The 45063-nt window shown below is 30.8% G+C and carries 35 protein-coding genes and 3 tRNA genes; 20 read left to right on the top strand and 18 right to left on the bottom strand.

The window, feature by feature from the left end; genetic code table 11:
- The first annotated feature begins 151 nt into the window (after positions 1-151).
- Positions 152-2818 carry a hypothetical protein gene (locus tag RH98_RS04515; protein ID WP_010250983.1) on the top strand — a complete coding sequence of 889 codons (2667 nt, stop codon included), beginning with the start codon at positions 152-154 and terminating at the stop codon, positions 2816-2818.
- A gap of 76 nt (positions 2819-2894) precedes the next feature.
- On the opposite strand, the gene RH98_RS04510 is transcribed toward RH98_RS04515, so the two are convergent.
- Both RH98_RS04510 and RH98_RS04505 read right to left on the bottom strand, forming a co-directional pair.
- Positions 2895-4091, bottom strand: coding sequence for a GlmU family protein (locus tag RH98_RS04510; protein ID WP_010250981.1), 1197 nt, complete (start codon positions 4089-4091; stop codon positions 2895-2897).
- Between the two features lie 256 nt (positions 4092-4347).
- Positions 4348-4599: a type B 50S ribosomal protein L31 gene (locus RH98_RS04505; RefSeq protein ID WP_010250979.1), complete on the bottom strand. Its 252-nt coding sequence runs from the start codon at positions 4597-4599 to the stop codon at positions 4348-4350.
- 349 nt (positions 4600-4948) lie between these two features.
- Here RH98_RS04505 and RH98_RS04500 point away from each other — a divergent pair, with 349 nt between their 5' ends.
- The 9 genes from RH98_RS04500 to RH98_RS04460 all read left to right on the top strand — a co-directional run bounded on the left by RH98_RS04500 (position 4949) and on the right by RH98_RS04460 (position 16217).
- The gene (locus RH98_RS04500; RefSeq protein ID WP_010250977.1) at positions 4949-6235 is read left to right on the top strand and encodes a S28 family serine protease; all 1287 of its coding nucleotides are present in this window, start codon (positions 4949-4951) and stop codon (positions 6233-6235) included.
- 1025 nt (positions 6236-7260) lie between these two features.
- Positions 7261-7818, top strand: coding sequence for a DUF4199 domain-containing protein (locus RH98_RS04495; RefSeq protein WP_010250975.1), 558 nt, complete (start codon positions 7261-7263; stop codon positions 7816-7818).
- A 65-nt stretch (positions 7819-7883) separates the two neighbouring features.
- Positions 7884-8840: a glycosyltransferase family 2 protein gene (locus RH98_RS04490; protein WP_010250973.1), complete on the top strand. Its 957-nt coding sequence runs from the start codon at positions 7884-7886 to the stop codon at positions 8838-8840.
- Between the two features lie 20 nt (positions 8841-8860).
- Positions 8861-10588 carry a phospho-sugar mutase gene (locus RH98_RS04485; protein WP_010250971.1) on the top strand — a complete coding sequence of 576 codons (1728 nt, stop codon included), beginning with the start codon at positions 8861-8863 and terminating at the stop codon, positions 10586-10588.
- A gap of 57 nt (positions 10589-10645) precedes the next feature.
- Entirely contained in the window at positions 10646-12475 is a 1830-nt protein-coding gene (locus RH98_RS04480; protein ID WP_010250969.1) for an ABC transporter ATP-binding protein, read from the top strand.
- Entirely contained in the window at positions 12475-13176 is a 702-nt protein-coding gene (locus RH98_RS04475; RefSeq protein WP_010250967.1) for a DUF2971 domain-containing protein, read from the top strand. The genes RH98_RS04480 and RH98_RS04475 overlap by 1 nt, the downstream gene beginning before the upstream one ends.
- 9 nt (positions 13177-13185) lie before the next feature.
- A complete protein-coding gene (gene pncB / locus RH98_RS04470; RefSeq protein ID WP_010250966.1) occupies positions 13186-14382 on the top strand; it encodes a nicotinate phosphoribosyltransferase in 1197 nt (398 codons plus the stop codon).
- 91 nt (positions 14383-14473) lie between these two features.
- Positions 14474-14893 (top strand): nucleoside-diphosphate kinase, encoded by a 420-nt coding sequence (locus tag RH98_RS04465; RefSeq protein ID WP_010250964.1) that lies wholly within the window; start codon positions 14474-14476, stop codon positions 14891-14893.
- A 175-nt stretch (positions 14894-15068) separates the two neighbouring features.
- On the top strand, positions 15069-16217 hold the full coding sequence (locus RH98_RS04460) for a calcium:cation antiporter (RefSeq protein ID WP_010250962.1): 1149 nt from the start codon (positions 15069-15071) through the stop codon (positions 16215-16217).
- 93 nt (positions 16218-16310) lie between these two features.
- Here RH98_RS04460 and glsA read toward each other — a convergent pair whose 3' ends face one another.
- From glsA to RH98_RS04445, 3 genes are read right to left on the bottom strand one after another with little or no spacing between them, the layout of a single operon-like run.
- A complete protein-coding gene (gene glsA / locus RH98_RS04455; RefSeq protein ID WP_010250960.1) occupies positions 16311-17339 on the bottom strand; it encodes a glutaminase A in 1029 nt (342 codons plus the stop codon).
- A gap of 14 nt (positions 17340-17353) precedes the next feature.
- A complete protein-coding gene (locus RH98_RS04450) occupies positions 17354-18382 on the bottom strand; it encodes an AMP-binding protein (RefSeq protein ID WP_010250958.1) in 1029 nt (342 codons plus the stop codon).
- Position 18383: 1 nt separating this feature from the next.
- On the bottom strand, positions 18384-19301 hold the full coding sequence (locus RH98_RS04445) for a CPBP family intramembrane glutamic endopeptidase (protein ID WP_010250956.1): 918 nt from the start codon (positions 19299-19301) through the stop codon (positions 18384-18386).
- A gap of 42 nt (positions 19302-19343) precedes the next feature.
- Between RH98_RS04445 and arsC the strand changes: the two genes are divergently transcribed.
- A complete protein-coding gene (gene arsC, locus RH98_RS04440; protein ID WP_026038740.1) occupies positions 19344-19685 on the top strand; it encodes an arsenate reductase (glutaredoxin) in 342 nt (113 codons plus the stop codon).
- Positions 19686-19772: 87 nt separating this feature from the next.
- The gene (locus tag RH98_RS04435) at positions 19773-22256 is read left to right on the top strand and encodes a TonB-dependent receptor (RefSeq protein ID WP_010250951.1); all 2484 of its coding nucleotides are present in this window, start codon (positions 19773-19775) and stop codon (positions 22254-22256) included.
- Positions 22257-23219: 963 nt separating this feature from the next.
- On the opposite strand, the gene RH98_RS15865 is transcribed toward RH98_RS04435, so the two are convergent.
- The gene (locus RH98_RS15865) at positions 23220-23396 is read right to left on the bottom strand and encodes a hypothetical protein (RefSeq protein ID WP_010250949.1); all 177 of its coding nucleotides are present in this window, start codon (positions 23394-23396) and stop codon (positions 23220-23222) included.
- Between the two features lie 146 nt (positions 23397-23542).
- Here RH98_RS15865 and fumC point away from each other — a divergent pair, with 146 nt between their 5' ends.
- Positions 23543-24943, top strand: a complete 1401-nt coding sequence (gene fumC, locus RH98_RS04430; protein WP_010250948.1) for a class II fumarate hydratase — start codon at positions 23543-23545, stop codon at positions 24941-24943.
- Between the two features lie 87 nt (positions 24944-25030).
- Here the strand turns inward: fumC and trpB are convergent, their stop codons facing one another.
- From trpB to RH98_RS04395, 7 genes are all read right to left on the bottom strand, one after another.
- Positions 25031-26212 carry a tryptophan synthase subunit beta gene (gene trpB, locus RH98_RS04425; protein WP_010250946.1) on the bottom strand — a complete coding sequence of 394 codons (1182 nt, stop codon included), beginning with the start codon at positions 26210-26212 and terminating at the stop codon, positions 25031-25033.
- Between the two features lie 321 nt (positions 26213-26533).
- Complete coding sequence (locus RH98_RS04420) at positions 26534-27169, bottom strand: hypothetical protein (protein WP_010250945.1); 636 nt, start codon at positions 27167-27169, stop codon at positions 26534-26536.
- Between the two features lie 298 nt (positions 27170-27467).
- Positions 27468-29327 (bottom strand): ABC-F family ATP-binding cassette domain-containing protein, encoded by a 1860-nt coding sequence (locus RH98_RS04415; protein ID WP_010250942.1) that lies wholly within the window; start codon positions 29325-29327, stop codon positions 27468-27470.
- 78 nt (positions 29328-29405) lie between these two features.
- Positions 29406-30524, bottom strand: coding sequence for a metallophosphoesterase (locus RH98_RS04410; protein WP_010250941.1), 1119 nt, complete (start codon positions 30522-30524; stop codon positions 29406-29408).
- Between the two features lie 2 nt (positions 30525-30526).
- Complete coding sequence (locus RH98_RS04405; protein ID WP_010250939.1) at positions 30527-33493, bottom strand: sensor histidine kinase; 2967 nt, start codon at positions 33491-33493, stop codon at positions 30527-30529.
- Complete coding sequence (locus RH98_RS04400) at positions 33490-34215, bottom strand: LytR/AlgR family response regulator transcription factor (protein ID WP_010250937.1); 726 nt, start codon at positions 34213-34215, stop codon at positions 33490-33492. Before RH98_RS04400 ends, RH98_RS04405 begins: the two co-directional genes overlap by 4 nt.
- Before the next feature lie 83 nt (positions 34216-34298).
- Complete coding sequence (locus RH98_RS04395; protein WP_010250935.1) at positions 34299-35900, bottom strand: ABC transporter substrate-binding protein; 1602 nt, start codon at positions 35898-35900, stop codon at positions 34299-34301.
- A gap of 87 nt (positions 35901-35987) precedes the next feature.
- Between RH98_RS04395 and mtaB the strand changes: the two genes are divergently transcribed.
- Positions 35988-37304 (top strand): tRNA (N(6)-L-threonylcarbamoyladenosine(37)-C(2))-methylthiotransferase MtaB, encoded by a 1317-nt coding sequence (gene mtaB, locus RH98_RS04390; RefSeq protein ID WP_010250933.1) that lies wholly within the window; start codon positions 35988-35990, stop codon positions 37302-37304.
- Between the two features lie 107 nt (positions 37305-37411).
- Here mtaB and RH98_RS04385 read toward each other — a convergent pair whose 3' ends face one another.
- On the bottom strand, positions 37412-37693 hold the full coding sequence (locus tag RH98_RS04385) for a GNAT family N-acetyltransferase (RefSeq protein WP_010250931.1): 282 nt from the start codon (positions 37691-37693) through the stop codon (positions 37412-37414).
- 202 nt (positions 37694-37895) lie between these two features.
- Between RH98_RS04385 and RH98_RS04380 the strand changes: the two genes are divergently transcribed.
- The 3 genes from RH98_RS04380 to RH98_RS04370 all read left to right on the top strand — a co-directional run bounded on the left by RH98_RS04380 (position 37896) and on the right by RH98_RS04370 (position 39764).
- Positions 37896-38570 carry an alpha/beta hydrolase family protein gene (locus tag RH98_RS04380; RefSeq protein WP_026038738.1) on the top strand — a complete coding sequence of 225 codons (675 nt, stop codon included), beginning with the start codon at positions 37896-37898 and terminating at the stop codon, positions 38568-38570.
- On the top strand, positions 38554-39456 hold the full coding sequence (locus RH98_RS04375; RefSeq protein ID WP_010250927.1) for a lytic transglycosylase domain-containing protein: 903 nt from the start codon (positions 38554-38556) through the stop codon (positions 39454-39456). The genes RH98_RS04380 and RH98_RS04375 overlap by 17 nt, the downstream gene beginning before the upstream one ends.
- Positions 39457-39560: 104 nt before the next feature.
- The gene (locus RH98_RS04370) at positions 39561-39764 is read left to right on the top strand and encodes a hypothetical protein (protein WP_010250924.1); all 204 of its coding nucleotides are present in this window, start codon (positions 39561-39563) and stop codon (positions 39762-39764) included.
- A gap of 1 nt (position 39765) precedes the next feature.
- Here RH98_RS04370 and RH98_RS04365 read toward each other — a convergent pair whose 3' ends face one another.
- From RH98_RS04365 to RH98_RS04350, 4 genes are all read right to left on the bottom strand, one after another.
- The gene (locus tag RH98_RS04365) at positions 39766-40560 is read right to left on the bottom strand and encodes an alpha/beta fold hydrolase (protein ID WP_010250921.1); all 795 of its coding nucleotides are present in this window, start codon (positions 40558-40560) and stop codon (positions 39766-39768) included.
- Positions 40561-40734: 174 nt separating this feature from the next.
- On the bottom strand, positions 40735-42084 hold the full coding sequence (locus tag RH98_RS04360; RefSeq protein WP_010250919.1) for a DEAD/DEAH box helicase: 1350 nt from the start codon (positions 42082-42084) through the stop codon (positions 40735-40737).
- Between the two features lie 264 nt (positions 42085-42348).
- Positions 42349-43110: a C40 family peptidase gene (locus RH98_RS04355; protein WP_010250917.1), complete on the bottom strand. Its 762-nt coding sequence runs from the start codon at positions 43108-43110 to the stop codon at positions 42349-42351.
- Positions 43111-43199: 89 nt separating this feature from the next.
- Positions 43200-44378, bottom strand: coding sequence for an acetyl-CoA C-acyltransferase (locus RH98_RS04350; RefSeq protein WP_010250915.1), 1179 nt, complete (start codon positions 44376-44378; stop codon positions 43200-43202).
- 266 nt (positions 44379-44644) lie between these two features.
- Between RH98_RS04350 and RH98_RS04345 the strand changes: the two genes are divergently transcribed.
- The 3 genes from RH98_RS04345 to RH98_RS04335 all read left to right on the top strand — a co-directional run bounded on the left by RH98_RS04345 (position 44645) and on the right by RH98_RS04335 (position 44908).
- Positions 44645-44728: transfer RNA gene (locus tag RH98_RS04345), tRNA-Ser, on the top strand.
- An 8-nt stretch (positions 44729-44736) separates the two neighbouring features.
- Positions 44737-44811, top strand: a tRNA-Pro gene (locus RH98_RS04340).
- Positions 44812-44834: 23 nt separating this feature from the next.
- Positions 44835-44908, top strand: a tRNA-Arg gene (locus tag RH98_RS04335).
- The last annotated feature ends 155 nt before the right edge of the window (positions 44909-45063 follow it).

Below are 45063 nucleotides of genomic sequence, written 5' to 3'. Positions count from 1 at the left end.
ATTTCTACCGTTATAAAATTATAAATTTTTCTTTTTTTCTATAAAAAATCCCCAATTATAGCTAGATAAAATGCAGTTAAACAAAGATTGTTTTAAAAGATAGTTTCCTATTTTTACCAAGACAAAAACAAATAGAAAACCCAATTACAATATGATAAAAAAATTCATTCCCCTAGCCTTTCTTTTTACAATTTCAATGTCAGCACAAGTTGTAAAAGATACTATCTATTCTGATACTTATAATTATATTACTAATAAAGAAAATGCCACTTATTTTTCGTTAACAACTAACAAAAACGATGATATTAAAAATATTGAAACTTATAAATTAAGTAACAACCTATTAATATCAAAAGGAAAAGCAAAAACACAATATAGTAAAATATCATATTACGGAGATGTAAATTACTACACTGAAGATGGTAAATTACAATCTACATTTACTTACGATGAGAGTGGAAACCTAGTCAGTGCTAACTCTACCGATATATTTACTGGCGATACCTACTATGGCAAATTTAGCGAAAGTGAAAGCATGTTATATGACGGGAAAGTTATGCAACAATTAGATGGAATTGTTTATTTCGCTCAAGCAGTAGAGGGAGATTTTAAACAATTTGATTTTATCAACCCAAAAAATGACAAAAACAAAATTTCTTATTCATTTAATGATAATGGTGAGTATGAAAGTATGCAATACTACGATGAAAAAGGGAATTTAAAACACTCTCTTTATTTTCAGGATCAAGTTCCTTATAACGGAACTAGCGTAGAAATAACACCTAGTGAATTTATAATTTCTTCAATTAATACATATAAAGAAGGAGAAGTTACTCAAAAGGAATTATTCTATACTAATGGTAAGCTAAAATCAAAAATGGTTACTAAAGATGATAGTGTAGAAGAAACCACTTATGATAAAAATGGTAAGATAATAGGACACTATAGTAGTGTTTTAGTAGATGGGTATCAAGATCAATATACTGGTACGGTATTTTATTTTAATTATGCTGATCCTACAGATGAAATACAAACTACATATAAATATGATAAAGGTAATTTACTTGAGACAACTACCTTTTACTCACATCCAAAACCAAATGTAAAAAAGTCTGTTACCAAATATGATAGTACTACAAACTATATTACTGAAGTAGAGTATTATGATATAAATGGTAAAGTGAAAAGCGTACTTACTTATCAAGATTATATGCCTTTCAATGGTACTTCTTATGAAGACGATAGCATAACAAACTATAAAGATGGTGAAATCATATCTCAACAGGCTTTCTATTCAAATTCTGATAAAATATTTGAAAAGAGAGAAAATGATGTAAGTATTTATTATGACAAATCGGGAAAAGAAATTGGTCGTGCTTATTATGAAAGAGATCCTTATGAAAATTTATCTGTAAAAAAAGGAACTGTCTTTACTATGTATGATGGAAAGATTAGCAGTGCAGAAAAATATGAAAAAGGACAAATCGTATACAGAGCAGAATATAACACATCAAGTAAATCATTACAGTTAAAATCGGAAACTTTTTATACTAACAACATTGTCAATAAAGTTGTAAACTATTATAACAATGGAAAGATTCAAGAAGTACAAATTCACGCACCTAATTATTATGGTTCTGAAGTAACATCTGCTACCTATTATGATAAGAAAGGAAAAGAATTAGGCAAGTTTGATTTTGAAGAAAAGAATGGAACTAAAATCGAATTTTATAATGACAATCAAGTAAAGTCAATAGAAAAATTCATCAATGGAAAAGCCATCACTGCTAAAAAATATCTTCCAAAAGATAGTGCAAACATCTATGACAATACCTCTTGGAGTACAAATGATGAGTATGAAACTGCTTTATGGAATACAAGCAGCGAATATTATTTATTTTATGAAATAGACTTTAACAAATCTGGAAAATTCTTTAATAGTAATGGTGAAGTTATTTCTACTGTTACTTACAAGGATGGAGCACCTTATAATGGTATAGTTCATGAAAGTGATGGTTATCAAATTACAGAAACACCTTTTAAAAATGGATTAAGAGAGGGGATTGAAAATCAATATTCAATTTACAATACTGACAATCCATATAAAAAAGTTTATTACTCTGCAGGTGAAAAAACAAAAGAAGAAAATTTTACTGATACTATTATGATCAGTTCTGAAGAATTTCAAAATGAACTAAGAAATGGTTTTAGTATTAAATATGATGATGAAGGAAATGAAATATCTAGAATAGAATATAAAAATGATTATCCATATGAAGGTGCAGAATTATCTGATGGATATGAGTATAAGACACAAACGATTTATCAACAAGGAGATAAAATAAAAACTACTTATTTCAATGTTTATAATGATACAACCCTAGCAGAAGAAATAAAAATTAGCGATAATCATTTTCAAAGAACTATTAACAATGAAGATGCAAATTCTACTATTAAGTTCGAATTAGTTGATGGTATTCTTGATGGAAAATATCAATACATAGAAAATGATAAAGTTAAATACAATGCTACTTTTAGTGATGGAAAATTAAAGGAAGGAACAATTGTAATTAATGATTTAAATTTAGTAGAAGATTATTATGGTTATTCATATGATACTTATGAAAATCACACAATAATTACCTACAAAAAAAATGTAGTAAAACTAAGTATTGTTGACAATAAGACTGGTAAAGAACTTTACCAAGCTGAAACTAAGATAAAAAAAGGAAATAATGATCTAGATCCTATATTATCGAAAGTAATATCAATAAAGAATTTATACCCAAGTAATAACTTTTTCAGCTCTTATTATTAAGAATATAGATAGCTATAAAAAGCGAGAGGCTGTCCATAAATGGACAGCCTCTTATTCTTTTTATATATTAGTTCTTTTACAAATCACTTTTTAGATGAAATTCAAAACGATCTAATTCACTATCGTCAGCGATATAACGTATGATTTTAATATCCTCATCAGTCAAAACTACATGTCGACGATCCATAACGACTTTCAATGTACTAATAGCCTTATCGACATCATAGAAATCAGAAACTTCAATACCTCCCCAAGTAAAGTTTGGTATAACTGTACTAGGAAAACCTCCTCCAAAAATACTACATGAAATACCTACAACAGTACCAGTATTAAACATGGTATTAATACCAGATTTACTATAGTCTCCCATCATTAACCCACAGAACTGAAGTCCCGTTTTTTCATATTTCATTTTTTCAAAGTTCCATACTTTTACAGGAGCATAATTATTCTTTAAATTAGAATTGTTAGTATCAGCACCTAAATTACACCACTCTCCTAAGACTGAATTTCCTAAAAAACCATCATGCCCTTTATTACTATAACCAAATATAACCGAATTACTAACTTCTCCACCTACTCTACTATGTGGGCCTACAGTAGTAGCACCATATATTTTAGCTCCCATTTTTACCTGAGACCCTTCACATAAGGCAAATGGTCCTCGTATAATAGCCCCTTCCATAATCTCAGTATCCTTTCCAATATAAATTGGTCCAGTTGAAGCATTTAATGTCACGAAATTCAAAACAGCTCCTTCTTCAATAAATACATTTTCTGGTGCTAGGACATTCACTGTAGCTGGAATAGACTCAGAAATACGATCTTCTGTAATCAAATCAAAATCAGCTCTTAATGCAGCGTCATTCTTTGCAAAGATATCCCATTTGTGCTCTATCTTAAGTAACTCCTTTTTATACTCTATTAAATCATAAGTATCTAGATTAACCTCATCTTGACTATCTTGAGTATAAAATGCTATAATATCTTCCTTATATAATATTCCTTGGAGAGGTTGTAAGTCTTGTATCATTTCTACAAGTTCTTGTGTAGGCAAGTAAGCAGCATTAATCATTACATTATTTTCTAATTCTACCATTGGGTATTTATAAGATAAATATTCTTCAGTAATAGTTGTAGTCGTTGACCCTAAAAACTTTTCCCATTTTTCTCTAATTGTCAAAATTCCGACTCTAATATCAGCCACTGGGCGTGTATAAGTAAATGGTAATAAATTTCCTCTTACTTCTCCGTCAAATAAAATATAATTCATGATAAGCATTTCTTTATTTAAAGTTTAAAGTTACAAAGAATAGCTTAAAAAATATAGCCAAGAGGCACTATTTATTTAACCTTCAATTAAGAATCAATATTTTAAAAACTCCTTATTTTCCTCAGGATATGCTTTTGATTTAGAAATAAACATAAATCTTATAAATAAAATTTAATAGTACTATGCTACCTGGATGATTACCATAAAAAAACCCTCACTAAAAAGTAAGGGTTTATTATTGTAGTAAATTCTAAAATTATTTTTTGAATTTAGCATATTTGTTTTTGAATTTATCAATACGTCCTGCAGTATCGATAAGTTTAGATTTACCTGTGTAGAATGGGTGAGATGTACGAGAGATCTCCATTTTGAACACTGGGTATTCCACTCCATCAACTTCGATAGTTTCTTTTGTATCTACTGTTGATTTTGTAATGAATACGTCTTCGTTAGACATATCTTTAAATGCTACTAATCTGTAATTTTCTGGGTGAATACCTTTTTTCATGATAAACCTGTTTTAAATTTTGAGCTACCTTTCACTTTGCGGCTTTCTATTTCTCAAGAAAGATATAAATGTCGGATAACTTTTTTATTGTTAAATTATTTTTTATTCAGATTGCAAATTTACAACTAATATTGAATTTTCAAATAAGTATTTCAATTTTATTTTTATGCTATACTTCAATCTGTTCTCTTATCGAATATTCCAATAAAGCATTATTACTTAGCTACCATTTTAGCACTATCTAAATCTAAGTATATCAACAAATTCGCAATTTAACACTTTTATATTTTTGATTTTCGCCAACAACTTTATCTTTGATAACTTAAAACCAACTTTATATCAAAAAACTATGTTTAAAAAACTAACTACAATTGTATTTTTATTAATTACAATACTAACCTTAGCTCATCCAGATAAAAAAGCTGTTGAACAAGCATTATACAATTTAAAAAACGTCACTTTTCACCAACTTGATTCAAAAGATGATTCTTATCTAGTATATGAATTAAAAATAAAACAACCTATTGACCATAACGATGAATCAAAAGGATTCTTTTATCAAAAAGTACATTTCTATCACAGAGGTTTTGAACAGCCAACAATAATGGAGACTAATGGTTATGATTTATATGTAAGAGCAAGTGAAATGGTCGATTATCTTCAAAGTAACTATTTGAATATTGAACACAGATATTTTGGTGAATCTATTCCAGAAGGCAAACCTTGGCAATACTTAACGATGGAACAAGTTACCGGCGATTTACATGAAATCAATCAATTATTTAAGGAATTATATAAAGGAAAATGGATCAGTACAGGTATTAGTAAAGGAGGGCAAACTACTATCTATTACCGCTACTTCTATCCCAATGATGTAGATGTCTCAATCCCTTATGTAGCACCCTTTAATCAATCGCTAGAAGAACCAAGAATCTACAGCTTTTTAAATCAAGTGGGTGATAAAAGTTGTCGTGATAAAATTCAAAAAATACAAATTCAATTATTTGAAAATAAAGAAGCAATCCTAGAAAAACTTAATTGGTACGCGAAAGGAGCCAATCTTACCTTTGACTACATAGGATCATTAGAAAAAGCGTTTGAATATGCAGTACTAGAATATAGTTTTGCTTTTTGGCAATCAGGACATTCTTGTGAACTTATTCCTGCTACTGATAATATAGATGAATTAACAGAATATTTTTTAAGTATAAGTAATATTGATTTCTTCAGTGACAGAGATATAAATAAATATGCTTCTCATTATTATCAAGCAGGTACACAATTAGGGTATTACGGTTATGATATTACTCCATTTAAAAAATATGTTAGCTTTACTTCAAACCCTTTAGCTACTTTCATGCCTGAAGGTACATCATATAGTAGTTTTGATGACAAATTAATCAAGAAAGTAAAAACTTGGTTAGATGAAAAAGCAAACAATATACTTTATGTTTATGGAGAAACAGATACATGGAGTGCATCAATGGTCATCCCTACCAAAAAAGTAAATTCTAAATCTTACGTCCTTCCTAAAAAAAATCATGGACAAGCAAGAGTAAAAAATATGTCACCTAATATGCAGAAAGACTTTTTTGATACTTTAGAAAAAATGTCAAATCTAAAACCTGTCAAATAATTCTATATCCATAAAAAAGACACTTTTCTGATAAATAAGGAAAGTGTCTTTTTTTATGGATTATACTTAACTATTTAAATCTGCTGTATCAGCGTCATCATTAATACAATAATCTTTATAGAGAGATCTCTGGATTCGTTAATTGATTAGGTATGTATTCACTATAGATTTCTATACCCAATATATCCTTTATATATCAATAGGCTATGAGTTTTTCAGCAAACACTTTAACTATCTAACTAAAATAAAAACTACCTCACTTTTTTTTAATTCAAAAAAAACATATCTAACTATATTACAACACATTACCTTAAAAACAATCATTTTAAGGTAAAATCGTAATGCTTGCTAAAGCCACTATTCATAAGCATTAGAGCGAAATCCTTCAACACTTCTTCAACACTTCCCCATGATTGCTCCATATAGAGGGCTATTTGTTGAAGGAATCTTGAAGAACTGTTGACGCGTTGTTGAAAAAATCATATCCTCTATAGTAATAAAGGCATATAAGAAATCTCTTATTCCAAGAATTTTTTTAAGTACTTCTATTCAAAAAACACCTTTTAAAAATAAAATGATTGTTATGAATTGGATAAGCGATAATAAGATGAAGTAACCTTGACTTTTTAGATTTTTTAAATTTCTAGACCCCCTCTTTATTTTACAAGAGTTAAGACGACTTCACTCCTAACTATCTTACATTCTTTCACTAAACATGCAAACAAACTACTGTTTAAAAAAACAAGAATTCATCACCTATTTAAATCTGATTATTAAATCATTTTTTTTTAGACTTTGCTATAAAAATAGGCTTCAGTATTTTTTCAAAACCTTATTCTAAAAGACCTTTAAAACAATTAATCACAAATAAGAATATTTACCAGAATAATAAATTGAAAAAATAAATAATCTTTTTACTATTCTACAACATTTAGAGATTGTAATAGTGTTAATATTCTCTGATTCTACGCAGAAGTCTAAGGCTTATTTTTAGTATATTTGTAACTTAATATTGAAAATAAATAATGAAAAATTCGATAAATAAAATTGGAATAAGATTTGGTTTAATTTTAGCATTGTATTATTTGCTATTTGACTGTATCGTATTTTATACTGATCAAAGTCTATTTACTAGTTTACCTTTAGGTTTTTTAAATATTGGAGTAACTATAGTCTTAGCAGTAGCTTGTATGCTTATTAGTAAAAAAGCAGCTGGTGGATATATTACCTTTAAAGATATTTTCACTCCTTACCTTATCTATATTGCTATTGGAGTTACAGCCAATATGGCTATTTATTATTTATTATTCACTGTAGCCGACCCTACAGCACAAGATAGCCTAAGAGAAACTTTATATCAAATGGCTGTAGAGCGTATTGATGCGATCGGTCTAGTAGATGATGATAGAATTGCAAAATTAGAACAAGCTAAAGAATCTAACCCTTTTACATTTAAAGCACAAATATTTGCTTGGGCAGGAAGTATATTAAAATATTGTATACTAGGTTTTTTATTAGCTGCTATTTTTAGAAATAAGTCAGAATTTATGCAGCCTTTACCAAAAGAAAAATCAGAAAAATAATTTCACTAAGTTTATATCTTTAATATTTTAAAGAAGTATATTAACTAGACAAGACCTTAACAGTAATGAATATATCTATTGTCATCCCTTTACTAAATGAAGCAGAATCTTTGCCTGAATTATATGCTTGGATTACTAAAGTAATGCAAAAGCATCAATACAGTTATGAAGTTCTATTCATAGATGATGGTAGTACAGACCAGTCCTGGGATATAATTTCTAAGCTTTCCTATGACGATTCTCATATAAAAGGTATCCGTTTTCAACGTAACTTTGGAAAGTCACAAGCATTACACGCTGGATTTTTAGAAGTAGAAGGAGATGTGATTATCACAATGGATGCTGATTTACAAGACAGCCCTGATGAGATACCTGAACTCTATAATATGATTATGGAGGAACACTATGACTTAGTCTCTGGATGGAAGAAGAAAAGATATGACTCTGTTATAGCTAAAAATATTCCTTCAAAACTTTTTAATTGGGCTGCCAGAAAAACTTCAGGTGTGTACTTACATGACTTCAATTGTGGATTAAAAGCTTATCGAAAAGATGTAGTAAAAAACATAGAAGTATATGGAGAGATGCATCGCTATATACCAGTATTAGCAAAAAATGAAGGATATGCAAAAATTGGTGAAAAAGTAGTAATACATCAAGCTCGAAAATATGGAACCACTAAATTCGGTATGAGCCGTTTTATAAATGGTTTCCTAGATTTAATTACCATATGGTTTTTAGCTAAATTCGGTAAGCGTCCTATGCACTTTTTTGGAGCAATGGGCGTTCTAATGTTTGGAATCGGTTTTATAGCCGCATTATTTATTGGTATTCGAAAACTGTACAAATTATATATTGGTGAACCAGCAATATTAGTGACAAACGATCCTTGGTTCTACATTTCACTTACCACAATGATAATTGGAACTCAATTATTCTTAGCTGGTTTTATAGGAGAAATGATACTTAAAACGAAATCTAACAGTAATAGATATAAAATCGCGGAACAACGCGGTTTTTAACAAACACTAAAATTATTATTATGCAAGTAGAAAAAGAAATCTTAGCAAAAGCAGAACAATGGTTAGTTGCTCCTTTTGACACAGAGACTCAACATGCAGTACAAAAAATGATTGATACTGATCCAGCTTTACTAAAAGATAGTTTTTACAAAAACTTAGAATTTGGTACTGGCGGTATGCGCGGAATAATGGGAATTGGTACTAACCGTATCAATAAATATACTTTAGGAAAAAACACTCAAGGACTTTCTAATTATATTAAGCAATCTTTTCCAAATGAAGAATGGAAAGTAGCGATCAACTTTGACTGTCGTCATAATAGTCAAGAATTAGCTAAAGTAGTAGCAGATGTATTTACTGCAAATGGAATAAAGGTTTATTTATTCTCTGAGATGCGTCCTACACCAGAACTTTCTTTTGCTGTTAGATATTATGGTTGTAATGCAGGTATTGTATTGACTGCATCACACAATCCACCAGAATATAATGGATATAAAGTGTACTGGCAAGATGGTGGTCAAATAGTGCCTCCAAATGATGCAGCTGTTATAGATGAAATAAACAAACTAACTTATAGTGAGATAAACTTCAATGGTAATGATAGCCTAATCACTTATGTTGGCGAAGATCTAGACAAAGCATTTATTGATTCTACAATTTTAAACGCAAGTTTCGACACACCACAATCAGTAAAAGATGGTTTAAAAATAGCTTATACTTCATTGCATGGAACATCTATCAAATTAATCCCAAGAGTTCTAGAAGCTGCTGGATATGAAAATGTTTATATTGTAAAAGAACAAGCTGAACCAAATGGAGATTTCCCTACAGTAAAATCGCCAAATCCTGAAGAACCTGAGGCATTAAAAATGGCTTTAGAGTTAGCTGATGAAAAAGGTGCTGATATTGTAATTGGTACAGACCCTGACTCTGACCGTATTGGTATTGGAGTTCGTGATTTAGATGGAAAAATGATCCTTCTTAATGGTAACCAAACAATGGTTATGATGACAGGATTCTTATTAGAACAATGGAAACGCAATAAAGGATTTAAAGGAAATGAATTTATTGGATCTACGATTGTTTCTACTCCTATGATGTTGGATTTAGCAGAAAGCTATGGTGTAGAGTGTAAAGTAGGTTTGACTGGTTTTAAATGGATTGCTAAATTCATCAATGAGTGTCCTAATCAAAAATTTATCGGAGGTGGTGAAGAGAGCTTTGGATTTATGGTAGGTGATGCAGTAAGAGATAAAGATGCTGTTGCTTCTACTCTATTAGTTTGCGAAATTGCTGCTATCGCTAAGGCTGCAGGAAGTTCTTTCTACCAAGAATTAATGAATCTATATATTGATAATAGATTCTATAAAGAGCATTTAATCTCTATTGTTAAGAAAGGTATTTCTGGAGCAGAAGAAATTAAGCAGATGATGGTAGACTTAAGAGAACATCCATTGACTGAAATAATTGGTCAACGCGTAGTTTGTGTTGAAGATTATCAAAGCAGTGAAGCTAAAAATCTAATAACAGGGGAAGTAGAAACCATCACAGTTCCTAAATCTAATGTGTTAATCTACTACCTAGAAGACGGTACTAAAATAGCTGCTAGACCAAGTGGTACTGAACCTAAGATTAAATTCTATTTCAGTGTAAACGAACCACTTCACAATCTTTCAGAAGTAAAAGAAACAGAAAAAGTACTAGACCAGAAAATTCAGGATATCATTAAAGAAATGAAATTAAACTAATAGAATAGACTGGTAGAAATACCAGTCTATCTTTTATTCCCTATATTCAAACAACATATGAACGAATACTTCAAGAAGATTATTCGCTTTGCGAAACCTTATAAGACTTACGCTTACCTAAATATATTCTTTAATATCCTATATGCACTGTTCAGTGCATTGTCTTTTGTTGCACTGATTCCAATGCTTACTGTTTTATTTGGTGATGAAAAACCCGTAACAGAAAAGCCAATTTACACAGGTTTTAGTCATGCGAAGGATTATTTACAAGACATAATGTCGTTTTACTTAACGCAGCATTCTGATGAGTATGGTGCTCAGAATACCTTAATGTGGTTAGCTGCATTGATAATATCATTGTTCCTTCTTAAAAACTTATTTAATTATTGGGCGATGTACTTCATTACTTTCTTACGTAATGGAGTTCTAAAAGATATTCGTAATGCGATGTACAAAAAATCTCTTGATCTGCCCTTATCTTTCTTCTCAGAAAAAAGAAAAGGTGATGTAATATCAAGAATCACATCAGATGTATTAGAAATACAACACTCCTTTTTATCCATCTTAGAAGTAGTAGTAAGAGAGCCTCTTACGATTATTTTTACAATAGTTACCATGTTTGCAATAAGTACACAGTTAACTATTTTTGTATTTATCTTTGTTCCAGTATCAGGGATTATTATATCAAAAGTTGGTAAAACGCTAAAAAAGAGCTCTCAAAAAGCATCAAAAGAACAAGGTTACTTTTTATCTATTATTGAAGAATCTTTAGCTGGATTACGCGTTATTAAAAGTTTTAATTCCGAGAAAAAATTCAATAATAAGTTTCAAAACTCTACTCAAACTTTTTATGAGTTAAACAATACTATTCTAAATCGTCAGAACTTATCTTCCCCATTAAGTGAATTTTTAGGTATAGTAACTATAGCTGTATTATTAGTTTATGGTGGACATTTAGTATTGGGAGAAGGGTCACTTACTGGTGCTTCATTTATCGCTTATATTGGGATGGCTTATAATATTTTAACTCCAGCAAAAGCAATGTCTAAAGCTTCTTATAGTTTAAAAAGAGGAAATGCTGCTGCAGAAAGAGTGTTAGAAATATTAGAAGAAGAAAACCCAATTACTTCAAAACCAGATGCAGTACATAAAACATCTTTTGAAAATGAAATTGATATAAAGAATATCTCTTTCAAATATGAGAATGAATTAGTACTTAAAGATTTTACCCTTACTATTCCAAAAGGAAAAACTGTAGCTTTAGTTGGGCAATCTGGAAGTGGAAAAAGTACAATTGCTAACTTACTAACTCGTTTTTGGGATATTGAAAGTGGTACAATAAAAGTTGATTCACAAGAGATTAAAGATTTAGATATCCATGATTTAAGAGACTTGATAGGACTTGTTACACAAGACAGCATCTTATTTAACGATACTATAAAAAACAATTTATTAATCGGTAAAGAAAACGCAACTGACGAGGAAATTATAGAAGCATTAAAAATTGCTAATGCCTATGAATTTGTCAAGGACTTACCTGATGGTATAGAAACAAATATTGGAGATGCAGGTAGTAAGCTATCCGGAGGTCAAAAGCAACGTCTTTCTATTGCAAGAGCCGTATTAAAAAACCCTCCTATTATGATTCTTGATGAAGCGACCTCAGCACTTGATACTGAAAGTGAGAAACTTGTTCAAGTAGCATTGGAGAATATGATGAAAAATAGAACATCTATTGTCATTGCTCACCGACTATCTACAATACAAAATGCAGATTTGATTGTAGTAATGCAAAAAGGTAAAATAATTGAGCAAGGTACACATCAAGAATTAATGAGTCAAAATGGTACATATTCTAAGTTAGTTTCACTACAAACATTAGATTAATGTTTAGAGAAAATGAGCATATAAAATTACCAACAGATCCCAATACAATCATTTGGAAGTATATGGATCTGTCTAAGTTTTTGGATTTATTATTATCCAACAAAATGTTTATGTCACGCTCTGATAAATTTGAGGATCAATATGAAGGTACTTTTAGTGAGCCTACTTATGAAGAAATCAAACGTATTAGTGCAGACAACCCTACATTTTTAGATCAGTATAAACAAAAGAGAAAGAATGTAGTAGTTAGTAGTTGGCATATAAACGAGTATGAATCGTTTGCAATGTGGCAAATCTTTACAAAAAACAATGAAGGCTTAGCCATACAGTCAACTATTGGACGACTAAAAGAAGCTCTAAACTCTGAAACAAGAGTAGATCAACATATTGGAGAAGTTCACTATATTGATTATAAAAAAGAATACATTCCTTTTGAAGATGACTTTTTCCCTTTTTTATTTAAAAGAAAGAGTTTTCAATATGAAAAAGAAGTGCGTGTAATATCAGATGTAACACCTCTAAATTTACATATAAACGAAGGAGTAAAAATAAATATTGATATCAATCAATTAATTGAAAAGATCTACATACACCCTAAGTCAGAAAATTGGTATAAAAAATTAGTTTTGGAACTAATGCACAAACTCAATTTTAAATTTACAATTGAGAAATCAGACTTAGAAAGTGATATTTTAATTTAAAAGAAGCCTATGGAAACAGCTAGCACAAATCAAATCATTACTTCTATTTTAGATAATGACTTTTATAAATTTACGATGCAGTATGCTGCTATCAAACAATTCCCTTATGCTAAAGCTGCATATATATTTATAAATAGAGGTGAACACAAATATCCTCCAGGTTTTGCTGAAGCTTTAAGAGCTGCTGTGGATGAAATGGCAAAACTTAGATTAACAAAAGCAGAAAAATCTTTCTTGCAAAAAACTTGTCCTTACCTTGATCCTACCTATTTAGATTTTCTACAAGGGTATCACTATGATCCTTCTGAAATAGAAATTTCACAAGAAGGAGACGAATTACAAGTTAGCATTAGAGGATATTGGTATCGCACTATTTTATGGGAAGTACCACTAATGTCTATCATCTGCGAATTATACTACAGAATGACTAATTCAGAAAGAGATTCTGCGGAAAAAGTGATAGAAACGACAAGAACGAAAATAGAAAACTACAAAAAATTAGGAGTTACTATAGCTGAGTTTGGAACTCGTAGACGTCACTCTTACGCAGTACATCAGTTAGTGGTAGAAACCTTAAAAAAATATGGTGGTGATACTTTTATTGGAACAAGTAATGTTCATTTAGCTATGAAATATGGCACTAAGCCAATTGGTACACATGCACATGAATGGTTTATGTTTCATGCCGCTAAATATGGCTTTAAAATGGCCAATTCGACTGGACTAGAGCATTGGGTAGATACTTACAGAGGTGATTTAGGCATTGCATTAACAGATACTTATACAAGTAAAGTTTTCTTTGAACAATTTGACAAGAAGTTTGCAAAACTCTTTGATGGAGTAAGACATGATAGTGGTGATCCTCTAGAATTTGCAGATATGACAATTGCACATTACAAAAGTTTAAATATTGACCCAACTTCAAAAACCATTATATTCTCTGATGGACTAAATCCAGAAAAAGTTGAGCGCATTGCTAAACACTGCAAAGGAAAAATAGGAATGTCATTTGGTATTGGAACAGATTTTACAAATGATGTGGGATTAGAAGCTATGAATATTGTTATTAAAATGACACAAGCTTTGCCTGAAGGCGGTCACTGGACAGACGTTGTAAAACTTTCTGATGAACCCAAAAAACATACTGGAACACCAGAAATGATTGAATTAGCACAACGATTATTAGATATACCAGTCTCAAAATAAGATAGTATTAATTTATTGAGATTTTTATTTATAAAATCAATTAAATTAACTATAAAAGATTATTTTTGCATCAAATATTAAATAGAATATAATGGCAACGAACAGAACTTTTACAATGATCAAACCTGACGCTGTTGAAGCAGGTCACATCGGTGGAATCATCAATATGATTACTGAAGCAGGATTTAAAATCGTATCTATGAAGTTAACTCAATTAACAGTTAGAGATGCAGAAAAATTCTATGAAGTACACAGTGAAAGACCATTCTACGGTGAATTAGTTGAATTCATGTCAAGAGGTCCAATCGTAGCAGCTATCTTAGAAAAAGATAACGCTGTTGAAGATTTTAGAAAATTAATCGGTGCTACTAACCCTGCTGAAGCTGCTGAAGGTACTATCCGTAAAAAATATGCTAAATCTATTGGAGAAAATGCAGTACACGGATCTGATAGCGATGAAAATGCTGCTATCGAATCTGCTTTCCATTTCGCTGGTAGAGAACAATTCTAGTTTTAGAATTTATTAGAATAATACCAAAAGAGCTACTTTCGCAAAAAAGTAGCTCTTTTTTTATACATATGATTAGTCCATACCTCTTTTTAATGTTTTTTAAATAAAAACATTAAAACACATTGTATTCATGACAATAAAAATATATTTTCGCTAAAAAATAATCAAAAAGCTCATGAATCTAAAAAAACTATTCAGTTTAATCAAAACACCACTTTGGACAATCATTATTCCTTTTATTGCCCTTCTTTTGATTTTTTTTAAAGCTTCTTTACCTTCATCGATATTCACAGATATTCTTTTGGGAGTTTTTCTAATCGGCTCAGTATTAGCGGCAGTGCATCATGCAGAAACTGTTGCGCACCGTTTCGGAGAACCCTATGGTACGATTATATTAGCCCTCGCAATTACTGTAATAGAGGTTTCTCTTATTGTTTCAATTATGCTTAGCGAAACCAATGATGAACCTTCTTTCTTAGCCAGAGATACTGTATTTGCGGCAATTATGATTATTCTAACAGGAATTATAGGTCTTTGCTTTTGGGTTGGAGGCTACCATTACAAAGAACAAAACTTTATAAAACAAGGGGTAAGTACAGGGCTAATTACTTTAATTGCTATTTCTACATTAACGTTAATATTGCCAAACTTTACGACAAGCCAAGCTGGTAATAGTTATACTAATTCGCAATTAATTTTTGTAGCTATCGTTTCCCTTATTCTTTACATAGGTTTTCTAGCAGTACAGACAATAAGACATAGAAACTATTTTATTATTGAAGAAACAAAAGAAATAACCCATCATGAAGAAATAAATGATGAAGAACTCAAAGAAATAGAAGAGCATTTAGAAGAAAATCACGTTAATTTACCAACTACAATCGTTGCCTTTGCAATTCTTGTTGTAGCCTTAACTTGTGTGGTTTTACTTTCTAAAATGTTATCACCTACCATTGAAAGTGCTGTTGTAGAAGCAGGAGCTCCTAAATCATTAGTAGGTATTATCATTGCAACAGTAATTCTACTTCCAGAAGGTCTAGCTGCCTATAAAGCTGCTAAAAGAGATAGATTGCAAACAAGTCTAAACTTAGCCATTGGATCAGCACTTGCGTCAATAGGGTTGACAATTCCTGCCGTGGCAATTGTATCTTATTTCACTGGATTAACAGTAGCTTTAGGTATTGATGCAAAATCAACCGTATTATTAATTACCTCTTTAGCCACTGTTTATATTTCTATTAGCTCTGGACGAACAAATATTCAGCAAGGTATTGTACTACTAGTATTATTTGCAACTTATCTATTTACTACAATAACGCCTTAATACATAGTTGCAATCAGATAACTTTGAAATAAAAAAATAGACCTCTTCAAGATTGAAGAGGTCTATTTTTTTATCTTATTAAAATTTCAATACTTATTGAAACATACTTAAATTTAACTCATTAACTAGATCTAATATCATATGGTATCCAGCCACTGAGTTACCTTGTTTATCTAATCCAGGACTAAAAGCACCTATTCCCATCTTTCCAGGTACACTTACCACGATACCCCCTCCTACTCCAGATTTACTAGGAAGACCAACAGTACGTGCATACTCACCACTAAATTCATACATTCCAGCAATAAGCATTTGAGATTGTACTAATTTACCTAATTCAATACTTTTATATCTATCATCCCCGTCAAAACGAACACATTGATTTGCAAAAAAGTAACCAATCTTAGCTAAATCTTCTGCTGTTACTTCAATAGAACATTGTTTGAAATAATTATCTAACTTATCTTCTTCTCCTTCTAATAATCCATTATTTTTTAGAAGATAAAATATTCCTCTATTGCGGTGTCCAGTCTCTTTCTCAGAATGATAAACATCTTTACTATAGTCAATCTTATCGTTTTTAGTAATATAACGAACCATATCTAATATTTTAAGAAAAGGAACTTCACCCTCTCCATCTAATAATGCAGTAGTTAAAATAGCACCAGCATTCATCATTGGATTTAATGGCTTTCCATTAGTTTCTAGATTAGCATAATGATTAAATGGTTTATCTGTACCATAATACCCCATATCTTTAAAAACTACATCTTCACCCTTTTCTGAAACTGCAACAAATAATGAGATAATTTTGGAAATACTCTGTATTGTAAACTTCTTATTAATATCTCCCACACTAATCACTTCACCATTTGGCGTAACAACAGAAAAAGCAATAGCTTTTGCATCCATCTTACCTAGTTCAGGGATATAATCAGCAACTTCACCTTTTAAACAGTAAGCTCTATTTTTCTCTAATATATCATTTAACATCTTAGATGTTATCAGATTTGTTGCATCTCCTTTTCTAATGATTTTCTTTGCATAGGCAGTCTGCCCAAAAGAAACTAAACAAGCAATAAATAGACTTACTATGGCATTGCAGATACTACTTTTTTTCATTCAATAAACTTAGATTATATTATATTTTTACTCCTAATGATTTTTCCCGATGCTGTTTCTATAAAACGCTCTTTAAACTGTATTTCTTTTGGTATTTCATACTTCCCTAATTCATTAAATATGTCTTTAGGCAAGTCATATTCTTTATGTTCGATTACCAAGATGAGCTTATTTCCAAAATATTCATCTTCTTTTGAAGCTACAAAGAAACGATAAGGAATCTTTTTAGCCAACTTTTCTTCTATTTGTTCTGGATGTAGTTTAACCCCACCGCTATTGATAACATTATCTACTCTACCTTTCCAAATAAAATGTTTATTATCAAGCAAATCTACAACATCATTTGTAATAATCAATATATCTGTAACTGATGGTGCATCAATAATTAAGCAACCTCTTTCATCAATACTACAACTCGCATGTGGTAGTACTGAGAAACACTCATCTTTTATACTTTTTGCAGCTATATGAGTGATTGTTTCTGTCATTCCATAAGTTTCAAAACACTTAGTTGGTAAAGTAGTTAACTTCTCTTTTAGCGCAGTATTGACCTTTGCTCCACCTATAATTAAAGTTCCTACATTTCTTAACTCTTCTATTGACTTTGAAACTTGCATAGGTACCATTGCTACAAAATCATAGAACTTATTATTTCCTTGTAAAGGTGTTGCACAAGGTTCCACAACATCTAATTCCCAACCAAGTTGAAGTGCACGAATCAACATTAATTTTCCTCCTACAAACTTAGTAGACATACATAAGAGTGCTTTACTTCCTTGCTGAATATTAAAAAACTCACCTGTAGCACGTGCTGAATTTATCATTGCTTCCTTGCGAAGTTGTATTTTTTTTGGAGGTCCAGTAGTACCAGAAGTAGTAAGCTCGATATAGTCATCACTATTAAACCATTGCAGAATTAAATTTGCAAAATCTACTAAATACGCTTGATCACTCTGAATTAAAGTGTTAGCATAATCTAATAACTCTTGTTTAGTATAACTATTATTATTTAGTTTAAACGAAGGATGTATAAAATTTGTCATCTTAATTTTCTTCAATTACTACTCTTCCAAATAAATGTGCTTTCCAGTTTTTCCATTTGTATTTTTTTGCAAATAATAAAATAAGGAGAGGTAAAATAACAAATACCTGAACAAGATATTCTACTGGTGAAATTTGTACATCTGATGCAGTACTTATAAAAAGTGAATTGGTTTGAAATGCAGTCCAGTCAGAAGTTACCAGTAACACACCTATAAGATTATTAGCTGCATGAAATCCAAGTGCTAACTCAATTCCATCATCCATTAAGGAGATTATTCCCAAGAAAAACCCTGTACCTATATAATAAATCATAACAGAATATCCAATCTGTTCGACTTCAGGATTACTCATGTGTAATAATCCAAATAATATAGAAGTAGTAAACAATGCTATGGCTCTACTATGAGTAGCTAAACCTATACCTTGCATTAAGTAACCACGCATTAAATACTCTTCAAAACTCGTCTGCAATGGAATTAATATTACCGCCAAAATAAAGAAAACTAAAAATGGTAAAGGTTTAAAATTGAACACATAGTCTTCAGGATTTGACAAATAGGAATAAATAAAAACTCCAATAGTAACGATAGACCATACAGAAAAAGAAAATAGAATACGCTTCCAATCAATCTTTCTTCTACTAGTAGTTAAACTTACTATAGATTGTTTGTGGACAGTAACAACCCAAACAATGAGAAAAATAAATAAAAAAACCATTGGTCCTATGGTTATTAAAAAATTCATATTCTTACCGAATTTTTCAATATTCATTTTTATTGCTTCGTTAGTAGAAACGTTCGAAATCTTAATAAAAAGCCAATTCAGAAACATAACACCGAAAAAAAACAAAGAAAAAGGTAGATAATACCATAATTTTTGTTTATTGTTTATTCGCAATAACTGTTCAATATATTTCATATGTCAAAAAATGTACTATATTTGATAGAAAATTATCTATTTATGATCACAATTTATCACAATCCTCGTTGTAGCAAATCTCGTGAGAGTATTGCTTTTATGGAGCAGCAAGGTGTGGCGTACAAAATTATAAAATATTTGGATGCCGACCTTACCGAAACGGATGTAAAGACGATTCTACAAAAATTAAATTACGCTCCCATCGAATTAGTACGCACGAAAGATGCTTTATGGCAAGATAATTTTGGCAATATGACAATGTCTGAAGAAGAAATTATTGAGGCAATGGTACGAAATCCAAAATTAATTGAAAGACCTATCGTAGTTAACGGACCTAGAGCTGTTATTGCGAGACCTACTGAAAAGATCCACGAGATCTTGTAGGAATAAAAACATTAACACTATATTAACAAATACTTATTAAACCAACTACCTTTCTTATAGTCTAAGTAATATAAACTAACGACTATAATGAAAAAAGAGAAGATTTCAAAAGTTCTGTTAATGCTGTTTTCAATATTTTTATCGTTAACAGCATTAGGACAGAACACTAAAAAAGCTACAGTAACTGGTACAGTTATAGAAGCTAGTACTAATGAACCATTAGAATTTGCTAGTATCTATGCACAAAATGAAAATGATGCCAATATCGTTTCGGGGGGCATGACTGATTCAAAAGGTAACTTTACCTTTGATGTTCCCGCTGGTACCTATTATCTTAAAATTGACTTTTTAGGCTTTAAGCCTATTGAACTACACAATATAAAAGTCGATGGAAATACTAATATTGGAAAACATAAAGTTTATGGAGATTCTCAAATGCTAGAAAGCGTTGTAGTAATCGCCGAAAAATCGACGGTTGACATTAAACTTGATAAAAAAGTTTACAATGTCGGTCAAGATATGGTTATTAAAGGTGGTACAGCAGGAGATGTATTAGATAACGTACCTTCTGTAACAGTAGATAGTGAAGGTGCAGTAAGTCTAAGAGGGAATGAAAATGTAAAAGTTTTAATCGATGGTAAGCCTACTGGATTAGCGAATAATATTCAGGAAGCAATGCGTATCCTTTCTGCTGAGTCTATTGAAAAGGTAGAAGTAATCACTAATCCTTCTGCTAGATATGAAGCTGAAGGTGGAGCTGGTATCATTAATATAATTCTGAAAAAAGGTAAATCACAAGGACTTAATGGTAATGTTACGGGGACTATCGGAGATCCACGTAATTACGAATTAAATGGAAACTTTAACCTTAGAAGTGAAAAGTTTAATTTCTACACTACGATTGGTTATAGAGATGGAAAAACAAAAGGTTATAATCTAAATAACAATCAATACTTTGACGAGAATGGATTAACTACTCAATATATTAATGAGTATAAAGACAACAATCGCAAGAGACAAGGATACAACGGTATGTTTGGTTTAGATTATTTTATCACACCTAGTTTTACATGGTCTAATGCTGTTACTGTTAGAAGAAGTAATGGTACAAACCCAAACACTGTAGATTATCAATATTATGATGGTAATCAAGAATTCCTATATGACAGATACCGCGATGAATATAGAAAATCTAGCTGGAATAGTGTTGAATATACTACGTCTATAGAAAAACATTTTTCTAATCCTGACCACAAGTTTACGATAGAAGCGACAATATCTCAAGACAAAAGTACGGATGATGCTAGTATATCTGATATCAATAATTATTTAAACACTAGTTCGTTTGAAAAAAACAATAGTGATGACAAATATTTATCAGGAATGCTAAAAGCAGATTACACCTTACCTATTGGTGAAACTGGTAATTTTGAAGCAGGTTATTTAGGAACATTTAAAAAGACTACTAATGATTATGATCTTTTTAACCTTACTAATGATCAATGGATAAACAATACTAAATTCTCAAATACACTTGAATATAAAGAGCAAGTAAATGCTGTATATGCTCAATATGGAGATAAAATTACAGATCGTTTAAATTATATGGTAGGTTTAAGATGGGAAGATAGTAATATAGATGTCAACCAACTTAGAAACAATGATTATAATAACAAGAAATATAATGACTTTTTCCCAAGTGCATTTTTAAATTACGAAATCAACGAATCAAGTAATATTAGTGCTAGTTATAGTAGACGTATTATGCGTCCAAGAGGTTTCTTTTTGAATCCTTTCTCTAACTATACAAGTAATATTAATTACTTTCAAGGAAATCCTAACTTAGATCCTGCAAAAACAGATGCTTATGATTTAGGATTTATGAAGAGATGGAGTGGATTTACATTAAGCGCATCTGCATATCTTAATAAAACGGATGATACATTCCAATTTGTAAAAAGAATTGCGGGAACGACAGATGACGGAACTCCTATTACTGTAAGTTCACCTATTAACTTAGCAACTGAGTATAGATATGGTTTTGATTTCACATTAAACTATACACCTTTCAAATGGTGGAGATTGAATGGTAACTTTAATTTCTTTAGAACTGAAACTACAGGAGATTATACTTTCGTCGATTTAGATGGTAATAAGGAAACACAAAATTTTGACAATAATGCATATGCTTGGTTTACACGTATATCGTCAAAAGTGACCTTACCATACAAAATAGATTGGCAAATGAATGGTATGTATAAAGCTCCTTATGATAATGCACAAGGAAGAGTAAAAGGCAATATATCTGCTAATCTATCATTAAGTAAAGATATTTTAAAAGATCAAGCAACCATTACTTTTAACGTGAACGACTTATTTGATTCACGTAAGAGAGAATCTGATAGCTACTTACCTTATTCAAATTCATATAGCGAAATGCAATGGAGAGGTAGACAAGTTAACTTATCATTTACTTATCGATTTAATCAAAGTAAAAATGATAAGAAAATGTATAAGAAATCAATGGAAGGTGGCGAAGGAGAAGATATGGAAATAATGCCAATGCAATAATTAACACAAGAGCTACTATACTTAAGAAATATAGTAGCTCTTGCTTTAATATTAGACTGTTGATTAAGGTTCTACGATTAAATAAGAGCAGGTAAATCGAAATCTGAATACCGATAAATATTATTATCAATTATAATTCTATTAAATTATATATAATTCAATACAGTTTAATAAAAAAAATATTATCAATAAAAAAACAAAAATTATCTTGCAGTATTAAACTTTTAGATATATATTGCTAACTCTTTATTAAGCTAAATAATATCTAAAATTCACATGAATTACTATTTAGCACTACAAGAAATACTTCTGAAAACTAACTAACTTTAACTATAAATCAAAAAGAAGCTAAGGGATTTCCCTTGGCTCTTTTTACTTATTCACTATTCTATCTAAGTCTGTCATCACACTCCCTACAGAGTACATATCACAAGCTTTATTTATACAAATAATAATGTACATCAATATAGAACGGAACTACCCTTGGTGCAATATAATCCGCAATGGAAGTAAAATCATTGCATAATGCATCCATTGTGCCTCCATTAAATTCCTGCGTTTTAATAGTCTCACTATGGACTCAATATAGACTCATTTGCACTGATTTAGCAATGAATTACTCATATAATTCAAAACTATCTTTTAATTAATATGATTTTATTTTCCAAAAAAATCATTTCGGATAATGATAACATATTAACAGAACTGGGAAGTAACCTTTGGCAGTTTGTCAGAATATCGCTTTAGTTATAACTCCTTTAATTTCACTCAATATTTATAAACAGTGCTTTTTATAATCGAACTGGATTCTAATGGTTTACTGAAGAAGTAAGTAGCTACATTTAAGATGAGAACGCTCTATAGATTAATACTACGAGGTTACTCATTTAATACAACGTTAAATATAGCGTATAAAAAAAGTCAGTATGGTTTATACTGACTTTTATTCTAGTAAGTCAAATATTACATTTGACTTTCTTCTAATTGTTGTCTTTTAGCTTTCTTCTCTTTTAAGAACTCTCTTGCACCTCCGGCAGCCCAATAACAAGCGAAACCTACTAAAAATATCAAGAGCCAAAACGCCATGGTGATAACAGTCATGCCGACGATGAAACCTAAATACTGTTGAAATTCAAACATTTTTTCCGGATTTATTTGTATATACGCCTCAAATATACATACTTTTTCTTTTTTGACCTAGTCTTAGAGAAATATTCAAAACTCATTTAGAATGATACTAAATAATTTCAGTATCTTTATCTAATAGATTTATAAATAATAATATTATGGAATATAGAATAGAAAAAGACACTATCGGAGAAGTTAAAGTACCTGCTGATAAGTATTGGGGAGCACAAACAGAACGTTCAAGAAACAATTTTAAAATCGGACCTGAAGCATCAATGCCTCATGAAATAATAGAAGCGTTTGCTTATCTAAAAAAAGCAGCAGCTTGGGCTAATTACGATTTAGGTGTATTATCTATTGAAAAAAGGAATGCTATATCATCTGTTTGCGACGAAATACTAGCTGGTAAACTAAATGATCAATTCCCATTAGTAATCTGGCAAACTGGTTCTGGTACACAATCTAACATGAATCTTAATGAAGTGATAGCTAACCGCGCTCAAGTAGCTGCTGGTGGCAAAATTGGTGAAGGTGAAAGCATTCTAAAAGCAAATGACGATGTAAATAAATCACAATCATCAAATGATACTTTCCCAACCGCTATGCATATTGCGGCTTATAAAGCAGTGGTTGAATATACTATTCCTGGGGTAACACAATTGCGAAATACACTTGCACAAAAAGCAAAGGAATTTAAAGATGTCGTAAAAATTGGTAGAACACACTTAATGGATGCAACACCACTTACGCTAGGACAAGAAATTTCGGGTTATGTAGCACAATTAGATTATGGCTTAAAAGCTTTAAAAAATACATTAGCTCATTTATCAGAACTAGCATTAGGAGGAACAGCTGTAGGAACAGGATTAAATACTCCAAAAGGATATGATGTAAAAGTAGCTGAATATATCGCTAAATTCACGGAGTTACCTTTCGTAACGGCACAAAATAAATTTGAAGCACTTGCTTCTCACGATGCTATTGTAGAAACACATGGCGCATTAAAACAATTAGCTGTATCGCTTTATAAAATAGCAAACGATATTCGTATGATGGCATCGGGACCTCGTTCAGGAATTGGTGAAATTATAATACCAGCAAATGAACCAGGTTCTTCTATCATGCCTGGTAAAGTAAATCCTACGCAATGTGAAGCTTTAACAATGGTAGCGGCACAAGTAATCGGTAATGATGTTGCAATCAGCTTTAGTGGTTCTCAAGGACATTATGAGTTAAATGTATTCAAACCGATAATGGCAGCTAACTTCTTACAATCTGCTACATTAATTGGTGAAGCTTGTGTATCTTTTGATATTCATTGTGCACAAGGAATAGAACCAAATACTAAACGAATTAAAGAATTAGTAGATAATTCGCTAATGTTAGTCACTGCTCTAAATCCAAAAATAGGTTATTACAAAGCAGCTGAAATTGCACAAACAGCTCATCAAAATGGTACAACTTTAAAAGACGAAGCTGTTCGCCTTGGATATGTTACTGCTGAAGAGTTTGATCAGTTAGTTGATCCAAGTAAAATGGTAGGAGAAATAAATCTTTAATTTTAAATTTTAACTACATAAGCAAAATTCCTAATTGATAATTAATTATCAATTAGGAATTTCTTTTTATATAAAAGTATTAAAATTTTAGAACTCAAAATAAGAGCGATAATTATCTAAATCTTTATCTCCTCTACCAGATAAATTAATAACTACAATATCATCCTCATTAAACTTCCTTTTATCTAATACTGCTAATGCATGCGAACTCTCAATTGCAGGTATAATTCCTTCCTCTCTACATAAGTTTAATCCTGCTTGCATAGCTTCATCATCCAAAATAGCAAAGAATTCTGTTCTATTTAATTCTTTCATATGTGCATATAAAGGTCCAAAACCAGGATAATCTAAACCTGCTGAAATAGAATAAGCTTCTAAAGGCTCTCCTTTTTCATCTTGCATAAACAAAGTCTTACTGCCGTGTAGCACCCCTTCTTTTCCTACAAAGGAAGTAGCAGCTGTCTTAAGATTATCTACTCCCTCTCCTCCACCTTCTGCAACAATTAACTTAACATCATCATTTTCTAAAAAATGATAAAAAGCACCAGCAGCATTACTTCCTCCACCTACACATGCAATAACATAATCGGGATTTTCTCTTCCCTCTTTCTCTTTTAATTGTTTTTTTATTTCCTCAGAGATGACCGATTGAAATCTACTAACCATATCAGGATAAGGGTGTGGCCCTACTGCAGAACCTATCAAATAGAAAGTATCCTCTGCATTATCAATCCAGTATAACAATGCTTCATCAACTGCTTCTTTTAATGTTTTAGCTCCTGATTCAGCTGCTCTTACCTCAGCCCCTAACATTTTCATACGGGCAACATTTGGCGCTTGACGTTTAATATCTAATGCCCCCATAAATACAATACACTCCATGCCCATCAAAGCACAAACTGTAGCTGTCGCTACCCCATGCTGTCCAGCACCAGTCTCCGCTACTATTTTTTGTTTACCAAGTCTTTTAGCTAAAAGAATCTGCCCGATAGTATTATTAATTTTGTGAGCTCCTGTATGGCATAAATCTTCTCTCTTTAAATAAACATTAGTGTTATATTTCTTAGATAAGTTAGCAGCGTGATACAGCGGTGTCGGCCTACCTACATAATCTTGTAATAACGAATTAAGCTCTTCTTTAAAACTTTCCTCTTGGATAATAGTTTGATATGCTTCTTGTAATGCAGCAATATTATTTTCTAAAGCTTCAGGAATAAAAGCCCCTCCAAATCTTCCGTAAAAACCATCTTTATCAACTTGAAATCTCATATCTATATTTTTTAATTATTAATTTTTAGGCACAAAAAAAAAGGCTTGTCGTGTGACAAGCCTTTTCATAATTATATATATTGCATTTATCTTATATATACATAGCAAGGACTGCTCACGACATTTGACGTAAGTGCACTCCACCACCAAGTATTTGTAAGAATAATATTCATTTCTTTTCTATGTTATTGATTACAAAAGTAGTATTAATTTTTAATCTTCCAAAAACTTTTACATAAAAAGAGAAGAGGTAGTCAAAATTGACTACCTCTTCTCATTTATTAATTAACTTTATAATAACCTTAGTCTTCGTATGAAAGATTATAGCGCTACTATAGCATTTCTATCTGCTTCTATTAAAGAAACATCATAGCCACTGAATTTTTTTAAATACGTTTTAATAGAAGTACCAAAACCATCATTAAAACCATTCAGTCCATTACTTCTTAAAAAACGTCTTACCGATCCAGCTCCACCTAAATGAGCAGCAGCTAAAATACCTGATTCAGTAATTGTGATTCCACCTATTTTTTTTCCATCGAATCTTTCTATCTCTTCTCTTAATATCCATTTATTTTTTGATACTAAAGCATCAAATGCTTTTTCTTGTATCAAAGGATTATTTAAAAAAGATTTAGAATCCGTTATACCAATTGATTTTAGTGCTAATTTACCAAATTGATATTTTCCCATATAACCATATGAATTAACTATTTTGTATAATCCATTTGATTCACGTATACCTAAGGCTTGTTTAAAACCAACATAGGTCTTTCCTATAAAAGGAATTGAACTATTAGTAGATTCTTCCTCTAAAAGAGGGTAAGAATAAAATAAAGGCTGTTCTGGCAGTATTTTGTACTGTTCGATCAACGTAATTTCATACTTCTTAAAACCTGAAATTACACCTCCAATTAATAGAACAAATCCAATAAAAAAAGAACATTTTTTTCTCATTAAATTTAATTTCTCAAGCCCTGTCACCACTTGAAATTTCTGAGTGCAAAGTTACTCCCTTTTTTATAACCACCTATTTTTTGGGGGTAATTAATGATATTTTTAACAAGTTAAAAACAATAATATACTGAAAATCACACACTTAAAACTTAAAAAAATCCTATAAAAAAAATTGCAAAAATGCCAAAAAACTTCATAAATTAAATGACGAAAAATAAAAAATGATAGTTTTGAAACAAAAAAACAAGGTATTTCACCTGCGAAATACCTTGTTTTTTTTACTTATTTTAAGCATTAATTACTCTTCCATTTTAGAAGATAATTCAAACCATTTTTCTTCTAATGCTTCTAATTTTTCTAACACTTTTTGTAATTTATTTGCTTGCTCTTCTATTTCTTCATCACCTACTTTTCCATTTGAAAAAAGTAGTTCTATTTTAATCTTTTCTTGTTCTAAATTTTGAATTTCTCTTTCTACTTTCTGAAATTCTTTTTGCTCTTGAAAAGTTAATCCCTTTTTAACTTGATTTTCTTTCCAGTTCACTTTTTCTTTTGGCAATTCATCTTTTATAGGCTCTGCACTATCTTCGTACGCTCTAAAGTCAGAATAGTTTCCAGGAAAATCCTCTACCTCACCTTGCCCTCTAAAGACAAATAAGTGATCTACAATCTTATCCATAAAGTATCTATCGTGAGAAACTACTAATAGACAGCCTGGATAATCTAATAAGAAGCTTTCTAATACATTTAATGTTACAATATCTAAATCATTAGTAGGCTCATCTAATATTAAGAAATTAGGGTTCTGAATCAACACTGTACATAGATATAATCGCTTTAGCTCTCCACCACTTAATTTCTCTACAAAATCATATTGCTTTTTGCGATCAAATAAAAAACGTTCTAATAACTGAGCAGCTGAAATAGAGCGCCCTTTTGTCAGTGGAATATACTCCCCAAATTCTTTAATAACATCAATTACTTTTTGTTCTGGTTTTACCACAATACCACTTTGGGTATAATACCCTATTTTTATTGTTTCACCAATAACCACTTTACCATTATCTGGCACTATACTTTGAGTCAAAATATTTAAAAAAGTAGATTTACCAGTACCATTTTTACCAATAATACCTATACGTTCACCTTTGTTAAAATTATAACTAAAGTCCTTTAAAATAATCTTATCATTAAAGGTTTTATTCAGCTTATGAAGTTCAATAATCTTGCTCCCCATACGCTCCATATTTATTTCTAGCTCTACCTGGTGCTCTATTCTTCTACTATGCGCTTTCTCTTTAATATCGTAAAAATCGTCAATTCTAGATTTTGACTTAGTAGTTCTAGCTTTTGGTTGTCTTCTCATCCAAGACAATTCTTTTACAAACAAGTTTTGAGCTTTATCGATGCTAGCATTTTCAACAGCAATGCGCTCTTCTTTTTTCTGTAGATAGTAAGAATAATTTCCTTTGTATTGGTATATTTTTCCGTTATCTAATTCTATTATTTCGTTACAAACACGCTCTAAAAAGAAGCGGTCGTGCGTAACCATAAATAAGGTAATATTTTCTTTTGCAAAATAATTCTCTAGCCATTCAATCATTTCTAGATCTAAATGGTTAGTAGGCTCATCCAGAATTAGTAAATCAGGTCGATTAATAAGAATAATAGCTAAAGCCAACCTTTTTTTCTGTCCTCCAGAAAGTGTTTTTACTTTAACTTTTAAATCTTCTAACTTTAATTTAAATAATATCTGTTTGTACTGTGTTTCGAAATCCCAAGCGTTATGTGCTTCCATTTTTTCAAAAGCTTTTTGATATTCATCCTGATCGTCAGGATTCTCTAAAGCTTTTTCATATTGCTCAATAACCTTTAAAGTCTCATTATCTGAAGCGAAAATACTTTCTTCAATAGTTAATTCGTCTTGTAGATTTGGCTCCTGAGACAAAAACTCCATACGAATCCCCTTACGCATTACAACTTGTCCTGAATCAGCGTAATCACTTCCATTTAAGATATTAAGTATAGTCGTCTTTCCAGAACCATTTTTTGCAATAAATGCTATTTTTTGATCTTTGTTAATTCCAAAAGATACATCCTCAAAAAGTGTTCTTGCACCAAAGGACTTTGATATATTTTCTACTGATAAGTAATTCACAATTTAGCTCTTAAATAATTTATACAAAAATAGGTTTTTATTTAGGGATTAAGAAATCATCTATTTATACAGCATTTCTTACTTAATATTTATCACAACATATTCAGATTGCGTACCTATGCGATAGCGACCACCCCAAATACCGATACCAGAACTTACATAAATAGTTGTCTTATCTTTTTTTAAATAACCATGTGAGTTCTCAAACAAGTAATCTGTAATCCATGAAATTGGCCACATTTGACCTCTATGCGTATGACCAGAAAGTTGCAAGTCTATACCATTATTAGATGCTACTTCTAATTGGTATGGCTGGTGATCAAGTAGAATTGATATATGGTCAGCATTATTATTGTGCAATAAAGCCTTTAAAGATTTGCGACTTTTATTTGTTCTATCATCTCTGCCTATCAAAGAAATACCTAATTCATTTATTTCTGCTATAGAATCGCGCAATACAGTAATATTACTAGACTTTATAAATTCTATGCTTTTCTCTACACCTGATAAATATTCGTGATTTCCTAAACAAGTATAGACTCCATATTTTGCTGATAACTCCTGTAAAACTTCATGTAATTTATAATAAAGAACAGGTTGTAGACTAAAATCTATAATATCACCACCTATCAATATTAAATCTGGATGTTCTGAGTTTATGATTTCTACCCATTTTTTTAAATCTTTTCGCTCAATTGCATACCCTAGATGTAGATCTGAAATAAAAACTATTTTGATAGGTTTTGGGACTTCTTTATTATCGACTGTAATATTTATTTCTACTCTTTTCTTCTTTTTAAAATTTACAAAACCTATCAATGCACTTATAAAAATTAAGAGAAATAGTAATACTCCTTGATTAAAACTATAAGATACTAAAAGTAATGAAGAACTATGTATAAATGACTTATTCAAAAACGATACAAAATCTAATATAATCGTAAATATAAAGGCATAGATACTCAGCATTAACCAGCCTGTCCCTATTTTATACAATATAGAAGCTAAGTAAATTGGTACTTTTTTTCCTAGAGTAAAAAATAGAAATACTGATAGAGTTAAAACTAAAACAATACCTACGAATATAAGACGCGTCCCGGTATTACTGTTCTCAACTAGAGGATATAAATGGCTAAAGACATATATATTTCCAAATATATATGACAAAATGATAAATAAAAATAGTAGTTTTTTCATACCTAAATAACTTCTTTTAGCAATAGTGTAACTGTTGTTCCCGTCTCTCCAACCTCCATTATTAAATCCTCTTCTAAATATTCCTGAATTAATGACATACGCTCTCTTACTATTGACATTCCTTTTGACTCATACTTATGCTTTTTATTCTCTTTTGATAAACTACCAATACCATTATCTTTCATTACAATAACTAAGTTTTTAGCTTGTTTAAACACAGTAATTGTAATTCTTGGATGTTCAATAGATTTTGGAAAAGCATGAACTAATGAGTTTTCTATAAACGGTTGTAATAACATTGGAGGCACTTGTATTGCGTTTAAATTAATAGCATCTCTCACCTCTATTTCAAATGTTACTCTACCATCTAATCTCATATTCTCGATTTCTACATAATCTTTTAAATAGTCAATTTCTTCTTTTAAAGTAATTCTTTCTTTAGTAGAAACGTTTAAAGTTCGTCTAATTAAATTAGCAAACTTACCGAGATAAGTAAAGGCTTCATCTTTCAGGTCTGTAACAATAAAATACTGTATTGAGCTTAATACATTAAAAATAAAATGTGAATTCATCTGACTTCGCACTGCCAATAACTTTACCTCAGCAAGTCTTTTTTGGTACAATAGTTTCTTCTCGTTAATATCTTTTTCACGCTTATACTTCAATATTCGAGATCGGTAATACAGAAAAGAAATAATAAGAATAAGCATTCCGCACGCAACAAAAAACCATATACTCAAATAAAAAGGCTTATCGATGGAGACATACAACAATGGATAGACTAACTCATTACCAGTATCATAGTCTATTATTTTTAAATCAATTGGATATATACCAGATTCTAAATAATGTAGATCTAGTCGCAATCCCTTAACATCATTCCAAGATTCTGTTGGTTTTAATCTATATTGAAATTCTAACTTATTAGGGAACTTTGCTCCCAATACATTGAAACTTATTTGTAGCGAATTTTCTTTACTAGATAAATTTAAAACTTTTGAATCTGATAATTCATTTTCTTTACTAGATAGATCAATACCATTGACTAATATTTTGGAGAGCGATACTTTTAAATTTTGCTGTTTTCTCTGGAAATAATTTACATCAAGAATATATAGCCCTGAACTAGTCCCCATATAAAGTAAGTTACCATCTTTGACATAAGAAATAATATTTTTATGCAGAAACCCCTGTTCACTATCAAAATAAAACTTCCCTTCTGGTGTAATTACTGTAAGACCACGATTAGTTCCTAAAATAAGTTTATCATCAACACAAGTTAACAAGTTTATAGTACTACCTAATATATCTTCCCCCGATAAGAATTCTTCTATTGCAATTGGTTCTTGCCCTAATTTTAGACGATAAATACTATTAAAATCTGTTGCTAAATAGAGTGTATTATTTTTTCCATTTGCTAACTTCTTTATTCTTCTCTCTGTTAACAATCCATTGCTATAATAAGAAAGAAAACCTTGTTTTTCATTATATGAATATAATCCATCTAATGCACCTGCAAAAAATAAAGTATTATTAACCTTTTTTATATCAACTATATCTCTTGGAATATTATCACTGTCAATTCTAAAATAATATGAGTATTTCATTGTTTTTAGATCATGATAATAGCGAACTCCCCCATAAGGATTTGTTTCTACTAAGTGCCCATTATCAAAACCAAATTGATAAGTATGTATATTGTAATAATCAATTAATTTACCATACTGATTAATTTGAAAAAGTCCAATATTAGAACTTACCCATATTGTATTCTTCTCTCGTACAGCTTTATAAAATAAAATTTTGTCTGCTGGAATTGAATAATCTAATTCAAAAAAATGATTATCATGATTCATAAAAGAAGCATATCTTTTATACATCTTCTCTTGATAATCTTTAAAAGTAGTTAGTGGAACATTTTTTATAAGCTCATTTTCTCTTTTAATAGTTAGTCCTTCTTGTGAGAAAACAAATATTCTTTTATCTAAATTTTCTAGAGCTGTAATGTTTTTAAGTGATCCGTCGTAACTTAATGCTGAGAATAAATCAATTTGATACAAACCTTCATATCCACTTCCAATATATAAGAAATCATTAGTTTTATCATAACTCAGCGAATATAATTCAGTAGTATTAATACCAAAACGCGGAGTAATGTTTTCTACTGTTTTACCATTCCATTTAAATAGACCTCCTTTATTTTCATAGAGACCTGCGCTAACTATATATAACTCTCCATTTATTTCTTTAAAGTATCTAATACTAGGAATAGCTTGTTCATATTCTATCTTTCTAGTTACTAGGTTATAAACTATCAAACCAGTTTGGCAACCATAAAACACATAACCATCTTTTTGATATACAGAGAATATCCTTTTTATATCATTCTCCTTTACTAAACGATCTGCCTCTACAAGAAAAACACCTGCATTAATAGTGGTAGCGTAAACTTTACCTTGATAACTAAAAAAGTCTGAAACTTCTAATTGGTATAAGTTCTGCTTCTCTATTCTGAGATTTGTAATTTTAAATGTGTCTAACGAGATAATAGAAATTCCATCAACAGTCCCAACATAAACAAAATCATTAAAAATTGCTATGCGCCTAATTCTATCTGAAATTAACCCGTCTTTTGTAGTGAGTGTGAGTGTTTTATTTTTTCCTTTATACAATATGCCTTGTCCATAACTTCCAATCCAAATCCCATTATCCTTATCCTCAAGAATATCAGTAATATTAGTAAACCTTAACTTGGTAGCATCTTCATCAGTTACCACTTGCCCTTGAATAATTTTAGAAAGCCCAGAACGAGATCCTAACCAAAGAATACCATTTGAATCTAAACAAATAGAACGTATATCATTAGCTATTAATCCATTATTAATGGTGTATTGTTTAGTAATAACGCTCGCTTGTCCAAAAACAAAATAAGAAAATAGACAAAAAAATAATAAAAGAAATCCTTTCATAAATTCAATTTACCTAAATCTTTCATCATTGGAGAAGCAACTATAATCTCAACTTCAATCACTTCATTGTTTATCAGAATAGGTTTTTTAAAATACACTCTATTATTCATACGATCAATATGGTCTACATAGTCCATATTAACAAAGTAAGAACGGTTAACTCTTATGAAGTTTTTGTGTTGTATCTTATCGCAAACCGCTCTTAAAGTTTTAGAAACTAAATATTTTGCGTCTAACAAATAAACTTCACAATAATTATCAGCCGCCTTACAAAAGACGATATCTTCTACTCTTATAATATGTCTTTTTGAATTATTTTTTAGTATTTTATAGTAATAGTGATAACCTTCTTTTTCTCTATACTTATCAAATACGCTTTGGACTTCTTCAACTTGCATAGGTTTCAATAAATATTTCAAACAATTATATTCATTGATAGCATCAATGGCATACTGTTCATAGGCAGTTGTGAAAACGACTTCAAAAGTGGAAGAATCAACTTGTTGCAATAATTCAAAGCCATTTTCATCAGGCATGTGTATATCTAAGAAAACTATATCTGGAGAGTAACTTTCTATAAGCTTTTTTGCTTCTTGCACAGATGAAGCAGAATAAACTGAAACTTTCTCTTCGATATTAATTTTCTTTTCAATTATTGTTTTTAATACTTCTCCTACTTTGGGTTCGTCATCTACTATAAGAACTACTAAATCGTTTATCATTTTATAAGGTGAATTTTAGTGTAGTATGTATTTACAAAAATAAAACTAGAAATAAAGACATTCTACTTTTAATCATATATATTTTAGTCTTTATATACTTTTTTTAAAAATAAATTATTCATCGGATTAATTCCTAAACCACGAACATTTCGTTGTGAGAAACGAATAGCTTGATCATAAAATAAGACAATTATAGGCAATTCATCAGCAATTATCATATCCATCTTTGTATATACCTCATATCGTTCATTATCACTTAATTTTCCAAAAGTTGATTTGTATAATTTATCAAACTGAGTATTATTAAACCTCGTATAATTAGGTCCACTTGGTGCTTTATTTACAGAATAAAAAAGAGATAAATAGTTCTCAGCATCTGGGTAATCAGCTATCCAACTTCCTCTGAATAATGACACTTTACCAGTAGCAATACTCTGTCTTAATGTGGCTGGAGGCATTATATCAACAATAACATCGAATCCTATCTTTGACCATTCTCTTTGCAAGTATTCGGCAATATCTAAATACGAAGCATTTGTGGTAAGGACAATTTCTACCTTACTTTGATTAGTTCGGTTCTTATATTCTTGCACTAATTTTTTTGCTCTTTCTACATCGTAAAGCTTTTCAGACTGATAGCCGCCATGAAGACCATTAGGTATCATACCTCCGATAGCTCCTTGCCCTATTCCATTTCGCAAATATATCAGCATCTTTTCTCTATCAAATCCAATATTTAGAGCTGTTCTAATATCTTTATCTTTAATCTGTTCGCTACCACTCTCTAGATTAAATCCTAAATATTCAGTATTTAAATATGCACCAGATTGCATTGTTATTTTATTTCTATATTTTTCTTTTAGCGCACCATTTGAAGTAATAATTTCATCGTTATAAGAAGGGTCTAACCCTGATATAAAATCTAATTTACCTTGAATAAATTGTAAAAAAGCACTTTGTTTATCTGGTAAAAACGAAATAGCAACCGCATCTAAATAAGGAAGTTGTTTACCATTATCATCTTTTTCAAAATACAGAGAATTTTTCCTTAATACCAGCTTAATATTCTCTTCCCAAAATTTAAAATAAAAAGGTCCTGTACCAATAGGATGAGAGCGAAAATCGTGTTTTGGGTCTTCTACTACCTCTTTAGGCACGACAGAAGCATAGCGCATCGACAATAAACCTAAAAAAGCAGGAAATGGCTCTTTTAACGTTATTTGAAATACACTATCATTTAGTGCTGCAAAAGTTTCCACTTTTTGGAGTATCCAAGCTCCAGGAGAACCTAGACGACTATCTAGTAAGCGATTAAAACTATACTCAAAATCTTGTGCGCGAACAACTCTAGTACTATCTTTTCCAAAATTAGCATGCTTGTGAAAATACACATCATTACGTAGAATAAAATCATACTGCCTCCCATCATTGCTTATATTCCAAGATTTTGCTATATCTTGTTTTATATTCAAGCTATCATCTAACTGAACCAAGCCATTAAAAAGCTGATTACATGGCCATATAATAGCCATACTTCTTGAAAATGCAGGATCTAAAGTCTGAATATTTGAACTTTCATTATATCTAAAAACCTTTTTATCAGTGTTTTGATTCGTTTTATTTTGACAAGAGGATATACCTAAAACTACACAAAATATTGATATATAATATATTATTGATTTCATCAAACCGAATATTGTACGTAAATTTGCAGTCCTTTTTTTAGTAAAAAGTAAATATAGTCAAAGTTACTACTATAGTAGGTAATCATTATGGAAAATAGAAAAAAAGTAGCTTTTTATACTTTAGGTTGTAAACTGAACTTCTCTGAAACTTCTACAATTGCAAGAAACTTTACAGATGAAGGTTTTGATCGTGTAGACTTTGAAGAAGTTGCTGATATTTATGTAATTAACACATGTTCTGTAACAGAAAATGCAGACAAACAGTTTAAACAAATTGTAAAAAAAGCACAAAAGAAAAATGATAAAGCATTTGTTGCCGCAGTTGGATGCTATGCTCAGTTAAAACCAGACGAACTTGCTTCAGTTGATGGTGTTGATTTAGTATTGGGGGCAACGGAGAAGTTTAAAATAACAGACTACATCAATGACCTTTCAAAAAATGAAATGGGTCAAGTGCACTCATGTGAAATCTCTGAAGCTGACTTCTATGTTGGGAGTTATTCTATTGGTGATCGTACACGAGCATTTTTAAAGGTACAAGACGGATGTGATTATAAATGTACTTATTGTACTATCCCATTAGCCAGAGGTATCTCTAGAAGTGATACAATGGAGAATGTTTTAAAAAATGCAGCAGAAATTTCTAAACAAAATATAAAAGAAATTGTTTTAACTGGTGTAAATATTGGAGATTATGGAAAAGGTGAATTTGGAAATAAAAAACATGAACATACTTTTTTAGAATTAGTGCAAGCACTCGATAAGGTAGAAGGTATCGAAAGATTGCGTATATCATCTATCGAACCTAATCTCTTAAAAAACGAAACTATTGATTTTGTAGCCAATAGCCGCACTTTTGTACCACATTTCCATATACCATTACAATCGGGTTCTAATGATGTCTTAAAGAAGATGAAAAGACGTTATTTGAGAGAATTATATGTAGAGCGCGTGAACAAAATAAGAGAAGTAATGCCTGATTGCTGTATCGGAGTAGATGTTATAGTTGGTTTTCCAGGAGAAACAGATGAAAAGTTTCTAGAAACATATAATTTTCTAAGCAATTTAGATATTTCTTACTTACATGTCTTTACTTATTCAGAACGAGATAATACAGAAGCGATAGAAATGGAAGGCGTTGTTCCTATGAATGTGCGTAATAAAAGAAGTAAAATGTTGAGAGGTTTATCTGTTAAGAAACGTCGTGCTTTTTATGAATCACAATTAGGAAAAGATAAAACTGTTCTGTTTGAAGGAGAAAACAAAGAAGGATATATCCATGGTTTTACAGAGAATTATGTAAAAGTAAAATGTCCTTGGAATCCCGAGTTAGTTAATACTTTACACAACGTACACTTAACTAAAATAGATGATGACGGTATAGTTAGATTTGATTTTATTTAATACAACATCATTCAATAAAAAAGGACTCAGTTACTAGTAACTGAGTCCTTTTTTATTGAATTTACAAAGTGATATTTTTTTTGTTGTGTGTGTTTTTAGAAAATCAATTATATTCTTATACCTGGAGGTAACATTTCTTTATAACCAGGGTTCTTTCTAAAGAAAGAAACAATTTTAGGATGCGTAGGAACAACTCTTAATTTTTTTTCTTTCAGTATTTCTAAAATACTCTTTAAAAATTCAGCTGCTTGACTTTGTACAGCATTCTCAATACCTTTCAATTGTGTTAGAAATATTTTTCGCTCTTGAAGAGAATATTCCACACTCATTAATCCTTGTTCAGTTTCATATTCAAACTGACGAAGCAATTCATTGTCTTTAATTTCCATTATATAAGTATGTTTTTTAATTATTCATCTTAGTCGATATAAACAATCAGAGACCCCATATAGAGAAGAGTTTTGTCAATAATTAAAATAACTTCAAATATTATTTTATTAACTTTTTTATTAGCCCCTTAATTCATTATATTTAGCAAAGTTCGGAATTTTTTTTCAAATAGGCATCATTTATGAAGTTAATTAATTTATAATGAACAAAATACCAATTTATTTCTTTCCCGGAATGTCTTCTAACTCTCTAATTTTTGAAAACATAAAATTAGATTCTTCATTATTTGACATTACCTATTTAGAGTGGTTGCCTATAAATAAACAAGAAAGTCTTGATGATTATGTACAGCGATTTATCCCACTTATTAAACATAAAAATCCAATATTAATTGGAGTATCTTTTGGAGGAATAATAGCACAGGAAATATCTAAAAATATTCCCGTACGCAAAACAATTATTATATCGAGTATCCGTTGTAATAAAGAATATCCTAAACTCTATAAATTTGCAAAAAGAACAAAACTATACAAACTCTTGCCTACGAAATATATTGACTTTATATTTAATTTATTTTGTAAAATCAATAAGAAAGCAAAAGAGAGAATTCCTTTGTATGACAAATACCTTCCCATTAGAGATAAAGAATATTTAGATTGGAGTATTGATAAAATACTTAATTGGAAGCAATGCGATTCATTAAAGAATGTCATACACATACATGGAGATAAAGATGAATTATTTCCAATTAAGAATATTAATAATGCTATAGTGATTAAAGGTGGAACCCACGCGATGATAATTATAAAATATAAATGGTTTAACAATAACCTACAAAATTTAATTCTAGAAGAAAACAATGAAAAAAACGATTAGGACAGCAATATCAATTATAGCAGTAATTGCTATCTCGTCTACTTTAATATTTTCAAGTAGTATAAGTGAAAGTACTCCTACAGATACGCCTAAAGAAAGTTCTCATTTTTTTGAAATACCGTCCCAAGCTAATTTCGCTGGCGAAAAAATGCCTTTACACCTTCTTGATGTAAAAGAAAGATTCGATAGAGAGATGATTGTTAATACAAACCTTCATGGAACGACAATATTAACTTTGAAACGTGCAGAGCGCTTTTTTCCTGTCATAGAACCAATTCTAAAAAAGAATGGTATTCCAGATGATTTCAAATATTTATGTGTTATCGAAAGCACTTTATCTAACGCTGTATCTCCTGCAGGAGCGAGTGGCTTCTGGCAATTTATGAAAGGAACTGCTAAAGATTACGGTCTAGTTGTAGATGAAACCATTGATGAAAGATATGACTTAGTAAAAGCTACTGAAAAGGCTTGCCAATACTTTAAAGATGCAAAAGAGAAATTCGGGTCTTGGACTTTGGTAGCTGCCTCATATAATAGAGGTATGGCAGGAATTACTCGTGCTTTAGATAGTCAATATGTCAATGACTACTATGATTTATTTTTAAACCAAGAAACTTCTCGCTATGTTTTTAGAATTGTAGCTTTAAAAGAAATCATGTCTAATACTGATAAGTATGGATTTACGATTCCTAAAAAAGAGAAATATGCACCAGTAAAAACTAAGAAAGTAATGGTTAATTATGACATAGACGATCTAGCATTATTTGCTAAAGATCAAGGCATTAATTACAAACTTTTAAAACTATATAACCCTTGGTTAGTCAATACTAATTTAAAAACAAAAGGAAAGACTTACTATATTGATATTCCTACAGAAGGAATTTAAGTATTAGCAATAATAACAAGAAGAGGATTATCTATTAATAGCCAATCCTCTTTTTACTTATAAGTTATATTAATTAACTTTGACAAAAATTACTCACACTCATTATGGATAAAGAAGCGTATATAAAAAATACCATTGAATTAATTAAAAGTAAGAACTTAGAAGTACCTTTTATGATTGCTCCAGGGAGTACAGTAACAGATTTAGATGCCTATCTAAATAGTTTAACAAGTGCTTATTTAGCAAATAAGGATCCACGCTTGTTGAAACTATTCCAAGACAAGCTTGAGCAACTGAAAAATTTGTAAGCTAAGCTTTTACATAATTGTTTAAAAACTCAACAATAACTTCTAATGTTTCCTCTTTTTTTTCCTTGTGCGGTGTATGACCAGTAGATAGAAATACCTTTTTTTGCTTATGTCCTTTTACCCTAGCTAAGGTTTTATCTACTTGCAACAACGTACCATATTCGTCATCACTTCCCTGTATAAATAATAAAGGGGCTGTGATATTTTCTAAATCTTCTTCTACATTCCAATCCAAATAAATTTCAGCTAGCCAATTATCAACCCAAGCATGCATAATATCATCCACTTTATCTCCGTGATATTTTTCTAATCTTTCTTTTAAATTCGTTTCTCTGTAAGCTTTGTCAGCCATTTTTATACCTTCTAGAGTTATCGACTCTACAAATATATGTGCCGCTTCACTAACAACTGCTAATGTCTTATCAGGAAAGAATGCTGCAAATAGCAATGAAATAGAAGCTCCATCACTGTGACCGAAAACAGCAACTTCATCTATCTGTAACTGATCTAATAATTTGTCTAAAAAATATGCTTCCTCTTTCAGGTAATCTTTAGAACGTTTAGTAGTTTTCATTTTATCAGATTTTCCATATCCTATTCTGTCATAAACTAAAACATTACATCCTAAACTTTTGGCTAGCATTTCGGGCCAATCTCTCCAGAGCGTAACACATCCTAGCGAATCGTGCAACAGTACTAATGTATAAGGATCATTTACAAAATTCTCTTGTCGTAAATGTTTTAGAAAAACTTGTTGATTATCAATAGTTATATACTTTTCTTCACTTTTAATCATACCTACTTTACTTTAATAATCACTAAGTACTAAAAATATTTTGAATCTGTACAATATTCAAACATTTAAATTTTACAGAATAATTACTTTAAGTACTTTCATAAAACAATTGCAAACTCAATAGCGCTCAATCTTGGACAAAAAAAAAGCTATTCAATATGAATAGCTTTACTTTTAATCTTTTTTACGCTTATTAGCTCTTTTTGCCTCTACAGCTCTATTTCTAGGTTTAGTCTTTCTAGGATTACGTTTTCCAGGTCCTCCTAAATTAACTTTCTTATTTTTATCTTTCTTTTCATGAAAGGCTGCTCCTTTTTCAATAGGCTTTTTAATTTTAGCCAATTGCTTAGATTTCAATTTAGATTTTTCAAACTCCATTAAAGATTCTGAAATAACAACCTCTGATGGTATTTCTACTTCTTTAATTTCTTTATCCATTAAAGCTTCCGCTTCAAAAAGTATTTCTTCCTCTTTTGAATCTATAATAGAAATAGCAATACCTTTTTTGTCTGCACGTCCGGTACGTCCAATACGGTGAATATATTGTTCTGGAATCTCCGTGAACTGTAAATTGATAACGTGGCTAATATCTGAAATATCAAGCCCCCTTGCCATAATATCTGTTGTCAATAACCCTCTAAGTTGACTAGACTGAAACTCAGCCATAGAACGCAAACGGAAATTCTGAGATTTATTAGAATGGATCACAGTGAATTCATCAGGGAAAGCTTCTTCTAACTTCTCCATCACAACATCTGCTAACCTTTTACTATTAATAAAAATTAAAACTCTATTAAACACCTCTTTATTCTCTAATAGGTGCAATAATAGATTCATTTTTGTATTAAAGTTAGGAACACGATAAACTATTTGTTCAATATTTTCAAGAGGTGTTCCCGAAGGAGCTAATGATACTTCCTCTGGAAAATCAAAATATTCATCTAACACTTCATCTACTTCTTCTGTCATTGTAGCTGAGAACAAAATATTTTGTTTTTTGTTCTTCATCATCGTTAAAATAGAAGTAAGCTGCGCTCTAAATCCTAGATTAAGAATCTCATCAAACTCATCGATAACAAGCTTTTGTAAATTGTCAAAACGCAATACACCATCTAATGCTAAATCCATCATTCGACCAGGAGTACCTACTAATATATCTACTCCTTCATAGACAGCTTTACGTTGTGTATTTATATTAGTCCCTCCATAAACGCCTAACGTACGAATAGACATATATTGTGTTATTTTTTCTATAACATCTACAACCTGCACTACAAGTTCGCGAGTAGGAACGATTATAACAACTCGAGGAGTATCAACATTTGCAAACTTCCATTGTTTTAAAATAGGAAGTAAGTAAGCATATGTCTTTCCCGTCCCTGTTTGGGCAATTCCCATCATATCTCTTCCTGATAGAATCACAGAAAAAGACTTAACTTGAATTGGGGTTGGAGTTGTAATATTAAGCTCAGCAAGAGCTTTATCTAAAGCTTTCGGTAGATTAAATTGCTCGAAAGTATTCATAATTTGAAGAATTTGGACAAAGATACATTTTTATTTGTTTTTTAAAGAATAACGTATATAACGATTAAAAAATAAATAAAAATCTTTCAATAAAACACAGCTAACTTTTATCCACTATCAGAAATAATATTTTATATATACAATAAATGTAAATGAACTTTATAACTGAAATAACTACTATTATATTTCTTAAAAACAATTAGAACTAGTTATAAAATTCACTTTAGAACACGACTTTCTTCCTCAAAAAAATATAGATTAGTCCTATACGATTTTTTTAATAACTCTAAGTTTATGTGTGTGTCGTCCAGTATCAATATTATAGATACCTAAATGATCAAGTCGATCAATACGCACTTTACCATGAGCATGAATAATATAATTATTCTCCATAATAATACCCACATGAACAATATTCCCTTCTTCATTATCAAAAAAAGCTAAATCTCCAACTTCACTTTCTTCTATAAAACTTAATGCTTCACCTACATTAGCTTGTTGAGAAGCATCTCTAGGAATACAATATCCATTAATTCGATAGACCATCTGGGTAAAGCCAGAGCAATCAATACCAAAAGGTGTCTTACCTCCCCATAAATAAGGAGCATTTAAATACATAAATGCTGTTTTTAAAAAAAGTGATTTGCTGAACTCTCCTGCAATAGATTTTCCTTCATAAGTAAAGTTATCTATATTAATAGAAGCCCTTTGTAAACCGCCTAAACAACTCCCCAATGGTATAGACATTAAATAATTACCAGGAGTAGATACAAAGTCAACTAAGTCTGATGCATAAGAAGCTGCAACATTTTCCAAATAATTATAGTCTTCCTTAGAAATTATTTGATATTGCTTATTATCAATCCATCCTTGATAATTATCAAAAGCTAATTCTATTCGAGACCACTTTTCTGTTTGCTCTAAAATTGTAAAGTGCTCTCCAAATAAAACCTGAGAAACCATTTCGCTTTTATCTGAAGGTTCTAAACGAAGTGGGACTATAGCCAAGTTGCAATATGCAAACATAATAATGAATTGAGTTGAATTATTTTACAAAAATAAAAGATGAGTTTGAAGAATCAAACCCACCTTCTATATTTATTTTTTTATTTTATTTAAGCGCGTTCTAAAACAATAGCAGAAGCTCCACCACCACCATTACAGATAGCAGCTGCACCTATTTTTCCATTATTTTGCTCTAATACATTTAATAAAGTAACCACTATACGTGCACCTGAGCACCCTAGTGGGTGTCCTAAAGATACAGCACCACCGTTTACATTAACTTTTGAAGGATCAATACTTAGTAATTTAGTATTTGCGATACCTACTACTGAAAAAGCTTCATTAAATTCAAAGAAATCTACTTGACTAATATCTGTATTTGCTTTCTTAAGAGCTATAGGTAAAGCTTTTGATGGAGCAGTAGTAAACCATTCTGGTTCTTGAGCTGCATCTCCATATCCTATTACATAAGCTAATGGTTTTAATCCTAAAGCTAACGCTTTTTCTTCACTCATTAAGATTACTGCTGCAGCACCATCGTTAATTGTTGAAGCATTAGCTGCAGTTACAGTTCCATCCTTTGTAAAAGCAGGACGCAAAGATGGAATTTTATCTAACTTAACATTAGTAAATTCTTCATCTTTTGAAACAACAATAGGTTCTCCTCTTCTTTGAGGTACTTCTACTTGTACAATTTCATTATCAAATTTACCAGCATCCCATGCTTTAGCAGATTTTTCATATGATTCTACTGCGAAAGCATCTTGTTCTTCTCTTGATATGTTATGCGTTGAAGCACATAGATCGGCAGACACTCCCATAGCATTATTATCATATGCATCTACTAAACCATCCTTTTGCAATCCATCTATCAAAGTAGCAGGTCCAAATTTATTTCCATTTCGCATATGCACATAATGAGGAATCATACTCATATTCTCCATTCCACCTGCAACTACTACTTCAGCATCACCTGCTAAAATAGCCTGCGTTCCAAACATGATTGCTTTCATTCCTGAAGCACATACTTTATTTACAGTAGTACAAGGAACTTTATTAGAAAGACCAGCTCCTAAAGCTGCTTGACGAGCAGGAGCTTGACCTTCTCCAGCTTGCACTACATTTCCCATAAATACCTCATCCACTTCAGAAGGATCTAAATTTATCTTATTTAATGCTCCTTTAATTGCCGTAGATCCTAAAACTGTAGCAGGTACAGAAGACAATGCTCCCATAAAACTTCCTATTGGTGTTCTGACAGCAGAAACAATAACTACTCTTTTATTCATAATTTATAGAATTGATTTTTAAGTTTTCTTGTATTTGTTTTTTACTTCTAGTTTTGAGTTCGTAAAGTACATAAAAAAACTCAAACACACCATATCTAAAATTAAATCAGAAAAAATACATTTTTTTATTATTGGTAAAAAATTGACTATTAGCGAATTCTAAAAAATAGCTAAAAAAAACAATATTTTTTATTACAAATGCTTGCACAGAACAAAAACTAATGCTAAGTTTGCATCCGCATTAGAGAAGTAATTCTTGTTGCAACGGAGAGGTGCCGGAGTGGTAACGGAGCAGATTGCTAATCTGTCATCGGGTAACCGATGCCAGGGTTCGAGTCCCTGTCTCTCCGCAAACTTTCGGGGTGTAGCGTAGCCCGGTCATCGCGCCTGGTTTGGGACCAGGAGGTCGCAGGTTCGAATCCTGCCACCCCGACAAAATCCTAGCGATTTAGGTTAGGTCCAGTAGCTCAGCTGGATAGAGCAACTGCCTTCTAAGCAGTAGGTCTCAGGTTCGAATCCTGACTGGATCACAAAAGTCTTTACATTTGTAAAGACTTTTTTTTTTGCTTTAAATACAAATAAAGGATCAATCGGATCAAGTGCAAAAGTTGGGGACTAGGCAAAAAGTTTGGTCAATCTGAAAAGGAAAAATGACTTATCTCTCACTCCTCTATACATCATACGG

Source organism: Myroides injenensis M09-0166 (genome assembly GCF_000246945.1).
GTDB lineage: Bacteria > Bacteroidota > Bacteroidia > Flavobacteriales > Flavobacteriaceae > Flavobacterium > Flavobacterium injenense.
Note: the sequence above shows the minus strand (reverse complement) of the source record. Positions and strands in the feature narration are given on the sequence as shown.

What these genes read in the sequence shown, in the direction of transcription:
- RH98_RS04500 (WP_010250977.1), top strand. Translation starts at nt 4,949, where the DNA reads ATGTTTAAAAAACTAACTACAATTGTATTTTTATTAATTACAATACTA.
- arsC (WP_026038740.1), top strand. Translation starts at nt 19,344, where the DNA reads ATGATCACAATTTATCACAATCCTCGTTGTAGCAAATCTCGTGAGAGT.
- RH98_RS04405 (WP_010250939.1), bottom strand. Translation starts at nt 33,493, where the DNA reads ATGAAAGGATTTCTTTTATTATTTTTTTGTCTATTTTCTTATTTTGTT.
- RH98_RS04505 (WP_010250979.1), bottom strand. Translation starts at nt 4,599, where the DNA reads ATGAAAAAAGGTATTCACCCAGAAAATTACAGATTAGTAGCATTTAAA.
- RH98_RS04460 (WP_010250962.1), top strand. Translation starts at nt 15,069, where the DNA reads ATGAATCTAAAAAAACTATTCAGTTTAATCAAAACACCACTTTGGACA.
- trpB (WP_010250946.1), bottom strand. Translation starts at nt 26,212, where the DNA reads ATGAGATTTCAAGTTGATAAAGATGGTTTTTACGGAAGATTTGGAGGG.
- pncB (WP_010250966.1), top strand. Translation starts at nt 13,186, where the DNA reads ATGGAAACAGCTAGCACAAATCAAATCATTACTTCTATTTTAGATAAT.
- RH98_RS04445 (WP_010250956.1), bottom strand. Translation starts at nt 19,301, where the DNA reads ATGAAATATATTGAACAGTTATTGCGAATAAACAATAAACAAAAATTA.
- glsA (WP_010250960.1), bottom strand. Translation starts at nt 17,339, where the DNA reads ATGAAAAAAAGTAGTATCTGCAATGCCATAGTAAGTCTATTTATTGCT.
- RH98_RS04395 (WP_010250935.1), bottom strand. Translation starts at nt 35,900, where the DNA reads ATGAAATCAATAATATATTATATATCAATATTTTGTGTAGTTTTAGGT.
- RH98_RS04420 (WP_010250945.1), bottom strand. Translation starts at nt 27,169, where the DNA reads ATGAGAAAAAAATGTTCTTTTTTTATTGGATTTGTTCTATTAATTGGA.
- RH98_RS04400 (WP_010250937.1), bottom strand. Translation starts at nt 34,215, where the DNA reads ATGATAAACGATTTAGTAGTTCTTATAGTAGATGACGAACCCAAAGTA.
- mtaB (WP_010250933.1), top strand. Translation starts at nt 35,988, where the DNA reads ATGGAAAATAGAAAAAAAGTAGCTTTTTATACTTTAGGTTGTAAACTG.
- fumC (WP_010250948.1), top strand. Translation starts at nt 23,543, where the DNA reads ATGGAATATAGAATAGAAAAAGACACTATCGGAGAAGTTAAAGTACCT.
- RH98_RS04475 (WP_010250967.1), top strand. Translation starts at nt 12,475, where the DNA reads ATGTTTAGAGAAAATGAGCATATAAAATTACCAACAGATCCCAATACA.
- RH98_RS04365 (WP_010250921.1), bottom strand. Translation starts at nt 40,560, where the DNA reads ATGATTAAAAGTGAAGAAAAGTATATAACTATTGATAATCAACAAGTT.
- RH98_RS04490 (WP_010250973.1), top strand. Translation starts at nt 7,884, where the DNA reads ATGAATATATCTATTGTCATCCCTTTACTAAATGAAGCAGAATCTTTG.
- RH98_RS04510 (WP_010250981.1), bottom strand. Translation starts at nt 4,091, where the DNA reads ATGAATTATATTTTATTTGACGGAGAAGTAAGAGGAAATTTATTACCA.
- RH98_RS04375 (WP_010250927.1), top strand. Translation starts at nt 38,554, where the DNA reads ATGAAAAAAACGATTAGGACAGCAATATCAATTATAGCAGTAATTGCT.
- RH98_RS04435 (WP_010250951.1), top strand. Translation starts at nt 19,773, where the DNA reads ATGAAAAAAGAGAAGATTTCAAAAGTTCTGTTAATGCTGTTTTCAATA.
- RH98_RS04380 (WP_026038738.1), top strand. Translation starts at nt 37,896, where the DNA reads ATGAACAAAATACCAATTTATTTCTTTCCCGGAATGTCTTCTAACTCT.
- RH98_RS04370 (WP_010250924.1), top strand. Translation starts at nt 39,561, where the DNA reads ATGGATAAAGAAGCGTATATAAAAAATACCATTGAATTAATTAAAAGT.
- RH98_RS04350 (WP_010250915.1), bottom strand. Translation starts at nt 44,378, where the DNA reads ATGAATAAAAGAGTAGTTATTGTTTCTGCTGTCAGAACACCAATAGGA.
- RH98_RS04495 (WP_010250975.1), top strand. Translation starts at nt 7,261, where the DNA reads ATGAAAAATTCGATAAATAAAATTGGAATAAGATTTGGTTTAATTTTA.
- RH98_RS04385 (WP_010250931.1), bottom strand. Translation starts at nt 37,693, where the DNA reads ATGGAAATTAAAGACAATGAATTGCTTCGTCAGTTTGAATATGAAACT.
- RH98_RS04355 (WP_010250917.1), bottom strand. Translation starts at nt 43,110, where the DNA reads ATGTTTGCATATTGCAACTTGGCTATAGTCCCACTTCGTTTAGAACCT.
- RH98_RS04485 (WP_010250971.1), top strand. Translation starts at nt 8,861, where the DNA reads ATGCAAGTAGAAAAAGAAATCTTAGCAAAAGCAGAACAATGGTTAGTT.
- RH98_RS04515 (WP_010250983.1), top strand. Translation starts at nt 152, where the DNA reads ATGATAAAAAAATTCATTCCCCTAGCCTTTCTTTTTACAATTTCAATG.
- RH98_RS04465 (WP_010250964.1), top strand. Translation starts at nt 14,474, where the DNA reads ATGGCAACGAACAGAACTTTTACAATGATCAAACCTGACGCTGTTGAA.
- RH98_RS15865 (WP_010250949.1), bottom strand. Translation starts at nt 23,396, where the DNA reads ATGTTTGAATTTCAACAGTATTTAGGTTTCATCGTCGGCATGACTGTT.
- RH98_RS04450 (WP_010250958.1), bottom strand. Translation starts at nt 18,382, where the DNA reads ATGACAAATTTTATACATCCTTCGTTTAAACTAAATAATAATAGTTAT.
- RH98_RS04410 (WP_010250941.1), bottom strand. Translation starts at nt 30,524, where the DNA reads ATGAAAAAACTACTATTTTTATTTATCATTTTGTCATATATATTTGGA.
- RH98_RS04480 (WP_010250969.1), top strand. Translation starts at nt 10,646, where the DNA reads ATGAACGAATACTTCAAGAAGATTATTCGCTTTGCGAAACCTTATAAG.
- RH98_RS04360 (WP_010250919.1), bottom strand. Translation starts at nt 42,084, where the DNA reads ATGAATACTTTCGAGCAATTTAATCTACCGAAAGCTTTAGATAAAGCT.